53 protein-coding genes (2 of these 53 only partly in view) are annotated in these 57671 nt (G+C 60.5%); 33 read left to right on the top strand and 20 right to left on the bottom strand.

Annotated elements, in window-relative coordinates:
• The 6 genes from CD175_RS01810 to nahK form a co-directional block, all read left to right on the top strand.
• Positions 1 to 293, top strand: partial view of an ArsR/SmtB family transcription factor gene (locus CD175_RS01810; protein WP_104447425.1) — the 3' portion only. The gene continues 49 nt to the left of window position 1, outside the view; 293 of the gene's 342 nt are visible here — the last part of the coding sequence; the start codon falls outside the window, past its left edge; it ends in the stop codon at positions 291 to 293.
• A gap of 167 nt (positions 294 to 460) precedes the next feature.
• Positions 461 to 1705, top strand: a complete 1245-nt coding sequence (locus CD175_RS01805) for an FAD/NAD(P)-binding oxidoreductase (RefSeq protein WP_104447424.1) — start codon at positions 461 to 463, stop codon at positions 1703 to 1705.
• Between the two features lie 9 nt (positions 1706 to 1714).
• Entirely contained in the window at positions 1715 to 2521 is an 807-nt protein-coding gene (locus tag CD175_RS01800) for a sulfite exporter TauE/SafE family protein (protein WP_007976598.1), read from the top strand.
• A 209-nt stretch (positions 2522 to 2730) separates the two neighbouring features.
• A complete protein-coding gene (locus CD175_RS01795; protein ID WP_104447423.1) occupies positions 2731 to 3915 on the top strand; it encodes a porin in 1185 nt (394 codons plus the stop codon).
• Positions 3916 to 4189: 274 nt separating this feature from the next.
• Positions 4190 to 5347, top strand: a complete 1158-nt coding sequence (gene nosP / locus CD175_RS01785) for a nitric oxide-sensing protein NosP (protein WP_104447422.1) — start codon at positions 4190 to 4192, stop codon at positions 5345 to 5347.
• Positions 5277 to 7910 carry a hybrid sensor histidine kinase/response regulator NahK/ErcS' gene (gene nahK, locus CD175_RS01780; RefSeq protein ID WP_104447421.1) on the top strand — a complete coding sequence of 878 codons (2634 nt, stop codon included), beginning with the start codon at positions 5277 to 5279 and terminating at the stop codon, positions 7908 to 7910. The genes nosP and nahK overlap by 71 nt, the downstream gene beginning before the upstream one ends.
• 111 nt (positions 7911 to 8021) lie before the next feature.
• Here nahK and CD175_RS01775 read toward each other — a convergent pair whose 3' ends face one another.
• From CD175_RS01775 to CD175_RS01750, 6 genes are all read right to left on the bottom strand, one after another.
• The gene (locus tag CD175_RS01775) at positions 8022 to 8687 is read right to left on the bottom strand and encodes a response regulator transcription factor (protein WP_007976602.1); all 666 of its coding nucleotides are present in this window, start codon (positions 8685 to 8687) and stop codon (positions 8022 to 8024) included.
• 56 nt (positions 8688 to 8743) lie between these two features.
• The gene (locus CD175_RS01770) at positions 8744 to 9301 is read right to left on the bottom strand and encodes a PQQ-dependent catabolism-associated CXXCW motif protein (protein WP_104447420.1); all 558 of its coding nucleotides are present in this window, start codon (positions 9299 to 9301) and stop codon (positions 8744 to 8746) included.
• Positions 9302 to 9521: 220 nt separating this feature from the next.
• Entirely contained in the window at positions 9522 to 10313 is a 792-nt protein-coding gene (locus tag CD175_RS01765; protein ID WP_104447419.1) for an ABC transporter permease, read from the bottom strand.
• Entirely contained in the window at positions 10310 to 11041 is a 732-nt protein-coding gene (locus tag CD175_RS01760; RefSeq protein WP_104447418.1) for an ABC transporter ATP-binding protein, read from the bottom strand. Before CD175_RS01760 ends, CD175_RS01765 begins: the two co-directional genes overlap by 4 nt.
• A complete protein-coding gene (locus CD175_RS01755) occupies positions 11038 to 11997 on the bottom strand; it encodes a YVTN family beta-propeller repeat protein (protein WP_104447417.1) in 960 nt (319 codons plus the stop codon). The genes CD175_RS01760 and CD175_RS01755 overlap by 4 nt, the downstream gene beginning before the upstream one ends.
• A gap of 30 nt (positions 11998 to 12027) precedes the next feature.
• The gene (locus CD175_RS01750; protein WP_104447416.1) at positions 12028 to 13212 is read right to left on the bottom strand and encodes an ABC transporter substrate-binding protein; all 1185 of its coding nucleotides are present in this window, start codon (positions 13210 to 13212) and stop codon (positions 12028 to 12030) included.
• A 157-nt stretch (positions 13213 to 13369) separates the two neighbouring features.
• Here CD175_RS01750 and CD175_RS31270 point away from each other — a divergent pair, with 157 nt between their 5' ends.
• From CD175_RS31270 to CD175_RS01675, 15 genes are all read left to right on the top strand, one after another.
• Entirely contained in the window at positions 13370 to 13534 is a 165-nt protein-coding gene (locus CD175_RS31270) for a hypothetical protein (protein ID WP_167399490.1), read from the top strand.
• A 56-nt stretch (positions 13535 to 13590) separates the two neighbouring features.
• Positions 13591 to 14052, top strand: coding sequence for a cytochrome c-550 PedF (pedF, locus tag CD175_RS01745; RefSeq protein WP_104447415.1), 462 nt, complete (start codon positions 13591 to 13593; stop codon positions 14050 to 14052).
• A gap of 3 nt (positions 14053 to 14055) precedes the next feature.
• Positions 14056 to 14931 carry a substrate-binding periplasmic protein gene (locus tag CD175_RS01740; protein WP_104447414.1) on the top strand — a complete coding sequence of 292 codons (876 nt, stop codon included), beginning with the start codon at positions 14056 to 14058 and terminating at the stop codon, positions 14929 to 14931.
• Positions 14932 to 14941: 10 nt separating this feature from the next.
• Positions 14942 to 15703, top strand: coding sequence for a quinoprotein dehydrogenase-associated SoxYZ-like carrier (locus tag CD175_RS01735; RefSeq protein WP_104447413.1), 762 nt, complete (start codon positions 14942 to 14944; stop codon positions 15701 to 15703).
• A 15-nt stretch (positions 15704 to 15718) separates the two neighbouring features.
• The gene (locus CD175_RS01730; protein ID WP_104447412.1) at positions 15719 to 16654 is read left to right on the top strand and encodes a quinoprotein relay system zinc metallohydrolase 1; all 936 of its coding nucleotides are present in this window, start codon (positions 15719 to 15721) and stop codon (positions 16652 to 16654) included.
• A gap of 286 nt (positions 16655 to 16940) precedes the next feature.
• A complete protein-coding gene (locus CD175_RS01720) occupies positions 16941 to 18716 on the top strand; it encodes a PQQ-dependent methanol/ethanol family dehydrogenase (protein WP_104447410.1) in 1776 nt (591 codons plus the stop codon).
• 239 nt (positions 18717 to 18955) lie between these two features.
• Positions 18956 to 20476: an acetaldehyde dehydrogenase ExaC gene (gene exaC, locus CD175_RS01715; protein ID WP_104447409.1), complete on the top strand. Its 1521-nt coding sequence runs from the start codon at positions 18956 to 18958 to the stop codon at positions 20474 to 20476.
• A gap of 317 nt (positions 20477 to 20793) precedes the next feature.
• Positions 20794 to 21711: an IS110 family transposase gene (locus CD175_RS01710; protein ID WP_104447282.1), complete on the top strand. Its 918-nt coding sequence runs from the start codon at positions 20794 to 20796 to the stop codon at positions 21709 to 21711.
• A 175-nt stretch (positions 21712 to 21886) separates the two neighbouring features.
• A complete protein-coding gene (gene pqqA, locus CD175_RS01705; RefSeq protein ID WP_003253598.1) occupies positions 21887 to 21958 on the top strand; it encodes a pyrroloquinoline quinone precursor peptide PqqA in 72 nt (23 codons plus the stop codon).
• Between the two features lie 55 nt (positions 21959 to 22013).
• Positions 22014 to 22928 (top strand): pyrroloquinoline quinone biosynthesis protein PqqB, encoded by a 915-nt coding sequence (gene pqqB, locus CD175_RS01700; protein ID WP_104447408.1) that lies wholly within the window; start codon positions 22014 to 22016, stop codon positions 22926 to 22928.
• Between the two features lie 144 nt (positions 22929 to 23072).
• Entirely contained in the window at positions 23073 to 23825 is a 753-nt protein-coding gene (pqqC, locus tag CD175_RS01695) for a pyrroloquinoline-quinone synthase PqqC (RefSeq protein WP_104447407.1), read from the top strand.
• Complete coding sequence (gene pqqD / locus CD175_RS01690; protein WP_007972043.1) at positions 23822 to 24094, top strand: pyrroloquinoline quinone biosynthesis peptide chaperone PqqD; 273 nt, start codon at positions 23822 to 23824, stop codon at positions 24092 to 24094. The genes pqqC and pqqD overlap by 4 nt, the downstream gene beginning before the upstream one ends.
• A complete protein-coding gene (pqqE, locus tag CD175_RS01685; protein ID WP_104447406.1) occupies positions 24072 to 25214 on the top strand; it encodes a pyrroloquinoline quinone biosynthesis protein PqqE in 1143 nt (380 codons plus the stop codon). The genes pqqD and pqqE overlap by 23 nt, the downstream gene beginning before the upstream one ends.
• A 234-nt stretch (positions 25215 to 25448) precedes the next feature.
• The gene (gene ercA, locus CD175_RS01680; protein ID WP_007972176.1) at positions 25449 to 26612 is read left to right on the top strand and encodes an alcohol dehydrogenase-like regulatory protein ErcA; all 1164 of its coding nucleotides are present in this window, start codon (positions 25449 to 25451) and stop codon (positions 26610 to 26612) included.
• Positions 26596 to 28332: a PAS domain-containing hybrid sensor histidine kinase/response regulator gene (locus CD175_RS01675; protein ID WP_104447405.1), complete on the top strand. Its 1737-nt coding sequence runs from the start codon at positions 26596 to 26598 to the stop codon at positions 28330 to 28332. Before ercA ends, CD175_RS01675 begins: the two co-directional genes overlap by 17 nt.
• Here CD175_RS01675 and CD175_RS01670 read toward each other — a convergent pair.
• The 6 genes from CD175_RS01670 to copC all read right to left on the bottom strand — a co-directional run bounded on the left by CD175_RS01670 (position 28308) and on the right by copC (position 34103).
• On the bottom strand, positions 28308 to 29192 hold the full coding sequence (locus tag CD175_RS01670; RefSeq protein ID WP_104447404.1) for an aldose 1-epimerase: 885 nt from the start codon (positions 29190 to 29192) through the stop codon (positions 28308 to 28310). The genes CD175_RS01675 and CD175_RS01670 overlap by 25 nt on opposite strands.
• Before the next feature lie 117 nt (positions 29193 to 29309).
• Positions 29310 to 30197 (bottom strand): SMP-30/gluconolactonase/LRE family protein, encoded by an 888-nt coding sequence (locus CD175_RS01665; RefSeq protein ID WP_104447403.1) that lies wholly within the window; start codon positions 30195 to 30197, stop codon positions 29310 to 29312.
• 52 nt (positions 30198 to 30249) lie between these two features.
• Positions 30250 to 31074 carry an NAD-dependent epimerase/dehydratase family protein gene (locus CD175_RS01660; protein ID WP_007972168.1) on the bottom strand — a complete coding sequence of 275 codons (825 nt, stop codon included), beginning with the start codon at positions 31072 to 31074 and terminating at the stop codon, positions 30250 to 30252.
• A gap of 261 nt (positions 31075 to 31335) precedes the next feature.
• Positions 31336 to 32631 (bottom strand): OprD family porin, encoded by a 1296-nt coding sequence (locus tag CD175_RS01655; RefSeq protein WP_205886310.1) that lies wholly within the window; start codon positions 32629 to 32631, stop codon positions 31336 to 31338.
• A gap of 245 nt (positions 32632 to 32876) precedes the next feature.
• Positions 32877 to 33734: a copper homeostasis membrane protein CopD gene (gene copD / locus CD175_RS01645; RefSeq protein ID WP_104447401.1), complete on the bottom strand. Its 858-nt coding sequence runs from the start codon at positions 33732 to 33734 to the stop codon at positions 32877 to 32879.
• Positions 33735 to 33737: 3 nt separating this feature from the next.
• On the bottom strand, positions 33738 to 34103 hold the full coding sequence (gene copC / locus CD175_RS01640) for a copper homeostasis periplasmic binding protein CopC (RefSeq protein ID WP_104447400.1): 366 nt from the start codon (positions 34101 to 34103) through the stop codon (positions 33738 to 33740).
• A gap of 135 nt (positions 34104 to 34238) precedes the next feature.
• Between copC and CD175_RS01635 the strand changes: the two genes are divergently transcribed.
• The gene (locus tag CD175_RS01635) at positions 34239 to 34859 is read left to right on the top strand and encodes a TetR/AcrR family transcriptional regulator (RefSeq protein ID WP_102702465.1); all 621 of its coding nucleotides are present in this window, start codon (positions 34239 to 34241) and stop codon (positions 34857 to 34859) included.
• Positions 34860 to 34973: 114 nt separating this feature from the next.
• On the opposite strand, the gene preA is transcribed toward CD175_RS01635, so the two are convergent.
• The 3 genes from preA to hydA all read right to left on the bottom strand — a co-directional run bounded on the left by preA (position 34974) and on the right by hydA (position 39205).
• Positions 34974 to 36248 (bottom strand): NAD-dependent dihydropyrimidine dehydrogenase subunit PreA, encoded by a 1275-nt coding sequence (gene preA / locus CD175_RS01630; protein WP_104447399.1) that lies wholly within the window; start codon positions 36246 to 36248, stop codon positions 34974 to 34976.
• Positions 36249 to 37616 (bottom strand): NAD(P)-dependent oxidoreductase, encoded by a 1368-nt coding sequence (locus tag CD175_RS01625; RefSeq protein WP_104447398.1) that lies wholly within the window; start codon positions 37614 to 37616, stop codon positions 36249 to 36251.
• A 149-nt stretch (positions 37617 to 37765) separates the two neighbouring features.
• Positions 37766 to 39205: a dihydropyrimidinase gene (gene hydA, locus CD175_RS01620; protein ID WP_104447397.1), complete on the bottom strand. Its 1440-nt coding sequence runs from the start codon at positions 39203 to 39205 to the stop codon at positions 37766 to 37768.
• Between the two features lie 542 nt (positions 39206 to 39747).
• On the opposite strand from hydA, the gene CD175_RS01615 reads away from it, so the two are divergent.
• The 10 genes from CD175_RS01615 (at position 39748) to CD175_RS01570 (ending at position 52317) form a co-directional block, all read left to right on the top strand.
• Complete coding sequence (locus tag CD175_RS01615; protein WP_104447396.1) at positions 39748 to 41232, top strand: NCS1 family nucleobase:cation symporter-1; 1485 nt, start codon at positions 39748 to 39750, stop codon at positions 41230 to 41232.
• 151 nt (positions 41233 to 41383) lie between these two features.
• The gene (locus CD175_RS01610; protein ID WP_104447395.1) at positions 41384 to 42667 is read left to right on the top strand and encodes a Zn-dependent hydrolase; all 1284 of its coding nucleotides are present in this window, start codon (positions 41384 to 41386) and stop codon (positions 42665 to 42667) included.
• 151 nt (positions 42668 to 42818) lie between these two features.
• Positions 42819 to 43253, top strand: a complete 435-nt coding sequence (locus tag CD175_RS01605) for a carboxymuconolactone decarboxylase family protein (RefSeq protein WP_104447394.1) — start codon at positions 42819 to 42821, stop codon at positions 43251 to 43253.
• A 3-nt stretch (positions 43254 to 43256) separates the two neighbouring features.
• On the top strand, positions 43257 to 44150 hold the full coding sequence (gene sigJ, locus CD175_RS01600) for an RNA polymerase sigma factor SigJ (protein WP_104447393.1): 894 nt from the start codon (positions 43257 to 43259) through the stop codon (positions 44148 to 44150).
• Between the two features lie 127 nt (positions 44151 to 44277).
• Positions 44278 to 45774, top strand: a complete 1497-nt coding sequence (locus tag CD175_RS01595; RefSeq protein ID WP_104447392.1) for a helix-turn-helix transcriptional regulator — start codon at positions 44278 to 44280, stop codon at positions 45772 to 45774.
• Positions 45775 to 45953: 179 nt separating this feature from the next.
• Positions 45954 to 46205, top strand: a complete 252-nt coding sequence (locus CD175_RS01590; RefSeq protein ID WP_104447391.1) for a DUF1652 domain-containing protein — start codon at positions 45954 to 45956, stop codon at positions 46203 to 46205.
• A gap of 410 nt (positions 46206 to 46615) precedes the next feature.
• Positions 46616 to 46792: a TRIC cation channel family protein gene (locus tag CD175_RS31515; RefSeq protein ID WP_338066201.1), complete on the top strand. Its 177-nt coding sequence runs from the start codon at positions 46616 to 46618 to the stop codon at positions 46790 to 46792.
• Positions 46793 to 46920: 128 nt separating this feature from the next.
• The gene (locus CD175_RS01580) at positions 46921 to 47928 is read left to right on the top strand and encodes a hypothetical protein (RefSeq protein ID WP_104447390.1); all 1008 of its coding nucleotides are present in this window, start codon (positions 46921 to 46923) and stop codon (positions 47926 to 47928) included.
• A 249-nt stretch (positions 47929 to 48177) separates the two neighbouring features.
• Complete coding sequence (locus CD175_RS01575; RefSeq protein WP_104447389.1) at positions 48178 to 49185, top strand: hypothetical protein; 1008 nt, start codon at positions 48178 to 48180, stop codon at positions 49183 to 49185.
• A 228-nt stretch (positions 49186 to 49413) separates the two neighbouring features.
• Positions 49414 to 52317 carry a hypothetical protein gene (locus tag CD175_RS01570; protein ID WP_104447388.1) on the top strand — a complete coding sequence of 968 codons (2904 nt, stop codon included), beginning with the start codon at positions 49414 to 49416 and terminating at the stop codon, positions 52315 to 52317.
• A 152-nt stretch (positions 52318 to 52469) separates the two neighbouring features.
• Here CD175_RS01570 and CD175_RS01565 read toward each other — a convergent pair whose 3' ends face one another.
• From CD175_RS01565 to CD175_RS01540, 5 genes are all read right to left on the bottom strand, one after another.
• Positions 52470 to 53237 carry an SDR family oxidoreductase gene (locus CD175_RS01565; protein ID WP_007976320.1) on the bottom strand — a complete coding sequence of 256 codons (768 nt, stop codon included), beginning with the start codon at positions 53235 to 53237 and terminating at the stop codon, positions 52470 to 52472.
• 136 nt (positions 53238 to 53373) lie between these two features.
• Positions 53374 to 54441 (bottom strand): phosphotransferase family protein, encoded by a 1068-nt coding sequence (locus CD175_RS01560; protein ID WP_104447387.1) that lies wholly within the window; start codon positions 54439 to 54441, stop codon positions 53374 to 53376.
• A 144-nt stretch (positions 54442 to 54585) separates the two neighbouring features.
• Positions 54586 to 55551, bottom strand: a complete 966-nt coding sequence (locus CD175_RS01555; RefSeq protein WP_104447386.1) for a 2-hydroxyacid dehydrogenase — start codon at positions 55549 to 55551, stop codon at positions 54586 to 54588.
• Positions 55552 to 56149: 598 nt separating this feature from the next.
• A complete protein-coding gene (locus CD175_RS01545; RefSeq protein WP_104447384.1) occupies positions 56150 to 56752 on the bottom strand; it encodes a TetR/AcrR family transcriptional regulator in 603 nt (200 codons plus the stop codon).
• A gap of 29 nt (positions 56753 to 56781) precedes the next feature.
• Positions 56782 to 57165 carry a tautomerase family protein gene (locus tag CD175_RS01540; protein ID WP_104447383.1) on the bottom strand — a complete coding sequence of 128 codons (384 nt, stop codon included), beginning with the start codon at positions 57163 to 57165 and terminating at the stop codon, positions 56782 to 56784.
• A gap of 362 nt (positions 57166 to 57527) precedes the next feature.
• Here CD175_RS01540 and CD175_RS01535 point away from each other — a divergent pair, with 362 nt between their 5' ends.
• Positions 57528 to 57671, top strand: the beginning of a protein-coding gene (locus CD175_RS01535) for a serine/threonine transporter (protein ID WP_102674538.1). The gene runs 1137 nt beyond the window's last position; 144 of the gene's 1281 nt are visible here — the first part of the coding sequence; it begins with the start codon at positions 57528 to 57530; its stop codon lies off the right edge, out of view.

Here is a 57671-nt window from a genome sequence, read left to right as displayed (position 1 = left end):
CTTCCAAGGCTTGCGCGCTGCTCAAGGCCCTGGCCAATGAGGATCGCCTGTTGATCCTGTGCCAGTTGACCCAGGGCGAGCGCAACGTAGGCGCGCTGGAAAAAATGACCGGCGTGCGCCAACCGACCCTGTCCCAGCAACTGGGGATCCTGCGCGATGAAGGACTGGTCGCGACCCGTCGTGAAGGCAAGTACATTTTTTACGGTCTCGCCAGTCACGAGGTGATCCAGGTGATGAAAACCCTCTCCGGGCTGTATTGCGGGGCGGTGCTTAAAAGCTGGGTTCAACCTTGAATGCCAATCAAAGTGCAAAACCTGTGGGAGCGAGCCTGCTCGCGAAAGCGTAGTGTCAGTCGACGTCTTTATCGACTGACCCGCCACCTTCGCGAGCAGGCTCGCTCCCACATTGGTTTTGTGGTTTGACCCGTAACAATCCTTGCGTGCAGCAAAAGGAACAAGCAATGAACGATCAACACTGGGGCCCATCCATCAGTGCAGATATCGTGGTGATCGGCGGCGGCACGGCGGGCATAGGCCTTGTCGCCAGCCTGCTCAAGCGTAGCCCGCAGCTGAATATCACCGTGATCGAGCCCGACTCCCGGCACTTCTATCAACCGGCCTGGACGCTGGTCGGCGGTGGTGCCTACAACGTGGAAAACACCGTGCGGCCGATGGCGTCGGTGATGCCGCGCGGGGTCAAGTGGGTGCAGGCTGCCGTGACCGGCATCGACCCCGACCATTGCCGGCTCATCCTCAGTGACGCACGCACGGTCAGCTATCAGAACCTGGTGGTCTGCCCCGGCCTGCGCCTGGCCTGGGAGAAAATCGAAGGCCTGGAGGAGACCCTCGGCCAGCACGGCGTGACCTCCAACTACAGCTACCGGCACGCGACCTACACCTGGGACCAGGTGCAGAAACTGCGCGGCGGCAAGGTGCTGTTCACCCAGCCGGCCATGCCGATCAAATGTGCGGGGGCGCCTCAAAAAGCGCTGTACCTGTCCTGTGATCACTGGAACAGGAGCGGTGTGCTGAACAACATCGATGTCGAGTTCAATCTCGCAGGCGCTGCGTTGTTCGGCGTGGCGACCTTTGTCCCGCCACTGATGAAGTACATCGAAAAGTACAACGCCCGGCTGGCATTCAATTCGAATCTGGTCAAGGTCGACGGCCCGGCGAAAACCGCGTGGTTCGAGGTCAAGGACGCCGACGGCAAAGTTTCCCGACAGGCAAAAACCTTTGACCTGCTGCATGTCGTACCGCCTCAGGTGGCCCCGGATTTCGTCGCCCAGAGTCCGCTGGCCGACGCCGCCGGCTGGTGCGAGGTCGATCCCCACAGCCTGCAACATCCGCGTTATCCAGGCGTCTTCGCGCTGGGGGATATCTGCGGCACCAGCAATGCAAAAACCGCCGCGGCAGTACGCAAGCAGATCGTGGTGGTGGCCGAAAACCTGCTGGCCTTGCGCAAGCAACAACCACTGCCGCTGCAGTACGACGGCTATGGTTCCTGTCCGCTGACGGTGGAGAAGGGCAAGGTGATCCTTGCCGAGTTCGGTTATGCGGGCAAATTGCTGCCGACCTTTCCCCTTGACCCGACGACGCCGCGCCGCTCGGCGTGGTGGCTCAAGGCAACACTGCTACCGTGGTTCTATTGGAACGGTATGCTCAAGGGTCGCGAGTGGCTGACGCGTTTGTCCAGAGTCGACTGAGAACTCCCTATGTTGCTGGCAAGTCTATTTGGCGTGGTGATGGGGTTGGTATTGGGGTTGACTGGAGCAGGCGGCGGGATTCTCGCGGTGCCGGCCCTGGTATTGGGATTGGGCTGGAGCATGACCCAGGCCGCACCGGTGGCGTTGTTTGCGGTGGGCAGTGCGGCAGCGGTCGGCGCCATCGATGGATTGCGTCATGGCCTGGTGCGGTATCGCGCGGCGTTGCTGATCGCCGCGCTCGGTGCGGTGTTTTCGCCGGTGGGCATCTATTTCGCCCATCAGTTGCCGGAAAAAATCCTGATGATCCTGTTCAGCCTGCTGATGGTCATGGTGGCCTGGCGGATGTTGCGCCGTGAACGCAAGGACGAAGGCCCGAGCGACCACGGGCACGCGAACTGGGGCCAGAAAAACTGCATGCTCGATCAACAGACCGGGCGCTTTTCCTGGACCGCCAAATGCACCGCGACCCTCGCCGCGCTCGGAGCGGTCACGGGTGTGGTCTCGGGGTTGCTGGGGGTGGGCGGCGGCTTTCTGATCGTCCCGGCGTTCAAGCAACTGACCGATGTGCAGATGCGCGGGATCATTGCCACCTCGCTGATGGTGATCAGCCTGATTTCGGCCATCGGCGTGATCGGCGCGTTCCATGCCGGCGTGCGCATCGACAGTGTGGGTGCCACCTTCATTGGCGCGAGCATTATCGGCATGATCATCGGCCGCAAGCTGTGCGCCCGGGTGCCGGCGCGGGCGTTGCAGGTCGGGTTCGCCAGCATCTGCGTAGTGGTCGCCGCCTACATGTTGCTCAAGGCTAACGCCTAGCCGGTAGCGGTTCCTGTGGATGCCAGTCGGGTCCACAGGCCTACGCCCTAAGTGGCGAGCCTCGCCGACGAGCGGTCTTACGCCATAGCGGTCACGCGCCGCCAACCAATCCAAAGCACCTCAAAACCAGCCCCAAGGCAGCGTATGGCGCCGCCCGTCAGGTTTCGATAATCGCCTCCGACACTCAGTCCCCCGTTTCGGAGCGCGCCATGCACAACAATAAGAACGTCACGCATCGTTTTCTGCCAGCCTTTATCGCCAGCCTGTCTGCCCTGGGCCTGAGCCAGGTGGCTGAGGCGGATATCATGCTGTACGACAAGGACCAGACCACGTTCTCCACCGACGGCTACATCAACGCCTTCTACGTGAACAGCGATGTCGACCGCGCCGGCGATCAGTACGACCGTCGGCAGTCGCGGGTCAAGATGGGCTTTTTGCCCAACTACCTGGGGTTCAACATGGGCAAGCAGGTAGACGATCTCAAGCTCGGCGCCCGTGCCTCGTTCTGGGTCACCATCAACGACAGCCAAGCCAACGGCACCGACACTGCCATCGATGTGCGGCAGTTCTTCGGCACCGTGGCCAACCCGGAGTGGGGCGAGGTGCTGATCGGCAAGGACTTCGGCTTGTTCGCCCGTTCCAATATCCTGCTCGACGAAATGCTCGCCGGTTACGGCCAGGTCAGCGATACGCTGGGGCTGGTGGATGGCGGCGGGGTGTCGTTTGGCAACATCGGCACCGGCTACCCGTATCCGTTCCCCACTTCGCAGATCACCTATCGCACCCCGGTGATGGACGGCCTGCGCGTGGCGGTCGGCATCATGGACCCGGTGGACACCAACGACAGCAGCCCGACGGGCAAGGCCTATCAGGAAAACCCGCGTACCGAGAGCGAAGTCACCTATCAGTTCGACCTGGCGGGGGCCAAGATCTACAGCTGGGTCAACGGCAGCTACCAGACCTCGGACAACACCGACTCGACAGTCGAGACCGTTACCTCCAAGGGCGTCGGTTATGGCGTGCAGGCGAAGATGGGTGGCTTGTCCCTCACCGGGTCCGGCTTCCAGGCCAAGGGCATCAACCCGTTTTTCACCAACAATGCCGGCGAGCCGACCCTGCGCAACGTCGACAGCGACGGCTACCTGATGCAGGGCTCCTACAAACTGGGCAAGAACCGCCTGGCCTTGTCCTACGGCAAGACCAATGACGACGGCAACGGCGTGGTCGGCAGCGGTGCGGACTATGAGACCCGCGGCATCGCGTTGTTCCATGACGTGAACGACAACCTCAAGCTGGTGGCCGAGTACAACCAGTTCGAAATCAACGGCCACGACACCGATGAGCAGAACGAAGACACCGACACCTTTGCCGTGGGCGCGGTGCTGACCTGGTAGCAGGCTGGAATACAAATAATTGTGGGAGCGAGCTTGCTCGCGATGGCTGAGTGTCAGGCGACATGGATGTTGGCTGTGATGGCCCCATCGCGAGCAAGCTCGCTCCCACAGGGTTACCGGGTGTACGCAACACCTGCGGATAACCAACACTAGTGTGGGAGCTTTATCTGTCTCATCCCATCGAAGCGGCTACCCGCTACCCAAGTAGCATTCGTCGCCCCCCACAGACTTCGTACACTCGTGCCTCATATACACGCACCTGCGGGAGGTAAGGATGCAGCAGAGCGAAGGCGTCGTCAGTGCAATGTCCCAGGCCACCGATGCCCGGCAGGTCGCGCAGGAACTGGCACGACAGTTGTTGCATCCGCACCTGGGGTTCGTGCTGTTCTTCTGTTCCGCCGAATACGACTTGCAGGTGCTGGGCCAGGCCTTGCAGCAAAGCTTCGGCGGCATTCGCCTGGCGGGCTGCACCAGCGCCGGGGAAATCACCCCGCTGGGCTATGGACGCAATTGCGTGACGGCGGTGGGTTTCGACCACCGGCACTTTTCCATCTCGATCGAGCTGATCGACCAGATGGAGCACTTCAGCCTGATCGACGCCCAGCAAATGGTCGAGCGCCTGGTCAGTGGCTGTCGCAGCAACACCCTGGCCCCGATCAAGGGCAACAGCTTTGCCCTGACCCTGCTCGATGGTCTGTCCAGCCGCGAAGAAATGGTCCTGGCGGCCTTGAGTGCGGCCTTGGGCGACATTCCGCATTTCGGCGGCTCGGCCGGCGACGATAACTACCTGACCCATACCCATGTGTACTTCGATGGCGAGTTCCACAGCGGGGCAGCCGTGGTGGTGCTGGTCAATACCTGGCTGGATTTCGAAGTGTTCACCACCCACCACGTGCTGCCCCGCGCCGAAAAACTGGTGGTCACCGGGGCCGACAGCACCTTGCGCCGGGTCTTCGAGCTCAATGCCGAGCCGGCTGCCGAGGAGTACGCCCGGCACATCGGCGCGCCGGTGGCGCAGCTCGATCACCGGGTCTTCGCCGCGCACCCGTTGGCGGTGCGGATCAACCAGCAGTACTACGTGCGGGCCATCCAGCAGGTGCATCCGGACCTGAGCCTGAGTTTCTACTGCGCCGTGGAAAACGGCATCGTCCTCACCGCCATGACCCCGGGGCCGATGCTGCCGAACCTGCAGCGCCTGTTCGAGGGGTTGCAGGAGCGCCTGGGCGATTTGCTGCTGACCATCGGTTGCGACTGTTTCCTGCGGCGTCTGGAACTCGAAGACGACGGCAGCCTTGATCAGATCGGCGGTTTTTTGCGCGAGCAACGGGTGATGGGTTTCAACACCTACGGAGAACAGTTCAATGGCATGCACATCAACCAGACCTTCACCGGCGTTGCCATTGCCCGTGGCCGTGCCCCAGGACATCGCTGAGCTGCAGGCCGAACTGGCCGGGCTGCGCCTGGACAACCATAAACTGCAGCGCATCAACGCCGCGCTGATCGAACGGGTCGAGTCCGGGGGAACCCGCGGCAACGATCCGTATGCGGCATTCCAGCATTCGGTGGTGCTGGCCGAGCAAGTCCGCGAACGCACCGATGCCCTGAACCAGGCCATGGCCGAACTCAAGGCCGGCAATCATTTGCTCAGCGAAGCCCGCCTGCGCGCGGAAACGGCGCACCAACACCTGATCGATGCCATCGAAAGCATTTCCGACGCCTTCGTGCTGTTCGACGCCGACCAGCGCATCGTGCTGTTCAACAGTCGCTTCAAGGCGTTCTGGAGCAACAGCCGGGTGCGGATCAACGCCGGCATGCGCCTGACCGAGGTCAAGCGGCTGATGATGAACAACGCCCTGTTCACCGAAGAGCCGCGCGGGCATGCCGACGAAAACCTGCTTTACCGCCTGCAGAACGGGCGCTGGCTGCAAGTCAGCGAGCGGCCGACCCAGGAAGGGGGGCGGGTGATCCTGTTCACCGACATTACCGACGTCAAACTCAGCGAAACCGTACGCCGTGAGCAGGCGGTGGCGCAGAAGTCGCATCTGTTGCAACGGGCCGTCGACAACCTGTCCCAAGGGGTGGCGATGGTCAGCGCCGAGGGCATCCTGGAGTTGTGGAACCGGCGCTTCCTGGAGTTGAGTGGCCTGGCGCCGGTGGCGGCCCATCGCCCGTTTGCCGAAGTGATCGCCGACAGCGAGCTGAACCTGCTGACCCCGGCCAGCCGCGATGGCAACGGACGACCGGTGCGTGAATGCGAGCAGCGCCTGTACGATGGCCGGGTCCTGGAAATCCGCACCCATCCGTTGCCCACCGGCGGTTTCGTCAACACCTTCACCGACATTACCGAGCGCTACCAGCACGCCGAGGCGCTGAGTGAAAGCGAACACTGGATTCGCCTGATCACCGATCACGTACCGGCATTGATTGCCTACCTCAATGCCGACCTGGTCTACGAGTTCACCAACAAGGTCTACGAAGAGTGGTACTGCTGGCCCCGCGGCGTGATGCTCGGCCAGAGCCTGCGCGAAGTGCACAGCGAACAGCATTACCAGCGGCTGGAGCCCTACGTGGCCAGGGCACTGGCCGGTGAGAGCGTAACGTTCGAGTTCGCCGAAACCAACGTCAACAACCAGGAGCGCTACATGCTGCGCTCTTATGTGCCCAACCGTCTGGCCAGTGGCGAGGTGGTGGGAATCTTCGTGCTGATCCGCGACATCACCGAACGCCGCCGCACTGCCGAGGCGCTGCATCAGGCGTATCAGAACCTGGAGCTGCGGGTACGCGAGCGCACGGCGGAATTGACCACCCTCAACGACCAACTGCTGCGTGAGATCGATGAGCGTCGCCTGGTCGAGTCACGCTTGCGCGAGGCCAAGCAGGAGGCCGAGCAGGCCAACCTGTCGAAGACCAAGTTCCTCGCCGCCGTCAGCCATGACCTGCTGCAACCGTTGAATGCCGCGCGCCTGTTTACCAGTGCCTTGCTGGAACGGCGCGAGCCGATGTCCAGCGAGACGCTGGTGCGCAACGTGAGCAATTCCCTGGAAGATGTGGAGAACCTGCTCGGCACCCTGGTGGATATTTCCAAGCTCGATGCGGGGGTGATCAAGGCCGACATTGCGCCGTTCGCCCTCAGTGAACTGCTGGACAACCTGGCCGCCGAATACACCCAGGTGGCGCGCAGTGAAGGCCTGCAATTGCACTTCATCGGCTGTTCGGCGCTGGTGCGCAGTGACATCCAGCTGCTGGCGCGGATCCTGCGCAACCTGCTGAGCAATGCGATTCGCTATACCTACAGTGGCCGCGTGGTGCTCGGTTGCCGGCGGCATCATCAGTGCCTGACGATCGAAGTCTGGGACAGCGGCATGGGCATTGCCGAGCATCGTCTGGAGGAGATTTTCCAGGAATTCAAACGCGGCGATGTGCAGCGACCCGATCAGGATCGCGGTCTGGGTCTGGGCCTGGCGATCGTAGAGAAGATTGCCGGCATCCTTGGGCATCCCATTCATGTGCGTTCATGGCCGGGCCGGGGGTCGATGTTCTCGGTCGAAGTGCCGTTGAGCGCCACTGCGCCGAAGCCGCAGCCTGCGTTGCAGATGAGCGAGCCGATGCTCGAGCGCCTGCGGGGGGCGCGCATATGGGTGCTGGACAACGACGCGACCATTTGTGCCGGCATGCGCACCTTGCTGGAGGGGTGGGGGTGTCGGGTGGTGACGGCGTTGTCGGAGGAGGACCTGGCGCGGCAAGTGGACAATTTCCACGCCGAGGCCGACCTGCTGATTGCCGATTACCACCTGGACAACGATCGCAACGGTGTCGACGCCGTGGCGCGCATCAATGCCCGGCGCGCGTCACCGGTGCCGGCGATGATGATCACGGCCAACTACAGCAATGAACTTAAACAGCAGATCCGCGAACTGGGCCACACCCTGATGCACAAGCCGGTGCGGCCGATGAAGCTGAAGACGGCGATGAGTCATTTGCTTGGCCGACCTTGAATTTTTTACTGCTTGTGAGTCCCCTTCGCGAGCAGGCTCGCTCCCACAGAGACAGCACCGTACCTGTGGGAGCGAGCCTGCTCGCGAAGGGGGCGACACGGTCTTGCTGACTCAACGCCGCAGATAAGACCCGAAATCAATATCCCCGGCACTCAGGATCGCCTGCACCCGGTTGTGCACGTTGAGCTTGCGCAGGATCGCCGAGACATGGGCCTTGACCGTGGTCTCGGCGATTTCCAGGGTGTAGGCGATCTGCTTGTTAGATTCGCCCTTGGTCATGCGTTCCAGCACCTGCAGTTGCTTGCGGGTCAGGGCCTGGAGCAGTTCGGGCGGGAAGCTCGGGGTGTCGTTCATCCGCCGGTGGGTGCTGCTTTTGGCGGTGCGGATGATGTCCGGGGGCAGGTAGACATTGCCATTGAGAATCTGCTGGATGGCATCGGTCATCTGGGCGCGGGGTGAAGATTTGGTGATGAAACCCACCGCGCCATAGGTAATGGCCTGCAGCACGATCTGCTTGTCCTGTTCGGCGGAGACAATCACCACCGGAATGGTCGGCGCTTCGTTACGCAGGTTGATCAGGCCGTTGAGCCCGTGCATGCCGGGCATGTTCAGGTCGAGCAGGATCAGATCCAGGTCATCGTGTTCCTGGGTCAGGGCCAGGGCGCTGTCCAGGTCGGCGGTTTCCATCACTTCGCTGCCGGCAAATCCGTCGCTGATGACGTTGTGGATGGCTTCGCGAAACAGCGGGTGATCGTCGGCAATCAGAATTTTGTACATGGCCTTTCACCTCATTATTTTGATTATGGTGTGGCAACAACACGCACGCGTAAAGCTCAGGGAAAGGGTTCGGGCCGGGCTGGCGAAACCGGCAGATTGGCCGCTTGCCAGGCGTCCAGGCCATCGCGATACCAATACAGGGTCTTATAGCCCATGGTGGCTGCGCGCTTGACCGCATTCCAGCTCAACCAGCAGTCGGAGCGGCAATAGAAGACCAGCGGTTGCGTCGGGTCGCCGGCGGTCAGCTTTTTCAGGTTGGCGGCGAAATAGTCCTGCCATTGCGGCGTCAGCTCACCGTCACCGGTATTGGCCAGCCAATGGCTGCCGGGCAGGTTTTCATGGGGCTGGTCTTCGATGAATTGCCCTTGCAGCCACTGACGGCGGTAGACATCGATCAGCAGCGGGCGCGGGGTTTGGCCGAGCAGGGCTTGCAGGGTGTGGGTATCGACGATGGTTGCGCCTTGCAGCTGGTCGGGCGTCGGGCTGCGGTACAGGCCGATGCGATAGCCGTCGCTGGAGAACAGCGCGGTGTCGGCCTGCGCGGTGCTCAGCAGCAGGCCCAGCGACAGGACGGCGAGAGTAGGGCGCAACAGGCAACGTCGGGCACGCGGCATGGGTTCAGTCCTTATAGTTATGGACCTATTACATGCCAGTCGGGGGACGTTGGGAATGCGACGATAGACAGGGAAACCAGTACTAAAGTAGTAATTTCACCCTGCTTAATGAAGAACCCCTGTGGGAGCGAGCTTGCTCGCGATAGCGTTATGTCAGTCAATTCATTTATTGAATGTGCCGCCGCTATCGCGAGCAAGCTCGCTCCCACAGGGAATGTATTTACCCAGCCTTACGCAAGGCTGCATGCTGCGGGTTGAAGGTCAGTACGGCGAGCAATGCAAACAGCAGCGTCAGCCCCATGCACACTGCCAGCGCCAGCGGATTGAAGTGTTCATACAGGGCAAAACGCACCAGCTCCACCGCATGGGTGAACGGATTCACCGCGCATAGCCAGTACAACCATTCGCTGGCCTCGCGCATCTTCCACAGCGGATACAGCGCCGATGACAGGAAAAACAGCGGGAAGATCACGAAATTCATCACCCCGGCAAAGTTCTCCAGCTGGCGGATCGCGTTCGACAGCAACAGGCCCAGTGCGCTGAGCATCAACGCCACCAGCAGCAGCGCCGGCAACGCCAGTAACAGGCCCATGGCCGGTGGCCGCACGCCGTAGACCCAGGCAATCGCCAGGAACGCATACACCTGCAACAACGAAATCAGTGAGGTGGCCAGCAGCTTGCTGCACAGCAGGAAGGTACGCGGCAGAGGGCTGGTCAGCAGCACGCGCATGCTGCCCATCTCGCGGTCGTAGACCATCGACAGAGACCCCTGCATGCCATTGAACAGCAGGATCATGCAGGCCAGACCGGGGATGATGTAGACCTCGTAGGGGATATAGGTGTCGTAGGGTTCGATGATCGCTATCCCCAGCGCTGCGCGAAAACCGGCGGCGAACACCAGCAACCACAGCAACGGCCGCACCAGGGCGCTGAGAAACCGCGTGCGTTGCAGCACAAAGCGCAGCCACTCGCGCAGCACGATACCGCTGAAACATTGCCAGTAAGCGTTCATTGGGCAGCTCCCGATGTAGTCAGGCGGGTGAAGGCCGAACCGAGGTCACCGCCGTGTTCCAGACTCAGGGCATCGGCCTGCCCGCTGGCCACCAGCCGGCCTTGATGCAGGATCAGCAGGTCATCGCTGGGTTGCACTTCGTCGAGCAGGTGGGTGGTCCAGAGCACGCTGATGTGCTCCTCGCGACACAGGCTGCGGATGTGCTGGTTGAGCGCCAGGCGACTCGCCGGGTCGAGGCCGACACTGGCTTCATCGAGCAGCAGCAGGCGCGGCTCATGCAACAGGGCGCGGGCAATTTCCACCCGGCGACGATGGCCGCCATTGAGTTCACGCACCCGTTCGCGGCGGCGCTCGGTCAGGGCCTGGCGGGCCAGTTCGGCGTTGACCCGAAGGTCGGTCTGGCGCCGGGACAGGCCATGCAATGCCGCGTGATAACGCAGGTTCTGCTCGACGCTGAGGTCCAGGTCCAGGGTGCTCTGCTGGAACACCACGCCCAATTGCCTGAGCGCCGGGCGTGCCGCGCTGCGCAATGAACAGCCACCGACGCGGATCTCGCCGTGCTGCAGATCATAGAGCCGGGTCAGCAGGGCAATCAGGGTCGACTTGCCGGCACCGTTGGGTCCCAGCAGCGCGGCGAAACGCCCGGGTTCCAGGCTGAAACTTACCTTGCGCAAGGCCTCCCGGGCGCCGTAGGCAAAGCTCAGGTCACTGACTTCAAGGGCGTTCATGGTGTCACCACCACGCCCCAGGGATAGCGCCCGACCTTCACCGATTTGCTGACCTTGAGGCTGTCGACATCGATCACCGAGACATCGCCGCTGACGCCGTTGGTGGCCAGCAACTGCTTCTGATCCGGGGTGAACGCCATCTGCCAGACCCGTCGACCCACCAGCAGGTAATCGAGTATCTCGTAAGTCTTGGCATCGATCACTGCCACATGATTGGCCGGGCCGAGGGCGACGAAGCCGTACTTGCCATCGGCGCTGAGCTTGATGCCGACCGGCTGGACCTTGTCCGGGTGCACGCCCTTGATCTGGAAGTTCAGGGTCTTGAGCACGGTGCGGCTGGCCACATCGAGAATGGTCACGGTGCCGCCGATTTCCGCCGAGGCCCAGAGCTTGGCGCCATCGGGGGAGAACTCGACAAAGCGCGGACGCTGGTCCACCAGGGTGCTGTCGGCCAGGGTCTGGGTACTGGTGTCGATCCAGTGCAGCATGTTGGTGGTTTCGCTGGTGTTGACCGCCCACTGTCCGTCAGGGCTGACGGCCATGCCCTCGGGCTCGACGCCGACATCGATCTGGCCGAGTACCTTGGAGGTCTCGGTGTCGATCACCGTCACCAGCGCATCGTCTTCGTTGGAGACGTACAGCCAGCGGTTGTTCGGGTGCAGGGCGAATTGCTCGGGGTCTTTGCCCGAGGGCAGTTCCTTGATGATCTTGCGTGTGGCCACGTCCATCACCTGGACCCGGTCCGAGTCGCTGGCGCAGATGTACAACAGCTTGTTGTCATGGGACAGCAGCAGGCCGCGAGGGCGCTGGCCGACGGGCAGGGTGTCGGTGACTTGCAGGGTCTGCAGGTCGATCAGGCTCAGGCTGTTGTCCTTTTCGTTGGAGACCCAGGCAGTGCTGGCAACGGCATGGCCAGCGGCGAGCAGCAAGGTGCACGAGAGCAGGGTGCGGCGCATGGCGGATTCCTTGTTGTTGTGATGTTCGGATCAGGGAAAGCGGCAGCTGACTTCGGGTTTGTCGTAGCCCAGGCTGTCCATCTCGTTGAACGGGTGCAGAAAGCCCTCCTGGGGTGAAGTGCTGACCAGCGCCCTGGGCTGGACGATGGGAATCGGCTGGCGCAACTGGCCGTTCCACGGGCGGTAGCTGAGCTTGCGACCCTTGAAACCGTCGAGGGGCAACTGGTCGCTGATTTCAAGTGCACGGATCGCCATCGGCTCGGCCTGGCGCAACTTGCTCACGGCGCTGGCGATGCTGCGCACGGCCATCCAGGCGGCGAAATCGCGGTCATTCATCCAGCGCCCGGTCAGGGCTTCAAAGCGTTTTTGCAGCTGCGCGGCGCCGTAGGTTTCCACGGTCTTGTGCCAGCCCACCGGGGTCAGGCCCTGGGTGCCGGCGACCGGGCGCGGGTACCAGGTCTGGTAGGGCACGTATTCACCGAAGTCGCCGCGTTCATCGGCCACCAGTACCACGTCGTACTCGGCGGTCTGGGTGAACAGCGGCATGTCGGCCTGGGCGCTGCGGCGTTGGTCGTTATCGAAGCTCCAGGTTTTTTCCGCCACCAGTTGCAAGCCGAAACGCTTGGCCCCGCGGCGCAGGGCGGCGGCATAGGCTTGATCGTCCGGCGTCGGGCCGACAATCAGCAGCGCCCGCTGCCATTTGCGCAACACCAGAAACTGCGCCAGTGCATCGGCGAGCATCGCCCGGCTCGGCAAGGTGTGCAGCACGTTCGGCAGGCAAGCGGTGGTGCGCAGGCTGTCATCGGCACTGCCGGCGTTGAAAAGCAAACTGTCGGGCAGTGCCGCACTCAATTGGCGCAGGCTGGCCGCGGGGGCATTCACCACAAACAGGCGCAGGCCTTGTTCGTGCTGAGCCTTCGCCGCTTCGAGCAAGGCTTCGGGGCTGTCGACGCTGGCGCTGACCAGGCTGTAGCCGTGGTTGAGAAAACGCCCGGTGCTGTTGCTGTCGGTGATCGCCAGTTCGGCGCCGCGCAGCCCGGCATCGATGGGCTCGGGGATGACGTTGGACAGCAACGGGCCGGGGTCGGGGCGATAGCCCAGGTAGCCGATCCGCACCTGCAAGGGCGCATCGGCGGCCTGGCTTTGGGTGGCCAGGCCGGCGGCGCAGGCAATCGCCAGCAGGTAGATCAGGGCGTAAGGGGCAAGCTGGCGCATAAGGCTCTCCATGACCGTTAGCGCCAGCATAGGAAGCCTTTGGTGCAGTGAAAATATGCAGAAAGTACCGAAGGGCCAGTACCAAGGTAGTAGCCCGCCACACACGGCGCGGTCCTAGCATGGGCAACCACGGCCATTGATCTGGAGGGGATTGACCATGCGTATCGTCAAAGCACTGCTCCTGCCGTTTCTGCTGATCCTGACCCTGATCGGCGTCGACCGGCTCCAGGGCCCGCGTCCGGTGTCCAACGATCGCCTTACGACCAAGGGAGTAGGTGGCGACCACCAAAGCAGCATGGGGTCTGGGCGCAGGGCTTTCTAAGATGGCTGCCATAGCCTCTGCCAAGAGGTTTTGCGTGCAATCCAGAGGGCATGACAATGACAACAAAATGCAACGCCTTGCTCGTGACCGGGCTATTGGCCAGTTTGATCAGCGCAGGTTCCGTCTGGGCCCACGGCAACGTGGTCCCACAAGCCGTGGCCACCCCGGGGCTGACCCCGATCAAGGAAGCCGGTGTGCAACTCGATGCCGATGGCTGGGCCGCGGTGAACCCGTATCGCACCGCCCCGGAACACGACAAGGCAGTGGAAATCGGTGCCTCGGCCTACACCCAGAACTGCGCGGCCTGCCATGGCCTGGAGGCCAAGTCCGGCGGTATCGCCCCTGATTTGCGCATGCTCGATGTCGGCGAGGCGGGCGATGAATGGTTCGCCGAACGGGTGCGCCATGGTGCGGTACGCGACGGTCGCGTGTACATGCCGAAGATGGCCGACTACCTGAGCCAGGAAGCCCTGTGGGCGGTGCGCACTTATCTGGACACTGTGCACGTCGAGGAGTGACCCATGCGCCTGTTCGCGGTGTTGATCAGCGCTCTGTGGCTGTGCTGCCAGGCGGCGCAGGCGCAGGTTCGCAACTACGACGAAATGATCGCCGCCGGGGAGCTGAAGGTGGCGGTCTATAAGGACTTCGCCCCCTACAGTTTTGAACGTGCCGGCAAACCCCAGGGTGTCGATGTCGAGCTGGCCGAAGCCCTGGCCAAGGCGCTCGGCGTGCGCCTTACGCTGATCTGGGCGCCGGCCGGGGAAAAGCTCGACGACGACCTGCGCGATTACATCTGGCGTGCCAGTGCCTTGCACAACCAGCAACTGGCCGACCTGATGATGCGCGTGCCCTACGACCACGACTACGCGCAGAAGCGCAACGAGCTCGGTGAGCTGGTCAACGGCCATGTGGTGATGTTCGGTCCCTACCAGAACGAACAATGGCAGGTGGCCTATGACCGCCGAAGGCTGGACAAGGTCGCCAGCGTCGCGGTGTTCGAGCAGCACCCGATTGGTGTCGAAGTCGACAGCGTGCCGTCGTTCTACCTGACCTCGGTGTTCAACGGCGTGCTCGCCGGCAAGACCCATCACTATCCGGGCGTGCCCCAGGCGTTTGCCGCGATGAAGGCCGGCGAGGTCGACGCGGTGATGGCCATGCGCGGCGAAATCGACTGGCAAGTGCACGAAGCGGCCGACCCGCAGCTGGCGCTGGCAGAAAACGCCTACCCGAACATGGGCAAGCAGCTCTGGGAAATCGGCATGGCGGTGCACGAAAGCAACCGGCAACTGGCCTATGCCGTGGAAGAGGCGCTCGAAGGCCTGATCCGCGAGGGCGCGGTGAAGACCATCTACGGCCATTACGGCCTGCAGTACGACGTGCCCGAGATGTATCAATAAGGAGCAGGCGATGAAATGGCGAGGGAGTTGTCTGTTGGCCTGCTGGTTGAGCCTGGCGGCACAGGCTGGCGCGATCGATCCCGGCAAAGACCCGGTGCCATCGGTGATGTGGGCCTTTTATCAACAGCAGTTTCTGGGCAATGCGCCGTTCGTTTTCGATGAGCGGGTCAAGCTGCTGGCACCGCCGTTTGCCGAAGACGCCCGGCAGGTGCCGCTGGAAATCGACGCCCGGGCGCTCAAGGGCGAGGTGGTGAGAATCCTCGCCTGGGCAGAACTGAATCCGTTGCCGAAAATCGTCGACTTCCAGCCGCTGGATTCGGTTTTGCCCTGGCTGTCGTTGCGCATTCGCATCGAACAGGCCACACCCCTGCGCGCGGCGGTGTTGACCCGCGACGGCGTGTGGCATGTCGGCTCGACCCTGATTGACGCCGCAGGTGGCGGTTGCACCGCGCCGAGTGTGGTGCGCACCCAGCCGGGCTGGGAGGAACACATCGGCGAAGTGCTCGGCGGGCGCTATCCCCGGGACGGATTCAGCCGTGTGCGTATGCAGGTGGCCCATCCCATGGACAACGGCATGGTCAGCGGCATTCCGGAATTCTTCATCAACCATGCCGAGCTGCGCGACCACAACGAGCACGTGCTGGCCCGGCTGGAGCTGTTCCCCGCAGTCAGCGAAAACCCCAACCTGGCCTTTGACATCGAGGGGGCAGGGCAAACACGTCTGTTGCTACGGGACAACAGTGGCAATGAGTTCGATGCGTCGATCCCCTGACCCAAGGAGCGTGGCATGCGCTGGATCCTGTTGATGGTGTTAAGCGTCAGTCTGCCGGCCCTGGCCGATCTCGACTACTCACTCAAGCCCCGGCAGATCGCCCGGGACACCTGGCTGCTGGAAGGCAGCACCGATAATTTCGCCAAGGCCAACGGCGGCAACATCGTCAACACCGCATTTATCGTCACTGAACGCGGTGTGGTGGTGATCGACACCGGGCCGTCCCGGCGTTACGGCGAAGCAATGCGCAAGGCCATTGCCGCCACCACCGACAAGCCGGTGATCGAGGTCTTGTTGACCCATCACCACCCGGACCATGTACTGGGCAATCAAGCCTTCACCGACGTGCCGATCGGCGCCCTGGCCGGCACCACCGAGCTGTTGCACCGGCAAGGCGATGCCATGGCCGAGAATATGTACCGAATGGTCGGCGACTGGATGCGCGGCACCGAAGTAGTGTTGCCGACGCAGACGCTGACACCCGGCGTGAAAAGTTTTGGGAATCACGATTTGCGTCTGCTGAGCCTGGGTGGGCATACGGGCGCGGATCTGGCTATTCTCGACCAGCAAACCGGCGTGCTGTATGCCGGGGACCTGGTGTTTTATCAGCGGGCGTTGACCACGCCCAACAGTCCGGGGCTGTCAGTGTGGCTGGCGGACATCGCGACCCTGCAAGCTTTGCCCTGGACGCAGGTTGTGCCGGGCCATGGGCCGGTGGCCGGCGATCGACAACCCTTCGAGCAGATGCGCGATTACCTGACCTGGCTCGATCAGCTCATGCGCGACGGCGCGGCCAATGGCAGTGATATGGCGGAGATGATCCGCAGCCCCATCCCCGAACGCTTCGCCGGGATCAACCTGAGCCGTTATGAACTGATCCGCAGCGTCAGTCATCTGTACCCGCGCTACGAGCGCGAGCGGATGATGCGGGTGGATTCTGCCAGCAAATAGGCGACCACAAATCCTCTGTAGGAGCGAGCCTGCTCGCGATGGACGTTAACGATAACGCTGGCAGCCTGACACCCAGCGGTGTCCTTGAGTCCATCGCGAGCAGGCTCGCTCCTACAAAGAGGCCGGTGCCGTTCACAAAGTTTCGTGTCCATCTCCACCCACCCTGTACCAAGGAACTAGCAATCTCCTCATTGCGGGCAATTGTTGCCAGGGCGGCGGCGCCCAAGAATCTGCACCAGACCGGGAAAATTTCCGGACATAACAAAAATCCGCAGAGGAAGCCGTCATGACTCAACCCGCACGTCGCCAGCCCTTCGTCTTGAGCCTGCTGCTCAGTGCCATGCTGTTGTCCGGCCAGGCATTGGCCGGGGTTTCCGACCAGGACATTCTCCAGGATCCGAAGAACCCGGAACAGGTCGTGACCAACGGCCTCGGCGTTCAAGGGCAGCGCTACAGCCCGCTGGATATTCTCAACGTCGACAACGTCAAGGAACTGCGCCCGGCCTGGGCGTTTTCCTTCGGCGGTGAAAAACAGCGTGGCCAGCAAGCGCAGCCGATGGTCAAGGACGGCGTGATGTACATGACCGGTTCCTACTCCCGGGTCTTCGCCGTGGATGCGCGCACCGGCAAGAAACTCTGGCAATACGATGCGCGCCTGCCCGATGACATCCGCCCTTGCTGCGACGTGATCAACCGTGGCGTCGCGCTGTATGGCGACCTGGTGATCTTCGGCACCCTCGACGCCAAGCTCGTGGCGCTGAACAAGGACACCGGCAAGGTGGTGTGGAGCAAGAAAGTCGCCGACCACAAGGAAGGCTACTCGATCAGCGCCGCGCCGCTGGTGATCAACGGCAAGCTGATTACCGGCGTGGCCGGTGGCGAGTTCGGCGTGGTGGGCAAGATCGAAGCCTATGACCCGAAAAACGGTGATCTGCTGTGGACCCGGCCGACGGTCGAAGGCCATATGGGCTACGTCTACAAGGACGGCAAAGCGGTGGAGAACGGCATCTCCGGCGGCGAGGCGGGCAAGACCTGGCCGGGCGATCTGTGGAAAACCGGCGGTGCGGCTCCTTGGCTTGGCGGTTATTACGACCCGGAAACCAACCTGCTGCTGTTCGGTACCGGCAACCCGGCGCCGTGGAACTCGCACCTGCGCCCTGGCGACAACCTCTACTCCTCGTCGCGCCTGGCGCTCAACCCGGACGACGGCACCATCAAATGGCACTTCCAGAGCACGCCCCACGACGGTTGGGACTACGACGGCGTGAACGAGCTGGTGTCGTTCAACTACAGCGAAGGCGGCAAGGAAATCAAGGCGGCGGCCACCGCCGACCGTAACGGTTTCTTCTACGTGCTGGATCGTACCAACGGCAAATTCATCCGTGGCTTCCCGTTCGTGGACAAGATCACCTGGGCCACCGGCCTGGATAAGGACGGCCGGCCGATCTACAACGAAGCCAGCCGTCCCGGCGCCCCGGGTTCGGAAGTCAAGGGCAGCTCGGTGTTCGTGGCACCGGCGTTCCTCGGCGCGAAAAACTGGATGCCGATGGCCTACAACCGGGACACCGGGTTGTTCTATGTGCCGTCCAACGAATGGGGCATGGACATCTGGAACGAAGGCATCGCCTACAAGAAAGGCGCGGCGTTCCTCGGCGCCGGCTTCACCATCAAACCGTTGAACGAAGACTACATCGGCGTGCTGCGGGCCATCGATCCGAAAACCGGCAAGGAAGTCTGGCGTCACAAGAACTACGCGCCGCTGTGGGGCGGAGTGCTGACCACCAAGGGCAACCTGGTGTTCACCGGCACGCCTGAAGGTTTCCTGCAGGCGTTCAACGCCAAGACTGGCGAAAAGGTCTGGGAGTTCCAGACCGGCTCCGGCGTGCTCGGCTCGCCCATCACCTGGGAAATGGACGGCGAACAGTACGTCTCGGTGCTCTCCGGCTGGGGCGGCGCGGTACCGCTGTGGGGCGGCGAAGTGGCCAAGCGGGTGAAGGACTTCAACCAGGGCGGCATGCTCTGGACCTTCAAGCTGCCCAAGGATCTTGTAGCCAAGCATTAAACCTGTAGGAGCGAGCCTGCTCGCGATGGTCGTCAACGATCACGCTGGAAACCTGATACCCCGCGGCGTTCTCGGGTTCATCGCGAGCAGGCTCGCTCCTACAGTGATCGGTGTGAAACCTACGACCAAATAACGAGAGCCCCTCCTGCCAACGACGCATTCGTCTGGCACGCGGGGCTCTCTAGTATCGGCTCATCGCCTGTCAATACGACAGGCATCGACCCAGACAGAGGCCCACCATGATCTACGCACAACCCGGAACCCCAGGCGCCGTCATTACTTTCAAACCGCGCTACGGCAACTTTATCGGTGGCGAGTTCGTTGCCCCGATCAATGGCGAGTACTTCACCAACACCTCGCCGGTCAATGGTGAAGTGATCGCCGAGTTCCCGCGCTCCAGCGCCGCCGACATCGACAAGGCCCTCGACGCCGCCCATGCCGCTGCCGACGCCTGGGGCAAGACCTCGGCCCAGGACCGCTCCCTGGTGCTGCTGAAAATCGCCGACCGCATCGAGCAGAACCTTGAGGTCCTGGCCGTCACCGAAACCTGGGACAACGGCAAGGCCGTGCGCGAAACCCTGAACGCCGACGTACCGCTGGCAGCCGACCACTTCCGTTACTTCGCCGGCTGCATCCGTGCCCAGGAAGGCGGGGCTGCCGAGATCAACGAGCTGACCACGGCCTATCACTTCCATGAGCCCCTGGGCGTGGTCGGACAGATCATTCCGTGGAACTTCCCGCTGCTGATGGCCGCCTGGAAACTCGCCCCGGCGCTCGCCGCCGGCAACTGCATCGTGCTCAAGCCTGCCGAGCAAACGCCGTTGTCGATCATGGTGTTCGCCGAGCTGATCGCTGACCTGCTGCCAGCGGGCGTGCTGAACATCGTCCAGGGCTTCGGTCGCGAAGCCGGCGAGGCCCTGGCCACCAGCAAGCGCATCACCAAGATCGCCTTCACCGGTTCGACCCCGGTGGGCGCGCACATCATGCATTGCGCCGCCGAGAACATCATCCCGAGCACCGTCGAACTGGGCGGCAAGTCGCCGAACATCTTCTTCGAGGACATCATGAACGCGGAACCGGCGTTCATCGAAAAAGCCGCCGAAGGCCTGGTGCTGGCGTTCTTCAACCAGGGCGAAGTCTGCACCTGCCCGTCCCGGGCGCTGGTGCAGGAGTCGATCTACGAGCCGTTCATGGCCGAGGTGATGAAGAAGATCGCCAGGATCAAGCGCGGCAACCCGCTGGACACCGAGACCATGGTCGGCGCCCAGGCGTCCGAGCAGCAGTACGACAAAATCCTCTCGTACCTGACCATTGCCCAGGAGGAGGGCGCCGAACTGCTCACCGGCGGCGCGGCCGAGCGTCTGGAGGGCGACCTGTCCAGCGGTTACTACATCCAGCCGACCCTGCTCAAGGGCCACAACAAGATGCGCGTGTTCCAGGAAGAAATCTTCGGCCCGGTGGTGGGTGTCACCACCTTCAAGGACGAAGCCGAAGCCCTGGCGATTGCCAATGACAGCGAGTTCGGCCTCGGCGCCGGCCTGTGGACCCGCGACATCAACCGCGCCTATCGCATGGGCCGGGCGATCAAGGCCGGGCGGGTGTGGACCAACTGCTACCACCTGTACCCGGCGCATGCGGCGTTCGGCGGCTACAAGAAGTCCGGCGTCGGCCGGGAAAACCACAAGATGATGCTCGATCATTATCAGCAGACCAAGAACCTGCTGGTGAGCTACGACATCAATCCGCTGGGGTTCTTCTAACCCGCAAAAACACCACAAACCAAAATGTGGGAGCGGGCTTGCTCGCGAATACGGAGTCCCATTCAGCAGAAATGTTGACTGGCACACCGCTTTCGCGAGCAAGCCCGCTTGTGTCTAGATCTAGGGATAAACTCTGGGGTGAGAGAGGTGAATGGCAAGCTGTGAGTCCGCGGTGCTAAAAGCACGTGTGGGAGCCAAGCTGCCATCCACCTTTCCACTCTGGCCCATAAGCCCGAACAGTTGGACGAGCGCCACTCGAATCACAAGCGTGGGCAAAGCCAGAGCACTCTCACTCCTGAGTGTAAGAGGGTTTTGCCATGATTTCCTGGGTCGGCATCGATATCTCCAAATCAAACCTGGTTGTATGGGTTCAACCTCAAGGTGAAGGTTTTGACCTTCCCAATACGTCAGAAGGCTTTGTTGAGCTGATTGAGCGCCTGAGCCAGTACGAGGTTGACCGGGTTCTGCTGGAGGCCACCGGTGGGTACGAATGCAAGGTCATGGCGGCGCTGCAAGGCGCCAACTTCAAAGTGCTTAGAATCAATCCCCGCCGGGCCAGAGCCTTCGCCGTGGCCATGGGCAAGAATGCCAAGACCGACCCCATCGACGCGGCCGTGCTGGCGGACTTCGCTGAAGTGCTGCATGCATCCCGCGACAAGATCATTTCGCCGGAACGTGAAGCGCTGCGCGAGCTGATCCAGTTGCGCGAGCAGTTTGTTCAGCAACGAGACGACAACAAGCGCCGGCTTCAGCAAGTTCAACTACCCGCTGTTACCGTGGCGATCAAAGGTCTTGTTCACTACCTGCAAGTGCAGATCAAGCAGCTCGATAAAACCATCCATCAGAGCATGCATGAGCTGGATGCCGAAAAAGCCGAGCGACTCATTTCCGTTAAAGGCATCGGTACGGTGGCCACAGCCAGCTTGCTGGTTTATCTGCCCGAATTGGGAGCGCTTGATCGTCGTGAAGTGGCGGCCTTGGCGGGAATTGCGCCGTACAACGACGACAGTGGCAATCACAGCGGAAAACGTCAAATCTACGGAGGCAGAGCCCGCGTCAGACGTGCGCTTTACCTGTCTTGCTGGGTCGTGATCCGTCATCAGCCAGACTTCAAGGCACGTTATGACGCTCTTCGGGAGCGAGGCAAGAGCGCGAAAGTCGCGCTCATCGCCTGCATGCGGATCCTACTGATCAGGCTGAATGCCATGTTGCGGGACGGCACCGAGTGGCGGTGACGAGTGGCAGGGGGAAGACAGTTGCTCCCACATTGGTTATGTGTGTTTTGTAAGTCCTGCAACACCCCCTACCAAATCACCCCGCCAACTCCTTCGAAAGTAGCATTCGGGCACTCAACGCCCCGTGCATTAATGGCTCTACCGGAATCACCCGGCACAAGAAGAGGAATGACCCATGTGGACTAAACCCGCGTTTACCGATCTGCGCATTGGCTTCGAAGTGACGATGTATTTCGCCAACCGTTGAATGATCACCCGGCCAGCCGATGGGTTGGCCGGACCTGCCTCCTGGAGCATCCGCCATGCACATCCGCGTTCTCGGTTCCGCCGCTGGCGGTGGTTTCCCGCAGTGGAACTGCAACTGCCGCCAGTGCGCCGGTGTGCGCAATGGCAGCCTGCGGGCCCAGCGTCGTACGCAGTCGTCGATTGCCTTGAGTGACAACGGTGTGGAGTGGGTGCTGTGCAACGCGTCACCGGACATTCGCGCGCAACTCGAGAGTTTTGCACCACTGCAACCGGCGCGGCGCCTGCGTGACAGCGCCATCGCCGGCATCGTGCTGCTGGACAGCCAGATCGACCACTGCACCGGTTTGCTCAGCCTGCGCGAAGGCTGCCCCCATGACGTCTGGTGCACCGAGCGTGTGCATCAGGACCTGAGCAGCGGTTTCCCGCTGTTCACCATGCTCGGACACTGGAACGGCGGGCTGCACTGGCAACCGGTCGGCCTCGATCGTCAGCCGTTCGGCATAGCGGCCTGCGAGCATTTGCAGTTTCGCGCGATTCCCCTGGTGAGCAACGCGCCGCCGTATTCGCCCAATCGCGGCAACCCGCAACCGGGCGACACCATTGGCCTGTTCGTTGAAGACCTGCGCAGCGGCGCGTCGCTGTTCTATGCGCCGGGCCTTGGCCGAATCGACGATGAAGTGCTGGGCTGGATGCAGCGTGCCGATTGCCTGCTGCTGGACGGCACCCTGTGGCGCGACGACGAGATGCGTATTTGCGAAGTCGGCCAGAGCCTGGGCAGCGAAATGGGGCACCTCCCACAAAGCGGCCCCGGCGGGATGCTGGACGTGCTGGAGGGTTTCAACCGCCAGCGTAAGGTGCTGATCCACATCAACAACACCAATCCCATTCTCGATGAAGACTCGGCCGAGCGGGCCTTGCTGGAGCGGCGGGGGATCGAAGTGGCTTATGACGGCATGAGTATTGAGCTGTAGCGGCTGGCCCCTTCGCGAGCAGGCTCGCTCCCACAATGGATTTCTGCTGTACATGAAATTTGTGTTCACACCGAACACCTGTGGGAGCGAGCCTGCTCGCGAAGAGGCCTGACCAGACGCCGCCGAGCTTCCCGGAGAACCGCAATGACTGACAACGCAATGACCCCCAGCGAATTCGAAGCCGCCCTGCGCGCCAAGGGCGCCTACTACCACATCCACCATCCTTTCCATCAAGCCATGTACGCCGGCCGCGCCAGCCGCGAGCAGATCCAGGGCTGGGTCGCCAATCGCTTCTACTATCAGATCAACATTCCCCTGAAGGACGCCGCGATTCTCGCCAACTGCCCGGACCGCGACGTGCGCCGCGAGTGGCTGCAACGGATTCTCGACCACGACGGCGTCCCCGGCAGCGAGGGCGGAATCGAAGCCTGGCTGCGCCTGGGCGAAGCCGTGGGCCTGGATCGCGAGCAGATCCTCTCCCAGGAGCTGGTGCTGCCCGGCGTGCGTTTCGCGGTGGACGCCTACGTCAATTTCGCCCGTCGCGCCTGCTGGCAGGAAGCGGCCAGCAGTTCGCTGACCGAACTCTTTGCCCCACAGATCCATCAGTCTCGACTCGACGCCTGGCCGACCCATTACCCGTGGATAGACGTCGCCGGCTATGACTATTTCCGCACGCGCCTGAGCCAGGCGCGGCGCGATGTCGAGCATGGATTGCGCATCACCCTGGCGCACTACGTGACGGCCGAGGGGCAACAACGCATGCTGGAGATCCTGCAATTCAAGCTCGACGTGCTGTGGAGCATGCTCGATGCCATGAGCATGGCCTACGAACTTGCACGTGCGCCGTATCACACGGTCACCGGCGACAACGTCTGGCATCGGGGGATCGCCCTGTGAGTCTGATCGATCGTCAGCAGTCACCGGCCTTGCGTCGCGGTTTTCGTCTGCAATGGGAACCCCGTCAGGACTGCCACGTGCTGCTGTACCCCGAAGGCATGATCAAGCTCAACGCCAGTGCCGGGCAGATTCTCGACCTGGTGGATGGTCAGCGCAGTGTGGCAGCGATCATTGAGCGATTGAGCGCGAATTTTCCCGGCGTACCCGGGATCGACGAAGATGTGCTGGCGTTTCTGGAGGTGGCCCATGCGCAATTCTGGATCGAGTGAGACACTGCCCGGACCGCCGTTGTGGCTGCTCGCCGAGCTGACTTACCGCTGCCCGTTGCAGTGCCCCTATTGCTCCAATCCGTTGGACTTTGCCCGGCACGGCGAGGAACTGAGCACGCAAGAATGGATTCGCGTATTCCGCGAGGCGCGGGACATGGGCGCCGTGCAATTGGGCTTTTCCGGTGGTGAGCCGCTGGTGCGCCAGGACCTCGCCGAACTGATCAAGGCTGCCCGGGACATGGGCTACTACACCAATCTGATCACCTCCGGCATCGGCCTGACCGAGCAGAAGGTGCGCGACTTCAAGGTGGCCGGTCTGGACCATATCCAGATCAGCTTCCAGGCCGCCGACGAAGCGGTGAACAACATGCTCGCTGGCTCGCGCAAGGCCTTTGCCCAGAAACTCGCCATGGCCCGTGCGGTGAAAGCCCAGGGTTATCCGATGGTGCTGAACTTCGTCACCCATCGACACAACATCGACCGCATCGCGCAGATCATCGAGCTGTGCCTGGAGCTGGAGGCGGACTTTGTCGAATTGGCCACCTGCCAGTTCTATGGCTGGGCTGAACTCAACCGCGTCGGCCTGCTGCCCACCCGTGAACAATTGCAGCGCGCCGAGCGCATCACTAACCAATACCGCGAATGCCTTGAAGCCCAGGGTCACCCGTGCAAGTTGATCTTCGTCACCCCGGACTACTACGAGGAACGCCCCAAGACCTGCATGAACGGTTGGGCCAACCTGTTTCTCGATATCACCCCCGACGGCACGGCCTTGCCTTGTCACAGCGCCCGGCAGTTGCCGGTAGCGTTTCCCAACGTGCGTGAGCACAGTCTCTCGCACATCTGGAACGACTCGTTCGGCTTCAATCGTTTTCGCGGCGACGACTGGATGAAGGAGCCGTGCCGCTCCTGCGACGAAAAGCACAAGGACCTGGGCGGGTGCCGCTGCCAGGCCTTCATGCTGACCGGCGATGCCGCCAATGCCGACCCGGTGTGCAGCAAGTCGCCGCACCACGGAGTGATCCTCAAGGCCCGCGAGGAAGCCGAGGCGCCGGGGTTGGGGATCGAACACCTGACGCTGCGCAACGCGAAGGCTTCGCAGCTGATCTATCGCGGTTAGTCTGGCGACACAGATCCCTGTGGGAGCGAGCTTGCTCGCGATGAGGGCGGCACATTCAACATTGATGTCGACTGTGAGGCAGCTATCGCGGGCAAGCCCGCTCCCACAGGGGGGCTGCGGTGAATTCGAATGTGAGTACACTCCGGGCCGTGCTACCCATTGGTCTGATTGCATTCACAGCAGGATGGTTTAGTGTGGTTTCTACCTTCCAAAACAATAAAAACAGGCTTTCCAATGAGCCAGAGTCTCAACCAGCTGCGCAAGTTCGTTTCCCCTGAAATCATTTTCGGTGCCGGCAGCCGCCACAGTGTCGGCAATTACGCCAAGACCTTTGGCGCACGCAAGGTCCTGGTGGTCAGTGATCCCGGCGTGATCGCCGCCGGTTGGGTCGCCGATGTCGAGGCCAGCCTGCAGGCGCTGGGCATCGAGTACTGCCTGTACAGCGATGTCTCGCCGAACCCTCGGGTTGAAGAGGTGATGCTCGGTGCCGAGATGTACCGGGAAAACCACTGCGACGTGATCGTCGCCGTGGGTGGCGGCAGCCCGATGGACTGCGGCAAGGGCATCGGCATTGTCGTCGCCCATGGCCGCAGCATTCTCGATTTCGAGGGCGTGGACACCATCCGCGTGCCCAGCCCGCCACTGATCCTGATTCCGACCACCGCCGGCACCTCGGCCGATGTCTCGCAATTCGTGATCATTTCCAATCAGCAGGAGCGCATGAAGTTCTCCATCGTCAGCAAGGCCGTGGTGCCGGACGTTTCGCTGATCGATCCGGAAACCACCCTGAGCATGGATCCGTTCCTGTCAGCCTGCACCGGCATCGACGCCTTGGTGCATGCCATCGAAGCCTTCGTGTCCACCGGCCACGGGCCGCTGACCGATCCTCATGCGCTGGAGGCGATGCGCCTGATCAATGGCAACCTGGTGCAGATGATCGCCAACCCGAGCGACATTGCCCTGCGCGAGAAGATCATGCTCGGCAGCATGCAGGCCGGGCTGGCGTTTTCCAACGCCATCCTGGGCGCCGTGCATGCCATGTCCCACAGCCTCGGCGGCTTTCTCGACCTGCCCCACGGTCTGTGCAACGCGGTGCTCGTCGAGCATGTGGTGGCCTTCAATTACAACTCGGCACCAGAGCGTTTCAAGGTAATTGCCGAGACGTTCGGCATCGACTGCCGGGGCCTGAATCACCGGCAGATCTGCGGGCGCCTGGTCGAACACCTGATCGCCCTCAAGCACGCCATCGGCTTTCACGAAACCCTCGGTTTGCATGGCGTCAGGACCTCGGACATTCCGTTCCTGTCGCAGCATGCGATGCACGATCCGTGCATCCTGACCAACCCGCGCGAATCCAGCCAGCGTGATGTCGAGGTCGTCTATGGCGAAGCCCTCTGACGAGCAACAACGGGCCTTGACCGGGCTGCTGGGGCTGGGCAGCCATTCGGCGCGCAAGAGTCATTACCCGGAACTGGCCGCGCGCCTGGATGATCTGGAAGCCGAGCGCAACCGCTACAAGTGGCTGTTCGAAAACGCGGTGCACGGGATCTTCCAGGCCAGCCTGCACGATGGCATGCGCGCCGCCAACCCGGCGCTGGCACACATGCTCGGCTACCAGGACCCGCAGGAGGTGCTGTTCTCCCTGACCGACCTGGGCAGCACCCTGTTCGTGGACGGCGCGCAGGAACTGGAAGCCATCGGCGAAATCCTCAGGCACCAGCGTAGCCTGCACGGCTATGAAACCCGCTTGCGGCGCAAGGACGGCAGTCACCTGGATGTGTTGATGAACCTGCTGCTCAAGCCCGGCCAGGAAGGCCTGGTGGAAGGGTTCGTCTCCGATATCACCGAGCGCAAGCTGGCCCAGCGACGCCTGCAGCAACTCAATGACGAACTGGAGCAGCGCGTCGTCGCGCGCACCGATGAATTGCTCGAAGCCAACCGTAACCTTCAGCAGCAGATCACCCAGCGTAAACAGATTGCCAAGGCCTTGCGCGATGCCCGCGATGCCGCCGAGGCCGCCAACCACAGCAAGGACAAATACCTCGCCGCCGCCAGCCACGACCTGCTGCAACCGCTGAACGCCGCGCGGTTGCTGATTTCGACCTTGCGCGAACGCAAGTTGCCGGAAGCCGAACAGGTGCTGGTGGAACGCACTCACCAGGCCCTGGAAGGGGCCGAAGACCTGCTGACGGATCTGCTGGACATTTCCCGGCTCGATCAGGCCGCGGTCAAGCCGGACATTGCGTCATACCGCCTCGACGAACTGCTGGGGCCTCTGGTGTCGGAGTTCCAGTCCGTCGCCCAGGCAGCCGGCTTGAATCTGCGGGTGCACATGGCCGATTACGCCATCAGCACCGACTTGCGCCTGATGACGCGGATCCTGCGCAACTTCCTCAGCAATGCCTGCCGCTACACCGATGACGGCAGCATCCTGCTGGCGGCAAGGCGTCGGGGCGAGATGTTGCGCCTGGAGGTCTGGGACACCGGGCGTGGCATCGCCGCCGACCGGCTCGATTCGATCTTCCTCGAGTTCAACCAACTGGACGTCGGCCGCGCCGCCGACCGCAAGGGCGTGGGCCTGGGGTTGGCGATTGTCGAGCGCATCGCCAAGATCCTTGGCTACAGGATTGGCGTTCACTCGTTGCCGGGGCGGGGTTCGATGTTCAGCATCGAGGTGCCGTTATCTGATGAGGTTCCATTGCCCGTGAGCCAGGCGGTGCCACAGCCGGGCACCGGCAACCCGTTGCCGGGACGCCGTTTACTGGTGATCGACAACGAAGTGAGCATTCTCCAGAGCATGGGCGCGTTGCTCGGGCAGTGGGGCTGCGAGGTTCTGGTCGCCACAGATGAAGCGGCTGCGCTGGCGGTTTTAGGCGGGCAGGCGCCGGAACTGATTCTCGCGGACTACCACCTCGATCACGGGGTGGTCGGCTGTGATGTGGTGCGACATTTGCGTGAGCATTTCCACCAGGACATTCCCGCGGTGATCATTACTGCCGACCGCACTGACCATTGTCGGCGTGCGTTGCAGCGGCTCAACGCGCCCTTGCTGAACAAACCGGTGAAGCCCGGCAAGTTGCGAGCGGTGTTGAGTCAACTGTTGGGGGCATCTGCCTGAAACGGCCGATACTGCAGGGTCAAGCCCAGTTCGATGGCTTGACCTTGCTCCAGCAAACGCAACCCCGGCCGACCGGGCAGGTGGTGCGCGTTGACCGGGTGACTCACCGGTTCGATGCAGAAAAATTCCAGGCCCACGGGGCAGTAGAGCAGGTAGTAGTCGCTGCCGGAGGCCTGACAGTCCAGCTCGTATCCGAGGTCGGGCTGGCGGATCAGGCAATGGCCGTTCCATTCGCAGAAGCCGTTGTCCACGAGCGATTCGGGCAATGGCTGGAGCTGCTGAAAATCCCACTCGAGCGGCAACGCGCTGAGTTGCGTCGGTAGTTTTTTCTCATTGCACAACCATACCTCGCGGGCCGCGGCCTGCAGTCGGGTGTTGGCGGTGCGCGGCAGATACGGATGCAGGCCCAGTCCATGCCAGGCCGCGTGTTCGGCCAGATGCGTAACGCTCAATTCGATGCTCATCTTGCCCGCGTTCAAATGGAAACGTTGCCGGGCGCGATAAGCGAAGGGGGTTGTGCTGTCGAGTTGCAGGACCACTTCATTTTCCGACCGGGAAACCACTTCCCACGATTGCTGCCAGGCGCTGCCGTGAATCGGCAGGGGATCGGTGAGGCTGTTGGGCGCCAATGCCAGCCAGCCATCGGGGCAATCGAAACCGCCTTCGGCGATGCGGTTGGACCAGGGGATCAAGGGAAAGCAGCCGAGCTTGCCGGGCAGGCCGGTGTTCAGGGCGTGCTCATCGGCGTGGCGCAACAAGGGCTGGCCGCTGCTGCGCACGGTCCAGTTGACGATGCTGGCGCCAATGTCGGGGGCGAGGGTGAGGCGGGTGAGGTCGTCTTCGAGTTCGAGCAGATTCATTGTTTTTCGTTCTGCGTTGGAATGGCGGGAAAGATCGCAGCCTCGTTGCACTCGACAGCTCCTACCTTGACGGCATCCCCCTGTAGGAGCTGTCGAGTGCAACGAGGCTGCGATCCGTCAGGACTTGAACAAAGGCTCAGGCAATCCCTTCACCCCGGGATCAAGGGCAAACACGCCACCGGCCAGCGACTGAAGGTCCTGGTCGTCGCCGGGGCGGATCGAGGTCACGAACAGCGTGTCCAGTCGAGGGCCACCGAAGGCGCACATGGTGGGTTTTTTCACCGGTACCGCGAGGGAGCGGTCAAGTCGGCCGTCGGGGGTAAAACGGTGGATCAAGCCGGCGTCGTTGGCGCAAATCCAGTAGCAGCCATCGGCGTCGACCGCCGCACCGTCGGGTCGACCTTCGTGCCGGTTCATGTCAACGAACACGCGGCGGTTGGAAGGGGTGCCGGTTTCGATGTCGTAGTCGAAGGCCCAGATCTGCTGGACCTGCGGATGGGAGTCGGACAGGTACATCGTGCGCCCGTCCGGGCTGAAGCCCAGCCCGTTGGGCACGATGAACCCGCTCAGCCGGGAATCGAGTGGCCCGCGTTGCCCGGCGCTGTAGCGGTACAACGTGCCGTTGGCGGCGTTGGCGCCCATGTTCAGCACCATGCTGCCGGCCCATAAGCGTCCTTGGCGATCGCAGCGGCCGTCGTTCAGGCGCATGTCGGCGCGGGCATGGTCGACGTGGGCCAAGGGTTCACTGTCGAGACTGCCGTCGTTGCGCGGATGCAGGCGGAAGAACCCGCTTTCCATGCCGGCGACCCAGCCGCCGTCGGCATGACGCGCGATGCAAGCGAGCATCTCTGGGGTTTTCCAGGTTTCCACCTGCCCGGTGTCGGCACTCCAGCGCTGTAAACCACCGACGGGAATATCGACCCAGTACAGAGCGCTTTCCTCGGGCACCCAGACCGGGCTTTCACCGACTGCGTTACGGGCGTCGACAATCAATTCGGCTTGCATGGCAACTCATTCCCTTGGCTTTTGTTGTGGGGATCAAGTGGGGCGCGAAGGTTCAGTCACCGAACGGGCCGGCTACGCAAAAGGCGCCGCCCTGGTACAGCCGCGCCGGGTCATCGGCGGCAGGCATCGGCTGGGCTTCGATTTTTTCGCGGAACTGTTCGGAGCTGTCCTGCGCGACAAAACCCAGGGCCGTAGCGTAGCGGTTGTCCCACCAGACGTCCTTGTTGTCGGACACGCCGTAGACCACGGTGTGGCCGACGTTCGGGGTGTACAAGGCGCGTTCGAGCAGTTGCGTCAGGTCGCCGAAACTCAGCCAGGTGCTCATCATCCGCCGGTTGTGCGGCTCGGGGAACGAGGAGCCGATGCGCACGCTGACGGTCTCGATGCCATAGCGGTCGAAGTAGAACGTGGCCATGTCTTCGCCGTAGGACTTGGACAGGCCGTAGTAGCTGTCGGGGCGGCGAGGGGAGTGGGCGTCGATGACTTCGTCCTGCCGGTAGAAGCCGATCACATGGTTGGAACTGGCGAAGATCACCCGCTTCACCCCGTGGCGGCGCGCGGCTTCGTAGATGTGGAACACGCCGCAGATGTTGGCGCCGAGGATCTCTTCGAACGAGTGCTCGGTCGACACGCCGCCGAAGTGCAGGATCGCGTCCACGCCTTCGACCAGTTGATGTACCGCTTGCTTGTCGGCGAGGTCGCACGGCATCACTTCTTCGCGATCATCGATGGCGGGCGCGATGTCGGCGATGTCCGACAGGCGAATGACATTGGCGTAAGGGCGCAGGCTTTCGCGCAGGACTTTGCCGAGGCCACCGGCGGCGCCGGTCAGCAGCAGGCGGTTGAAAGGGGGGCGGGCGGTTGCTGTGGTCGTCATGGGAATCCTGGGTGCGCGGTTGTTGTTATTGATTTGTTGTAGGTTGTCGTATGACTTGGGTGAAGTATCGTTAGGCTTTCCGGCTGTTGTCAACGCGGCATGGGTGGAAATTGACGGAGGGTCGTCCTGTTCTGTCCTGTAGGAGCGAGCTTGCTCGCGATGGTCGTCAACGATAACGCTGGAAACCTGATACCCCGTGGCGTTCTCGGGTTCATCGCGAGCAAGCTCGCTCCTACAGGGGCTGGTGTTGATGCGTACGATTTACAACAACGAAATCGGGTAGCTGATGAAAATGCGGTTTTCATCGAATTCGTTGGTGCTGAAACTCTTGCGGATACTCGCGTTACGCCATTTCACGTTGAGGTTTTTCAGGGCACCGCTCTGCACCGTGTAGGCCAGTTCGGATTCGCGGCCCCATTCCTTGCCGTCGGTGATCGCGCCGGTGTGCACGTTGTCACCACTGATGTAGCGGTTCATCAGGGTCAGGCCGGGAATGCCGAGGGCGACGAAGTTGTAGTCGTGGCGCACCTGCCAGGATTTCTCCCGGGCGTTGTCATAGCTGGAGTTGTAGCTGTCGTTGGCCAGGGTGCCGCCGCTGGTGCCGTTGACCCGCATCCACACGTCGTCGCCGGTGAGTTTTTGCAGGCCGACATAGAAGGTGCTGCCGCCATATTTGGCCGAGAGCAGGGCAAACGCGGTCTTGTTGTCGAGGTCACCGGCCTTGGCGCTGCCGTCTTCCTTGCCGATGAAGTAGCCCAGGTTGGCGCCCAGGGTCCAGTCGCCGACGGGCTGGCTGTGGGTCAGGTTGAAGTATTGCTGCTGGTAAATGTCGCTGAGTTCCGAGTACCAGACGCCGACCTGCGTGCGTTTTTCATTGAACGCGTATTCACCGCCGCCGAAGTTGAAACGGTCGGAGGTGAACGCCGTTTTTCCGTTCATGAACATGTCTTCCATGCTCGCGTCATTGCGCGGGCTGTTTTTCTGGAATTGACCGCCGTACAGCGTCAGGCCGCTGATTTCGGTGGACGTCACCTGGGCGCCCTGGAACGTCTGCGGCAGTGAGCGGCCATCGTCGGAACGCAGGATCGGCAGCACCGGCATCCATTCGCCGACCTTCAATTCGGTTTTCGAAATCTTGCCTTTGAGCGCCACGCCCAGGCGGCCGAAATTGTCGGCGGGGCGGCCGTCGTCGTGGATCGGCAACAGTTGCGTGCCGCCAGTGCCCTTGCCGCCATCGAGCTTCTGCGAGTACAGGCCCAGTACATCGACACCGAAACCCACGGTGCCCTGGGTGAACCCGGACCTGGCATCAAGGATGAAGTTTTGCGTCCACTCCTCAGCCTTGCCCTGGGGGTAGGCCGGGTTGATGTAATTGCGGTTGAAGTAGGCGTTGCGCAGGTTCAGCGTGGCCTTGGCGTCGTCGGTGAAGCCTTCGGCCTGGCAGGTGATGGGCAAGGCGAGGGCCAGCCCGCTGCAGCCGATCAGGCTCAGGGTATGACGACGAGAAAGGTTTAAACGCGAAGAACGGGCGGACGAAATGCGGACGAGCTTGCTCACGGTGACGCTCCCTTGTTTCTTGTTTTTATTGTTGTCATACGTCGTCGTACAACATTGGGGGCGATATTTGCGGGATTTCTCTGGGTTGTCAATCGGAAGTTATACGATGACTTGGTGCAGACTATGGGATATCCGAGAAACCTGTGGGAGCGAGCTTGCTCGCGATAGCGGCCTAACATTCAACAGAAATGTTGACTGACAGTCCGTCATCGCGAGCAAGCTCGCTCCCACAGGGGAATGGATTGTCAGCTGGAAATCATGGGGGGCAGGGTGCCGAGTAAAGAAACCGCCGCCACTGCACCAAGCCCCAGCATCCACTCCAGCATCACGCTGGTGCGCAATGCTTGCAGGCGCTGCTCGCAATCATTGATCCGCAAGCGATTGAACAATGCCAGGCCCAGCATCGTCGCCACCAACGTAGCCTTGATCAACAGGATCAAGGCAAACCCGCTGAACAGCGGCGTCGGCCAGAATGCCCCGGTGAGCACCCTTACATTGATCAGCCCGGTGATCAGCAGCCCCGCGACCAGGCCGTAACCAACGCCGCTGAAACGCTGCAACATCACGCGGATCGAATGCCCCGCAGGCTGTCGCAGAATCATCATCAGCAACAACAGGCCGCCGAGCCAGGCACCCACGCAGAACAAGTGGATCAGTTGATTGAGGATCAGCAACTGGCCTGCGCTGCCATCGAGCATGGCGCCGTGGCCGACCGGGGCCAGGGTGGCCAGCAGCAGGCCGCTGAGGCTCAGGCGCAGTGCAAGGCTTGCGCGCAAGGGTGTCAGCAGCAACGCCACCAGCGCGAGGTTAATCAGCAAATGCCAGCGCCAGACCTGGCCGAAAAAGGTATTGCCCAGCACCAGGTACAGGGTCGACGGATCAAAGGCCGCGTCCCAGGCCCCGGCCATGCTCGCGGTAATCAGCAACAACCAGCAGACCCCGCTGGCCAGCGCCACCACGGCCAGCCAACGGCAGGTGCGTGCCAGGCGCTGATCCAGTGCGCTTTCGTCACTGGATAGCAAGGGCCTGAACAGCCAGGCCCCGAACAGCATCAGCACCACGATGAAATGCAGGAAGCGACACAGCACCAGCGCACTCGCCATGAGTTACTGGCCAACCTTGAAGGCGTAGGCACCTTCGCTTTTGTGGGTGTCGACCGATACCGCGTGCCATTCGACCTTGTAGGTACCGGCGGTCAGTGGCGCGGCGGGGGTGACGACCAGGGTCTTCTTGTCGTTGCCTTCGGTGGTCAACGCTTTCACCGCCACCGGTGCGCCATCCCGGGTCAGGGTGACTTTGGTGAAACTGGCCTCGACACCCTCGGAGAACTCCAGGCGCAATTGCGTGGGCGCGGTCACGGTGCTGTCGGCGGCCGGTGTCTGGCTTTTCAGGTGGGCGTGGGCCAACACCGAAGAAGCGGCGAGCAGCGAGCCGAGCAGGGCAGCGACGGTCAGGGTTTTCTTGAGCAGCATCGTGAGTACCTCAGGCAGTTTCCAAGTGCGCAGAGTTTAGCTTTCCGACAGCGGCTGTACGAAGATTCGTTTTCCCCTGTCGCCGCAGTCCAGAGCGGATGCTAGTCTTGCTCAACGCTGTTGTCGGGGACCCGCATGGGCAATCACAAGATCGAGATTCGTCGCAGTAACGTCGAAAAAATCCTGCTCGGCGCGGAAAAGGTCTTCGCTGAAAAGGGCTTCGGCAGCACGGCCATGGCCGACATCGCCGCTGAAGTGCAACTGCCGCGTTCCAACCTGCATTACTACTTCAGCACCAAGACCGAACTGTACAGCGCGGTGCTGTTCGATTTGCTGGAAGTCTGGAAGCAGGACGCGCTGTGCTTCGAGATGTTCGACGACCCGCGCGTGGTGCTCAGCAGTTACATCCGCGCCAAGATGAACCATTCCCGCAGCCGGCCTCATGGTTCGAAAGTCTGGGCCAACGAAATCATCCACGGCGCGCCGACCCTCGGGGCAGCGCTGGATGCGAGCCTGTACGACTGGGCCAAGATGAAGGAAGCGAAAATCCGCCAGTGGGTGGACGACAAACGCATCCTGCCGGTGGAGCCGTCGAGCCTGCTGTACATGATCTGGGCCTCGACCCAGCACTATGCCGACTTCGATCACCAGGTGAATATTCTCAACGATCACCAACCGCTGTCGGACATGCAATTTGAAAAGGCAGTGCAGACGGTGACCAGTGTGATTTTGCGGGGGATCGGGTTGGAGCCTTGAGGTTTTTGGTGGTTGTTCGGGACCCATCGTTGGCAAGCCAGCTCCTACAGGTTTATCGCTATCCCTGTAGGAGCTGGCTTGCCAGCGATGGCATCAGTTCAGACACCCCTGAATTCAGACACTGACGTGATACGGATTCCTCGGATCATGATTCCAGTCCAGGAACGGCTTGCCAGTCTCCACCGGCACCATCTCGATACAGTCCTGCACCGGGCAGGTGATCTGGCACAGGTTGCAGCCCACGCACTCCTCATCGATCACCTGGTACTTGTGCGTCCCATCCGCTTGCTTGAGGCTGGCCACGGCCTGGTGCGAGGTGTCCTCACAGGCAATGTGGCAACGACCACAGCCGATGCACGCTTCCTGATCGATTTTCGCGATCACCTGGTAGTTGATGTCCAGGTACTTCCAGTCCGTGGTGTTGCCCACTGCGCGCCCGGAAAATTCCGCGACGCTGGCGTAGCCCTGACTGTCCATCCAGCGTGACAAGCCGTCCTTCATCTCTTCGACAATCCGGAAGCCATGCAGCATCGCCGCCGTGCACACCTGCACCGCGCCGCTGCCCAACGCGATGAATTCCGCGGCGTCGCGCCAGTTGCCGATGCCGCCGATGCCGCTGATCGGCAGGCCTTGGGTCTGCGGGTCACGGGCGATTTCGGCGACCATGTTCAAGGCAATCGGCTTGACGGCCGAGCCACAGTAACCGCCGTGGGTGCTCTGGCTGCCGACCATGGGGTTGGCGACCATGCGCTCGAGGTTGACGCTGGTGATCGAGTTGATGGTGTTGATCAGCGACACCGCATCGGCACCGCCACGGTGGGCCGCGCGGGCGGCAACACGGATGTCGGTGATGTTCGGCGTGAGCTTGACGATCACCGGCAGCGAGCAATAGGTCTTGCACCAGCGGGTGACCTGTTCCACGTATTCCGGCACCTGGCCGACCGCGGCGCCCATGCCGCGTTCCGGCATGCCGTGGGGGCAACCGAAGTTCAGTTCGATGCCGTCGGCACCAGTGGCTTCCACCAGCGGCAGGATGTGTTTCCAGGATTCCTCGACGCAGGGCACCATCAAGGACACGATCAGTGCGCGGTCCGGCCAGTCCTTTTTGACCTGGGTGATTTCCCGCAGGTTGATCTCCAGCGAGCGGTCGGTGATCAGCTCGATGTTGTTAAAACCAAGCACCTCCCTGTTCGCCCCGAAGTGCGCCGAGTAGCGCGAGGATACGTTCACCGCCGCCGGATCTTCCCCCAGGGTTTTCCAGACCACGCCGCCCCAGCCGGCCTCGAAGGCGCGGACCACGTTATAGGCTTTGTCGGTGGGTGGCGCGGAGGCCAGCCAGAACGGATTGGGTGCCTTGATGCCGGCGAAGACAATCGACAGATCGGCCATTTACGCAGCCTCCACGTTGAGCATCAGTTGAGTGTTGATCGCCTCGGCGGCGCGCTTGCCGTGTTGCACCGCTTGCACGGTGAGGTCTTGATCGAGGCTGGTGCAGTCGCCGCCGGCATACACGCCGGGGATGCTGGTGCGCAGCTGTTCATCGACGGCGATGCGCTCGCCCTGGCGCTTGAGTTCGCGCGCCAGCGGATCGGCGAGGGCGTCGCTGTCGAAGGCCTGGCCGATGGCCTTGAAGATCGCGTCGGCGGCCAGTTCGAAGGTTTCACCAGTGGTTTGCAGGCGACCTTCGACCAGATGGGTGCGGGCGAAACGCATGCCGCGCACCCGGCCGTGGTCATCGAGCAGCACTTCTTCAGGTTGCGCCCAGGTCATCAGTCGCACCTGATTGGCTTTGGCAATCTCCTGTTCGTGATGAGTGGCGCCCATGTCTTCGGCGCCGCGCCGGTACACCAGGTTCACGTCACGGGCGCCGAGACGGGCCATTTGCACCGCCATGTCGATGGCAGTGTTGCCCGCGCCGAGGACGATGCAATGGTCGGCCAGGGGCAACTGGCTCAGGTCATCGGCCTGGCGCAGTTCACGGATGTAGTCGGTGGCGGCGAGCAGGCCGGGCGCGTCTTCGTGGGCCAGGCCCAGTTGTTTGCTGGCGTTGAGCCCGAGGCCGAGGAACACCGCATCGAACTGTTGATGCAGGTCGCTGAGGGTCAGGTTGTCCCCGAGTTTTTGCCCGTGGCGGATTTCGATTCCGCCGATTTCCAGCAGGAACTCAAGCTCCCGTTGCGCGTAGTCGTCCACCAGCTTGTATTTGGCGATCCCGTATTCATTGAGGCCGCCAGCCTTTTCCCGCGCCTCGAAAATCACCACGTCATGCCCGTGCATGGCGCTGCGGTGGGCGCAGGACAAACCGGCCGGACCGGCGCCCACCACGGCGATACGTTTGCCGGTGGCGGCAGCACGCGGGAACGGGTGTGTGCTGAAGTGGGCGTTGTCCACGGCGTAGCGCTGCAACAGGCCGATCATGACCGGTGCACATTCGTGGACGTTGTTGCGCACGCAGGCTTGCTGGCAAAGGATTTCCGTCGGGCACACCCGGGCGCAACTGCCGCCGAGGATGTTGGCCGAGAGGATCTTCTGCGCGGCGCCTTGCACGTTGTCCTGCTGGATGTTGCGGATGAACGAGGGAATGTCGATTTCGCTCGGACAGGCATTCACGCAGGGTGCGTCGTAGCAATACAGGCAGCGAGAAGCTTCGAGCTGAGCCTGGCGCTCGTTGAGTGGCGGCGCCAGATCGGTGAAATGGCCGGCGAGGGCGGCCGCATTCTCGATGGGATGCGGGAGGTGGTCCAGGGTCTTGATCACGGTGTTGGCCTCACGGTTATTTGAGGTGCTGCCTCTGAATGGGCATTGTTTTTTGTTGTCTGGCCCCTTCGCGAGCAGGCTCGCTCCCACAGGGAAATGCATTTCAAATGTGGGAGCGAGCCTGCTCGCGAAGGCCGAAGGCCTCGATTTCAGCGTTTCACTGCCGTCGGCTTGTGCAGCTCGGCCCGCTTGCTCAGCAAATCAAACACCGCCGGGTACGCCGGTCGTTCGATGTAGCGCCCGGCGCCACGCTCGGCCCGCAGGTCGCCGTCGGCCCAGACCACGCGGCCCTGGCTGATGGTATGGCTGGGCACGCCGCGCACGGTCTTGCCTTCGAAGATGTTGAAGTCCACCTGCTGATGGTGGGTCTTGGCGGAAATGGTCCGCGTGCCTTGCGGGTCCCACAGCACCAGGTCGGCATCGGCCCCCACACGAATCGCGCCTTTGCGTGGGTAGAGGTTGAAGATCTTCGCGGTGTTGGTGGACGTCAGGGCGACGAATTGCTGCATGGAGAAGCGTCCGCTGTTCACCCCTTCTTCCCACAACACCGCCATGCGGTCTTCGATGCCGGCGGTACCGTTGGGGATCTTGCTGAAGTCGTCGCGGCCCGCGGCTTTTTGCTCGGCGCAGAAGCAGCAGTGGTCGGTGGCGGTGGTGTGCAGGTTGCCCGATTGCAGGCCATGCCAGAGCGCCTCTTGATGGCCGCGAGGGCGGAACGGCGGGCTCATCACGTAACCGGCGGCGGTTTGCCAGTCCGGGTGGCGGTAGACACTGTCGTCCAGCAGCAGGTGCCCGGCCAGCACTTCGCCGTACACCGGCTGGCCCTTGCCGCGGGCATAGGTGATTTCGTCGAGGGCCTCCTTGGTCGAGACGTGCACCAGGTACAACGGCGTACCCAGGGTTTCGGCGATGCGGATCGCCCGGCTCGCGGCCTCGCCTTCAACCTGTGACGGCCGAGACAGCGGATGCGCTTCCGGCCCGGTGATGCCCTGGGCCATCAGCTTGCGTTGCAGGTGATAGACCAGTTCGCCGTTTTCCGCATGCACGGTCGGCACCGCACCCAGTTCCAGGCAGCGTTCGAAACTCGCCACCAGGGTGTCATCGGCGGCCATGATCGCGTTCTTGTAGGCCATGAAATGCTTGAAGCTGTTGACGCCATGCTGGCTGACCAGTTCGGCCATTTCCTCGCGGACCTGGTCGCTCCACCAGGTGATGGCGACGTGAAAGCCGTAGTCCGACGCCGACTTCTCGGCCCAGCCGCGCCACTGATGGAAGGCTTCAAGCAAGGATTGCTGCGGATTGGGAATCACGAAGTCGATGATCGAGGTGGTGCCGCCGACCAGTCCCGCCGCCGTGCCACTGTAGAAGTCTTCGCTGGCCACGGTGCCCATGAAGGGCAGCTGCATGTGGGTGTGCGGGTCGATGCCGCCGGGTATCAGGTATTGGCCGCTGCCGTCGAGCACTTCGGCGCCTGCGGGGATTTCGAGGTTTTCGCCGATGGCCTTGATCACGCCGTCTGCGCAATACACATCGGCGCGATAACTTTCATCATGGGTAATAACGGTGGCGCCACGGATCAACAGAGACATTCCGAGTTCCTCGCAGGCAATGACCGGCTTGTGCCGGTTCTAGATGTTTTATATGACGCCAGCGTCAACAGGTGTATTCCTGTCAGTGCTGTCAGGATTAAACGCTAGCTGCAGTTATTCGAATCGGCAAGAATATTTTTTATAAGCTTATTCAGTCATTAACTGATTGATATTTAACGATTAAATACAAGAATCACCAAAATGGTGAGCGACCTCACCATTTTGACGCACTTGACAGGATCGAAAAATAGTCAAGATTTCTTATGTGAAATCAGCTGTTTGAGTATGGTCTATGGTTGATGCGCAGCCATTGAAAAAAAGATCAACGCACCAGTTTGAGTCCTGACTGTCCGGACAACTTGCCTGGCATTCGGCCTGAGTGGCCTGACAACTAGTCGAGTCAGCGAATAAAACTGATAAACATCAGTTGGTTGCAATGTGTTTATGGAACTGCCCGATGCGTAATCGGGGTACCCGGCACGTTTATTGAAGCCGCCAGCCCCCGATGAGCAAACAATAATTCAAAGAACAGTGGAGCGGCCATGCAACAGATCAGATCGCAAGTGACCGAGCGCGACGGCTTGTTCGAGCTGGAAGCCGGCAGCGATGTACTCGACAGTCCCCGTTACAACCATGACATTGCACCGACCAAGGTGCGCGAACGCACCTGGAACAAATGGCACATCACCGCGCTGTGGGTGGGCATGGCGATCTGCGTGCCGACCTACACCCTCGGTGGCGTGCTGACCGCGTACTTCGGCCTGACCGTCGGTGAAGCGCTGCTGGCGATTCTGTTTGCCAACATCATCTTGCTGATTCCCCTGACCCTGAACGCCTTTCCCGGCACCAAGTACGGCATTCCCTTTCCTGTGTTGCTGCGCTCGTCTTTCGGCGTGCTCGGTTCCAATATTCCGTGCCTGATCCGTGCGCTGGTGGCGTGCGGCTGGTTCGGCATCCAGACCATGTTCGGCGGGTTGGCGATTCACCTGTTCCTCGGCTCGGTGTTCGAGGGTTGGAAATCCCTGGGTGGCATCGGCGAGGTCATCGGCTTCATGGTGTTCTGGGCGCTGAACCTTTGGGTGGTGATACGCGGCGCCGAGTCGATCAAATGGCTGGAAACCCTGTCTGCACCGCTGTTGGTACTGGTGGGCGTAGGGCTGCTGGTCTGGGCCATGCCGAACGTGTCGATGACCGAGTTGCTGGCGATTCCGGCCAAGCGTCCCGAAGGCGCCGGGGTGGCCAGTTATTTCGCCGCCGGGCTGACCGCGATGGTCGGCTTCTGGGCCACGCTGTCACTGAACATTCCGGACTTCAGCCGCTACGCGAAAAGCCAGAAGGACCAGATTGTCGGGCAGATCATTGGCCTGCCGCTGACCATGTTCCTGTTTGCTTCCCTGGGGGTGGTGATGACCGCGGCCTCGGTGAAGCTGGTGGGCGTGACGGTTTCCGATCCGGTGACCCTGATCGGCCATATCCAGAGCCCGGTGTGGGTGGCGCTGGCCATGGCGCTGATCATCATCGCCACGCTGTCGACCAATACCGCGGCCAATATCGTGTCACCGACCAATGACTTCCAGAACATCGCCCCCAAGGTGATCAACCGCACCAACGCCGTGCTGCTGACCGGCTTCGTCGGCTTGGCGTTGATGGCTCATGAGCTGCTGAAAAAGCTCGGCCTGATTGTCTCGGATCTCAGCCTGGAAACCGTTTATTCCAACTGGTTGCTCGGCTATTCCAGCCTGCTCGGGCCGATCGCCGGGATCATGGTGGTGGACTATTTCCTGATCAAGAAACAGCAACTGGACCTTGCCGGCCTGTACCGCGATGACGTGTATCCGGCGTGGAACTGGAGCGGTTTCATGGCCTTCGGCGTGCCGGTGGTGTTGACGCTGGCGTCCCTGGGCAGCGATGCGTTCAGCTGGTTCTACAGCTACGGCTGGTTCACCGGCTCGATCCTGGGCGGGGTGATTTATTACGGGTTGAGTGTGATGCGGCCCAGCCCGTCTGTCGCGAAATCTGCGGTGTGAGCACTGGCCCCATCGCGAGCAAGCTCGCTCCCACAGGGGATCTGTAAACACTGGAGATCCAATGTGGGAGCGAGCTTGCTCGCGATGAGGGCTTTGAGTCCACCGAAGAAACACCTGAAGGAATCCATAAGAACAGCCAGAGGAGATCATCATGAACGCGGCCGTCGACGTTCTGCAGTCCAGCCATCAACACATCAACCGCGACCGCCTGTGGCAGTCGCTCATGGAACTGGCCAAACTTGGCGCCACGGTCAAGGGTGGGGTGTGTCGCCTGGCCCTGACCGATCTCGATCGCCAGGCTCGGGACATCTTCGTCAAATGGTGTATCGATGCCGGCTGCACCGTCAGCATCGACGCTGTGGGCAACATCTTCGCCCGACGCCCCGGGCGCAATCCCGACCTGCCACCGGTGATGACCGGCAGCCACATCGACACCCAGCCCACCGGCGGCAAGTTCGATGGCTGCTTCGGTGTATTGGCGGGCGTCGAGGTGCTGCGCACCCTCAATGACCTGAACATCGAAACCGAAGCACCGCTGGAGGTGGTGGTCTGGACCAACGAAGAAGGCTCGCGCTTTGCCCCGTGCATGATGGGTTCCGGTGTGTTCGCGGAAAAATTCACCCTCGAAGAAACCCTGGCCAAGGTCGATGCCGATGGCGTGACCGTGGGTGAGGCGCTGAATGCCATTGGCTACGCCGGCCCGCGTAAAGTCAGCGGCCATAAAGTCGGGGCCTATTTCGAAGCCCATATCGAGCAAGGCCCGATCCTGGAAGACGAACGCAAGACCATAGGCGTGGTCATGGGCGCTCTCGGGCAGAAATGGTTCGACCTGAAACTGCGTGGCGTCGAAGCCCACGCCGGCCCGACCCCGATGCACCTGCGCAAGGACGCCCTGGTCGGCGCCGCGGTGATCGTCGGTGCGCTCAACCGCGCCGCCCTCAGCCATCAACCCCATGCCTGTGGCACCGTCGGTTGTCTGCAAGCCTATCCCGGCTCGCGCAACGTCATTCCCGGCGAAGTGCGCATGACCCTGGACTTCCGCCACCTGGAACCGGAACGCCTGGACTCGATGATCGCCGAAGTGCGCGAAGTCATCGAAACCACCTGCGATGAACATGGCCTGACCTACGAACTCACCCCAACCGCGGACTTCCCGCCGCTGTACTTCGACAAGGGCTGTGTCGAGGCTGTGCGCGGTGCTGCCCAGGGCCTGGGCCTGTCGCACATGGACATCGTCAGCGGAGCAGGGCACGACGCGATCTTTCTCGCTGAGCTTGGTCCGGCCGGGATGATCTTTGTGCCGTGCGAGGGCGGTATCAGCCACAACGAAATCGAAAACGCTGCGCCGGAAGATCTGGCGGCCGGGTGTGCGGTGTTGTTGCGGGCGATGCTGGCGGCTTCTGAGGCTATCGCGAAGGGGAAACTGGCGGCTTGAAGATCAAAAGATCGCAGCCTGCGGCAGCTCCTACAGGGGAACTCGTTCTCATGTAGGAGCTGCCGCAGGCTGCGATCTTTGCTTTTACCTGTCACAAAGCAAAATGCTCAATCGTCATCCTGTTGAATCCCTCAATCAGTGGAGCAATACGATGCCGTCCAACACCCAACCGGTCAATCTGCTGCAATCGATCCCGCAGGTTTTCGAAAGCCTGACCGAGGTTCATGTCGCCCTCGACAATCATGATCTCAATCCCACCCTCAAGCATTTGGTCCACCTGCGCGCCTCGCAGATCAACCAATGCGGTTTTTGCGTGAAGATGCACACCCGCGAGGCCCGGGAGGCCAACGAGACCAACGAGCGTCTGGATCGCCTGATCGTCTGGCGTCATGTCAGCGATTTCAGCCCTTCGGAGCGCGCCGCGCTGGCGTGGACCGAAGCCTTGACGGTACTGGATGAAAAAACCGATTACGCCAGTTTGCGCGGTGCGCTCAGAGCGCATTTCAGCGACGAACAGATCGGCGCCTTGACGGCCGAGATCGGCATGATCAACCTGTGGAACCGCTTGCAGGTGTCGAGGCACTGATTGATGAGCTCCGCTGAAAACGCCGCCACTGTGTTCGAGCAGCGTCGGCCCTTTTTGCTCGGTCTGGCCTACCGCATCCTCGGCTCGCGCGCCGAAGCCGAGGATGCGGTGCAAGAACTGTTCATCAAATGGCTGGAGGCCGATCGGGCCTCCATCGCCACGCCGGCCGCCTGGCTGACCACGGCCTGCACCCGGCACTGCATCGATGTGCTGCGCTCGGCCCACGCCTCCCGGGTCGACTACATCGGCACCTGGTTGCCGGAGCCGATTCACACCACCCATCAGGACTCACCCGAGCACCGGCTTGAACTGGCTTCGTCATTGTCCACCGCCTTCATGTTGTTGCTTGAGCGCCTGTCACCCAAAGAGCGTGCCGCGTACCTGCTTCACGAAATCTTCGACATGGATTACCCGCAGGTCGCCGATGCAGTCGGCGTACAGGAGCCCGCTTGCCGCAAACTGGTGTCCCGGGCCAAGGCGAGTCTTGGCAGCGGACACGCCCGTTACCAGCCGCTACCCATGCGTCAAAGCCAATTGCTGAGCGCGTTTCACAGCGCTATCGCCAGCGGCTCGACTGTTTCCCTGAGCGCCATGCTGACCGAGGACGTTGAACTCTGCGCCGACAGCGGCGGCAAGGTCCCGGCCATCCGCGAAACCCTGTCGGGTATCGCTCGCGTACTGGATTTCATTGGTCAGTCGCTGCACACCTATTGGCAGGCGTGCCAATGGCTGCCCATTGAGATCAACGGTGCCCAAGGTGTGCTCATCAAGGCCGACGGCGTCATCACCGCGTCGATGACCTTTGGCTTTGATGAAGCGGGGCGGGTGAGCCGGATCTTCATCATGCGAAACCCGGAGAAGTTGGCAGGACTGGAGGCATCGCTGAATCTGTACTAGTCAAACGGCCTCCTGAAAATGATGAAAGATCCCTGTGGGAGCGAGCCTGCTCCCACAGGGTTTCTTTGCACTATTGCACGCCTGGGCGGTCGTATTCTCACGGGGTCGCCATTCTTGTGGAGATGCAATGAGCCAGGACGTCCTGAGCACTGAAACCAATCGCCGCCAGTTGCAGCAGATCATCGCCGGTCTGTCCGACGGGGTGATTCTGCTCGACCCCGACCAGAGCATCCTGTGGGCCAACGAGGCGGCGCTGGCCATGCACGGTGTTGCGCAAGTCAGCGACCTGGGTGCCAACGCCAAGGCGTATGCCAAACGCTTCGCCTTGCGCTATCGCAACAAGCATGGGGTGGCCGTCGACAGCTACCCGATCAGCCGGGTCGCGCGCGGCGAGACGTTCAGCGATGTGCTGGTGGAAGTGACGCCGGCGGATGACGAAGCGCGTACCTGGGTCCATCGCGTGCGTAGCCTGGTATTGGCCGACAGCCGTGGCGACCCGGAATCACTGGTGTTGATCATGGACGATGTCACCGAGTGGGCCAGCGCCGAGCAGCGTTTTGAAAAAACCTTCACGGCCAATCCGGCACCGGCGGTGATTTGTCGGCTCAGTGATTTGCGCTACATCAAGGTCAACCCGGGGTTCCTCGAAATGACCGGTTACTCCCGTGACCAGGTGATCAGCACTTCGACCTATGAGCTGGACGTACTGGAACAGGCCGAGCACAAAGAACTGGCCAGGCAGCGTCTGTGCGAAGGGGCGACCATTCCCCAAATGCAGGCCGAGTTGCGCCTGGCCGACGGTGGCAGCAAGCAAGTGATCGTGGCCGGCCAGCCGCTGGAGCTCAACGACGAAGCCTGCATGCTGTTTTCCTTTGTCGACATGGAGCCCCGGCACAAGGCTGAAATCGCCCTGCGCCAAAGCGAAGAACGTTTCGCCAAGGCCTTTCGCCTGTCGCCGGTGCCGATACTGGTGTGCGGTGCGGCGGATCAGTTGGTGCTGGATGTCAACGAAGCGTTCCTGGATACCCTGGGTTATTCCGGTGAAGAGGTGCGTGGGATCAGCATTGCGCAGATCGACTTCTTCGAGGACCGGCACGCACGCATCCAGCTGTTCGCCGCCCTGGAGAAAACCGGCAGCCTGGACCGCATCGATGTGCGTGTGCGTAGAAAAGACGCCGGGCTGATCGATTGCACAGTGTCGGCGGACACCGTGAACATTCAGGACACACCCTGTTATCTGCTGGTGTTGATGGACATCACCGAGCGCAAGCGCACCGAGCTGGAGCTGGTGGCGGCCATCGAGGAAGTGATGAAGGACGCCTCCTGGTTCAGCCGCACGCTGATCGAAAAACTGGCCAACGTAAAAAGCGTGAATTCGCCGAAGTTGCCCAGCGTGTCCCTCACCGAGCTGACCGCCCGTGAGCGCGATGTGCTGGGCCTGATTTGCGAAGGCCTGGCCGACAAGGAAATCGCCGCGCGCCTGAAACTGGCGCCGAACACGGTGCGCAACCATGTGGCTGCGGTGTATTCCAAGCTCGCTATACACAGTCGCAGCGAGGCGATTGTCTGGGCACGGGAGCGGGGACTGTTCTCCAGCGCGTGGCGGCCCAAAGGGCAGCGCTAAGGTGCAATTGCACTAAGGCGCAGGGTGCAAATTCATGTGTCGAGCCGCTGTGGTGGCTCTTAGGCTGGTGATGCAGCAGGCGACTTGAAGTCACCTGCGCCCTCCCTGCGTAAACCGTCTACAGGAATAGCCCCCATGAGCCCGTTACACCCTGCATCAAGCCGCCAGGGCCCGTCACAATGATTACGCTGGCGCAGTTGAGGCTGCTGATCGAAGGCAGTTTTTCACCCTTGGCCTGTGAATGCAGTATCACTGGCGAACACTGGCTGACCGTGAAGCTGTATCACCCGGTGTCGGGCCAGGTGGACCTGGTGGTCAGTGGCCTGAACATGAGTACGCTGCAAACAGCAGAGTCGGTCGCCTCGCTGATCGAAGAATTGCGCTATGAACTGCAGTGCAATTCCCTGCAACGCCCTGACCCGGTGATGTAAGAACTGCCAGCTTTTACTGGCGTTGGCCACTGGCTGGGCTATAAGTGATTCGCTGATATTTATTTTTGTGACAGGTGTATGGACTTTACGCGCCGGTTTTGTTGTCACAAAAATGTGTCGATCACTTATCGCGGGTCAACCTATGAAAACTCTTGGGAAACGCGTTATCTCACCTTTGTCGCTGGCATTGTGCGTAGCGATTCTCGGCGGCTGTTCCAGCCCGCCACCCCCTCCAGCGGTCACACCACCCCCTCCTGTACGCACCTGCCAGGCCATGGATAAAACCGATGTACTGGGCGATGTGCGTGCTGAAAACGGCGAGGTGACCCGAGTCACCACCACGACTCGCTGCGTTACTCAGTAAACCCGGGCGCTGCTTTCGTTGAAGCCCCCGTGCCGAGTGCACCGTACTGATCGCCGACCTTGCCGGTACGGCAGAATTCGCCATTGAAGGCGCGATCAGGGCGATGCGCAGCAACCTCGACCTGCTCGGGGGGATGGTGATTGCCTTCATCGTCGCCTTGGGCGACGGGGTGGTCCGGGACTTACTGATCGGTGTCATCTCAAAAAACTTGAATGATTTGTAAGTCATCAGCGGTTTTTTATCGCAATTTGTTCTACTTGATCTGTCATTTATGACAGTTCCCAGTGTGTCGATTTTTCCTGATAGTTAAAGGACCGTTTTTAGGTCCTTCGCTGAAAAGGAAACGTCGTCATGACCGCCAAACTGAAAGCTGCAACCGTTGCACGAAGCTCGTGGGATCAAGCCACATTGTTGATCAACGGCACCAAAGTGGACAGGGGAGCGAAAGTCGTTTTGCGACGTGGGCAGGATAACGTTGTGACGGTGGAGGCCCCACTCGCGATCGCCAGAAAGCTCAACCTGGGGTTGGTGAATGGTGGCGATTTGACCATCGTTACATCGCCGAAAGTTGGCGATTGGGTGCTTCCCGACTCAGGCACGTTCAAATGGACGATTACGCCGGCCGCGCTCAAGAGCGGTCGTATAACCCTGGTGTTTTTCAGTCGGGAAGTGGCGGTGCCGTGGGCACATCAAAGTGCGGTGATTTCGAGCAATCTCGCCGATGAGGCCACAGTTTATCTCGGCGGTATTCAAATACCGGCAGACGGTGTGAATCTTATCGGCGGCGAAACAAAAAAAATCACTTTGGTTGACAAGAAAGGGAATCTTTTGGACGGTATTCCCCTGGCTCTCGATTGGGCTCCTGGCCGAGGGCTTGAACATAAGGATCTTGTTAGTGAACCACCTCTTCAAGAGTTTTCCAGGGTGCACGAGTGGGCTATCACCGGTGCTGAGAAGGAGGGAACATTCAGGCTGAAAATTTTCAATGAAGGAGAACAGACGTCACTGCTGACGCCGACTAATCGATTGGTGTCTACTTACAAGCTAAGGTACCTGGCGTGGATGGGGGAAGATTATGCAGAGCTACCTCAACCTCCGGCTGAGGTGGGCGTAGTCATAGGCATCTACATCATGGTTGTTCGGGTAAGAGGGCTTGATAATTCTCCGGTAGAGGGTGCCCCTGTGACATTCAATACCCAGGGCTTCGACCCTATAACGAAAACTACCGATTCTAAAGGGCTCGCGCTTCATGCATTTTCTTTCTGGACAGCGGGCAAACGAGAATGTTCTGCGGTAATGACAAGCGATGGCCGGGAGTATGTGACGAAGTTGCTTTTGGATGTTCAACCACTGAGTTAAAAACGGATCAAAGAATAATCGTCTCACCCGATAAGTTAAATGGAGTGAATTTTTATCACCGGAATGAAGAAAGGCAGTCAATCGACTGCCTTTCTTCATTCTGTACATGGCGTTGAAACGCAAATCTAGAGCTTTTATCGCGTTTTACTCTAGATAATCTATCATTTATGACGGTTTTCAACTTGTCGATTTGTCCTGATAGTTAACGGACTGTTTTTTATGTCTATTACTGAGAAGGAACGCCTCGTCATGATCACCGAACTAAAAGCTGCAGCCGCTGCAACAAGCCCTTGGAAACAAGCCACGTTGTTGATCAACGGCAAGAAAGTGGAATGGGGAGCGAAACTCGTTTTGCTCCTCGGGCAGGAGAACGTCGTGACAGTGGAAGCCCCACCCGCGATCGCCAGGGCTCTGAACCTGGGGTTGGTGAATGGTGGCGATTTGAACCTCGTTACATCGCCGAAAGTTGGCGATTGGGTGCCTCCCGTCCTTGGCAAGTTCGAATGGACGATTACGCCGGACGCAGGCAAGAGCGGCCGTATCACCCTGGTGTTTTACAGTCGGGAAGTGGTGGTGCCGTGGGTACATCAAAGTGCGGTGATTTCGAGCAATCTGGCGGATGAGGTAACGGTTTTGCTCAATGGCGAGGCGATGCCGTCGCGCGGGGCAAACTTCATTGCCGGGCAGCCCAACCTACTGACGCTGGAGTACAAGAATGGAGATTTGCTGGCGGGTGCACCGTTGGCGATTGATGTGGGGCCTCTATCAGGGGTTGTACCCAGTGACTTCACTTGTGTGCCAGAGCTTCGGGAACTATCCACGAAGCATGAATGGACGTTAACCGGCAAACAGCTGCAATCCGGAATCTTCAAGTTGAAGTTGTATAGCGAAGGTGAAGGGGCGTCACTTTCAACGCCGGCGAATCGGTTGAGTCGAGAGATTTTCCGATTCCTTAATCTGCTCAATTTCGACTTGCCGTTGCCTCCTGGACAAGTCGTGTTGCCGCGTAACCTTTGGCTTGTTTTCAGGGTGAGGCTCATGAATTCAGATGGCTCTCCTGCAGTGGGTGTGGATGTGACGTTTACAGCCCCTGAACACGAGCCATACCAGACTAAAACTGACGCCAGCGGGATAGCCCTTTCGGCCGCCATGCGCTTCAGTAATCCTGGCGATCGTGTAATCAAAGCGGTAGCAGCGCTTCCTGTGGGGGCAACACCGCTCGACCTGCTGGTGAGGATTACTGGAGGCGAGAGCTAAGCAACAGAAAGGCAGCCCTATCGGCTCCACGGGCTGCCTTTTCATTCCACATTCAACGAAACCCGAGTCATTGATGTTGTTTTAATCAAAGTTGATATCAAAGGCTTGCTGTTTATCGCCGAACGATCTTTCGCTCTGTCATTTCTGACAGTAGGCGCCAGCCGACATTTTTCAGATAGTGAAAACACATGGTTTTTCACGCTGTGCCAATGATCGGGAGATGTCGCTATGGCGGGTAATCGTAATTCTGGGGTGATGGCTATTGAACCGCTGCTTATCTGCCATGGTGCTGAACATGACTTAAAGCTCGCGGCAGTCGAGGGCAGTCCCTGGATCAACCAGGGCGCCAGCCTCAACCCGACTCTCGGAGGAACATCGCCCATCAGTAGCGAACCTGAAATCGGTCAATATCAGCCACTTCTGGCGGACGGGGCCGAGTGGAAGCTCATATGCCCGGCTGAAGGATCGGACATCGATTTCAATCTTCAGGTGCAGAGTGAATTTACCGCAGTGCCTTACCAACTTCCTTTCAAGTTGGGGGATTACCGGCGAAAAATTCTGAAAGAGCGGAATCCTATCAGTGCGCCGGTGGTGGGCGATGAAGTATCAGCGGAGATTCAGGTCGTTTCGTTTTATACCGAGAAGGAACTGGAAGGTGTGGATGTCGACTGGTACTTCGACGGGACACTCGTGCGTACCGTACAAACAAAAGATCTGGGGTGGAGCAAGTTCGACCATGCAGTTACCGAAGTGGGGGAGCATACGATTACGGCCAAGGTCTACAGCCCGTATGACGACACCACGTCGGAGCATAACTTTACGCTCAACGCCTATCTGGAAAGCCCTTGGGAGCAGGCCACACTGCTGATCAACGGTGTACCTGTTGCCTGGAACTCACCGGGCGCCTTTTTGTTTCGTGGGCAGCCAATTGATGTGAAAGTCGAAGCGCCATTCCTGAGGGGGAAGGAAGTCGCTCTTGATTTGATCAATCCGGACGATTTGGATATTGAAGCCTCTCCGGATTTTGAAGCGTGGGTGCCGACACCCGATGCAAAGGCAAGCTGGGCACTTGCGGCGAACGGTACAAAAAGTGGTCGTATCAAGCTGAAGTTGCTCAGTAAAGATGTTGTCCAGGCTTGGGAAGTCCCTTGTGCTGTGTTGTCAGCCAATTTGGCGGAAGAGGCTGACGTCGAGATTGAAAGTGCTCCTGTTCCCAACGAGGGCAATTGGTTTATCCGGGATAAGCCGCAAACCGTTACGCTCAAACTAAAACCAGGCAGTCCGCTGGCTGGTCTACCTGTAACCTTGAGTCTGAAAGTCATATCCGGCCTTGATCTTGAAAACGTGGAGAGTGAGCCGAAGTTTGACCGTGAGGACACAAGTTATAGCTGGGCAGTGACGGGAAATACCAAAAGCGGCAAGTTCCAGCTATCGCTGAAAGGTACGGGTATGACTACGGCGATTACTGTGGCGATCAGCAAGTTGATATCGAACAAGCTGGACGATGAAGTAACGGTCAAGATCGGAGGGCAAGACGTTCCTTCCGGTGGTAACGTGTTCTTCAGGGGGCAGTCCAAGGACGTTGTGGTGACCCCCAAGCCCGGCAGCCCAATCGCGGGTAACCCGATAGCACTGGCATGCACGGTCAACGAGCCTCTTCAACTGACGGATTTGAGCAGTAGACCGCCATTCAATGATTCTAATCCAACCTATGAATGGGATGTCACTGGGGCGAACAACAGCGGCTTCTTTCAATTGCAGATAGTTGCCAAGGATATGACCCCGATTAACGTAACAGCCAGCAAGTTGCTGTCGACCGACCTGAACGATGAAGGAGAGGTCGAGATCGAAGGGTACAACATTTCTTATGGTAATATCGTGTTCTTCAGGGGGAGGCCTTTGGACGTCGTGTTAAGACCCAAATCCGGCAGCCCAATCGAGGGTCACCCGATATCGCTGACACGTAAGGTCAACAGTCCTCTTGAACATAATGACTTGAGCAGTTCACCGCGATTCGATCCATTTGAACCAACCCTTAAATGGACTGTTACCGGAGCGAACAGAAGCGGCTTCTTTCAATTGCAGCTGACTGCTGAGGGCATGACTACGCCGATTACCGTAACTGATATCAAGTTGTTGTCGACCAACCTGAACGATGAAGTAGAGGTCAAGATCGGAGGGAAAGACATACCTCCCGGCGGTAGCGTGTTCGTCAGGGGGCAGGCTAAGGACGTTGAGTTGATCCGCAAACCCGGCAGCCCAATCGCGGGTCACGGGATAGCGCTGACACGCGAGGTCACCCGTCCGCTTGAATATGATGACTTGAGCAGTGTACCGCGATTCAATCCATTTGATCCAAACCTTAAATGGCGTGTTACAGGAGCGAACAGAAGCGGCGTCTTTCAATTGCAGATGACGGCTCGGGGCATGACTACGCAGATTACCGTACATGGTAACAGGTTGATGTCAACTAACCTGGCCAATGAAGCTACACCTTTGTTCGATGGGAGAGCTATTCCTGACGGCGAAGTATTTGGTGGGGGAGTGACTAAAGTCTTGACTCTTGACCATAAAGGCAGTGCCTTGCCTGGTGTTCCTTTGCGCTTGAATTGGGTACCGAAAGGCGGCCTTGTAATGAATGATGTGTCTTCCACGCCTCCACGAAATTCTGATACGACAACTCACAGTTGGGACATCGTTTGTGCTGAGAACAAGACGGGTATATTTGATCTGGAGCTGAGTGCCGGTGATAACAATGAGGCCAAACTTCTAATTCCGGGTAACAGACTATTTCCTAAGGCTGTCAGTTTCAGGTTCCTAAATATCGACGGTGGGTATCATCCCTTCCCTCCAGATAGAGTTGTCGCGAATAGAGGTTGGACATACATTGTGGCTGTGCGACTTCTTACGATGGACGGTGTGCCGTTGCCGAATAAAAGGGTAACGTTTCGAATTCCTGGGTTTCCAAACACTGAAGGTAGAACTGGTGACACTGGAGAAGTTATGTCGCCGCAGTTGATGATGTTTAGGGATCTAGGAATCTTTGAGGTTTATGCAGAATTCAACATTGAAGGGAGGGTAGAGTCTGTGAGTATGCTGGTGGAAGTTAAAAATATATCGCTCTCGGAGTGAAATATCACAGTCCTGTAAGTCCCCATCCGCCACAGGTACTGCGGTTATTGCCAACGTTTCGCGATGCGCATAGGGGGGAAGCAATGTCTTCCCCCCTATGCGTTTTCAGGGATTGATCAGTCTGTTGCCTTGTTCCATTCAAATCACCCCCATCAAGACAAAAAACCACCATCCACATTCAACGAGACGCCAGTGGTATAGCTGGAAGCATCGCTGGCGAGGTAAAGCACCGCCCCCGCCATCTCACTCGGATCCGCCACGCGCTTCAACGGAATCTGCTGCAACGCCGTGTTCAAGATCGCCTCATTCTTCACCAGTGCCGAAGCAAACTTGGTGTCGGTCAGGCCCGGCAGCAGGGCATTGCAACGAATCCCGAATTGCGCGCATTCCTTGGCGAAGACTTTGGTCATGTTGATCACCGCCGCCTTGGTCACCGAGTAGATGCCCTGGAAGATCCCCGGCGAAACGCCGTTGATCGAGGCGACGTTGATGATGCTGCCACCACCGTTTTCGCGCATCAGTTTGCCGGCTTCGACCGACATGAAGAAGTAGCCGCGGATGTTGACGTCGACGGTTTTCTGGAAGGCGCTGAGGTCGGTGTCCAGGACGTTGCAGAACTGCGGATTGGTCGCGGCGTTGTTGACCAGGATGTCGAGGCGGCCGAACTGTTCCTTGATGCCGGCGAAGACCTGGCTGATCTGTTCCATTTCGCCGATGTGGCAGGCGATGGCGGTGGCCTTGCCGCCGGCGGCGATGATCGCGTCGGCGACGTGTTGGCAGCCCTCAAGCTTGCGGCTGGAGACGATTACGTGGGCGCCTTGCTGGGCCAACAGTTTGGCGATGGCTTCACCGATGCCACGGCTGGCGCCGGAGACGAAAGCGATCTTGCCGTCGAGGTCGAACAACTGAGTCTTGGACATGGGGTTCCCTTATAGAAAGTCTTGTTATCGAGTCAAATGCCGTGTGCGGCCAATGCTGTTCAGTTGAGGCCAGTCAGTGCGCGTTATCGTTCACGATCATCGCGAGCAGGCTCGCTCCTACAGGGATCGCGTACGGTCACAGGCTGGATTTCTGGATGACCTGAAGGCTCATCTGCTCCAGCAGCTTGTTCATGTGAATGAACTGCGCGAAGCGTTTGTCCTGGGTCTGGCCGTGGTAGAAGCGGTAGTAGATCTGCTGCACGATGCCGGCCAGGCGGAACAGGCCATAGGTGTAGTAGAAATCGAAATTGTCGATCTGGATGCCCGAGCGTTCGGCGTAGTAATCGACGAACTCGCGGCGGGTCAACATGCCCGGCGCGTGGCTTGGCTGGCGGCGCATCATCTGCACCGGTGCCGGATCATCGGCTTCGATCCAGTAGGCGAGGGTGTTGCCCAGGTCCATCAGCGGATCGCCGAGGGTGGTCAGCTCCCAGTCGAGCACGCCGATGATCTGCATCGGGTTGGCGGGGTCGAGGATGACGTTGTCGAAGCGGTAGTCGTTGTGCACGATGCTGGAGGTCGGATGGTCGGCCGGCATCTTGTCGTTGAGCCAGGCTTTCACCGTTTGCCATTGTGGCGCGTCCGGGGTCAGGGCCTTCTCGTAGCGATCGCTCCAGCCTTTGATCTGGCGCGCCACGTAGCCTTCGGGCTTGCCGAGGTCACCCAGGCCGTAGGCGTTGTAGTCGACCTGGTGCAGTTCGACGAACTTGTCGATGAAGCTCTTGCACAGGGCTTCTGTTTTCGCCGAGTCCAGCCCGAGTTCCGGCGGCAGGTCGGAACGCAGGATGATGCCGTTGACCCGTTCCATCACGTAGAACTCGGCACCGATCACCGATTCGTCGGTACAGTGCACGTAGGCTTTCGGGCAGTACGGAAATCCGTCGCGCAGTTGATTGAGGATGCGGAATTCACGGCCCATGTCGTGAGCCGACTTGGCCTTATGGCCAAAGGGCGGGCGACGCAGGACGAACTCCTGTTCGGGGTATTCCAGCAAGTAGGTGAGGTTTGAAGCGCCGCCCGGGAACTGGCTGATCTTCGGCAAACCGCTGAGCCCCGGAATATGGGCCTTGAGGTATGGATCGATCAGGCTGGCATCGAGCTCTTCGCCGGTGCGGATACGGGTGGACTGGTCAGTAAGCGCCATGCTTATCCCTTCTGCTTATTCTGGAGGCCTGAAACTATTGGCTAATCTAATGCGCACACCCCGCACCCACAACTGCGATCGGCTCTTATAGGTGAGCGTGTTGCCGGCCAATCATTGTTTTTGATACAGCTGTTTGAATTGCCCTCAATGAACGACCCGGCTCATGGCCGGCGGCAAGTCGATCGGCGTCAGCACCGGTTGGCTGGAGAAAAACGCCACGAGGTTCTTGCCCACCAGTTCGACGGTGCCTTGGGTAGCTTCCGGGGACAGTCCGGCGACATGGGGCGTGAGGATCACGTTGCTCAGGGTCTTGAGCGCATCCGGCACCTTCGGTTCGGCGTCGAACACATCCAGCGCTGCGCCGGCGATCCGGCGTTGCTCCAGGGCGGTGATCAGGTCGGCGGTGGCAATCACGCTGGCCCGGGCGATGTTGACGATAAATCCCTGGGGCCCCAAGGCGTCGAGGACCTGGCGATTGATCAGGTGCTTGGTGCCCAGGCCGCCGGGCGTGGCGACGATCAGGAAGTCCGAGGCGCGCGCCAGTTCGGTCGGGGTCGAGCAGAACGTGTAGGGCACATCGCTGCGACGTTGACGGTTGTGATAGCCGATGCTCATGTCGAAGCCGGCGCCGGCACGTTTGGCGATGGCCATGCCGACCGCGCCGAGGCCGAGGATGCCCAGGCGCTTGCCGGCGAGGGAAGGGCGCATGATCTTCGGCCACTCGCCGCGCCGAACGGCGGCATCACAGCGTGGCACGTCGCGTACCAGCGACAGCAGCAGCGCCATGGCATGGTCGGCGACGGACGAGGCGTTGACCCCGGCACCATTGGTGACGGTGATGCCCCGGTCGACGGCGGCCTGCAGGTCGACGTGTTCATAGCCTGCGCCGATCACGCAGATGATCTTGAGTTTGGGCAGCGCGGCGATTTCATCGGCATACAGCCCCAATGGACCACGGGTCAGGACGGCGTCGATCTGCCCGGCGTGGCGGGCGATGGCTTCGGCGCGCTCGGCGGGCGTCGGGGCCAGTATCAGGTGGAAGCCCTGATGTTCGAGGATAGGCAGGTAATCATTGATGGTTTCAACCAGTACCAGAACGGTTACAGGCATGTTTGGCTCCCTGTGGGCATCGAAAAATCGGCTCGAACGTCGCTTGAGATTGCTGATTTCAGGATAGCTTGGCAACCGCCGGCGATCGCGGCCTGCGCCATTTCATGCGGAGCTGCGTGTGTGGGAGCTGGCTTGCCAGCGATGGTCGTTAACGATAACGCGTGTGAACTGGATAAACGCGGCGCATTTGAGTCCATCGCCAGCAGGCTGGCTCCTACAGTTTCAGCGTGGGCATGGTCCTTTGTAGGAGCTGGCTTGCCAGCGATGGTCGTGAACGATAACGCGTGTGAACTGGAAAACGCGGCGCATTTGAGTCCATCGCCAGCAAGCTGGCTCCTACAGTTTCAGCGTGGGCATGGTCCTTTGTAGGAGCTGGCTTGCCAGCGATGGTCGTTAACGATAACGCGTGTGAACTGGATAAACGCGGCGCACTTGAGTCCATCGCCAGCAGGCTGGCTCCTACAGTTTCAGCGTGGGCACGGTCCTTTGTGGGAGCTGGCTTGCCAGCGATGGTCGTTAACGATAATGCGTGTGAACTGGATAAACGCGTCGCACTGGAGTCCATCGCCAGTAAGAGGGCTCCTGCAGTTTCCCGGGATTACGTGAAGAACCTTAATTTCGAAGCCGAGAGTGCTGCCCGGGCAGCCTCGAGAATTTCATCCGACAGTGGATCGCCGCGGGTCGCCCGGGACAACATCAGCGCGCCGAACATCAGCGAATACTGCACCAGCGCCTGCTGCCGTTTGTCGGCTTCGTCTTCGGTGTCGAGCAGTGAGCCCAGGGAATCGAGCAGGTTGTTCAGGCCCTGCAGATAGGTTTGACGCAAACCGCTCTCGGCGGCCTCGTGGCACATGTCCCCGGCAAAGGCCACCACCGGGCAGCTGTCACCCGGGTTGTCCCGGCTTTCGCTGGACAGGTACGTTCCGACCACGGCGCGGCGGGCGGTGTCCTTGCTCTCCTGATCGGCCACCCGTGCTTGCCAGCGTTGCGCGGCCTGCTCGAAGGCCCGTCCACTGGCCTCTTGCGCCAGGGCTTCGCGGGATTCGAAGTGCCCGTAGAAGCCGCCGTGGGTCAGGCCCGCGGCGGCCATCACATCGACCACACTGATCCCGTGCAAACCGCGTTCGCGGAACAGCCGTGTGGCGGCATCGACAATGGTCTCGCGGTTGAGGTCGGCTTGTTTGCGGGATACGCGGGGCATGGGTCACTCTCGGGTCTGCAGGCTGAACATCAGAGGGCGTATTGGGCAATTCCGTTGCCGAACGACCAGTTCTCTTTTTTGACTTCCACCAGATTGATGAAAACATCCTCCATGCGCACGGCCAGCTCTGTGTGAAGGCTTTCGGCGATGGTTTTGTAGAGGTTTTTTTTCTGCTCGACTGTTCGCCCCTCGCTCATGGTGATCTGGATCACCACCAACTGGTCCGTGCGGTCGATCCCCAGGTAACCGGGATCAAAGATGAAATGCTGCTCATCGTGTTCGGCGAGTATCTGGAAATTATCATTCTCCGGCACGCCGATGGTGCTGTGCATGGCGGCGTAGATCAGTTGGCCGATGCGTTTGGCGTGGGTGGGGTCCTGATGTTTTTTGATGTCGACGCGAACCAGTGGCATGGGAAGACTCCAGGAGGAATGCAGGTTGTTTAAAAATACATGATGGTAGACCTTTATCAAGTGCGGATTGCTATTTGGCGATGAAGCACATGTACACGACAGATCCTTGTGGGAGCGAGCCTGCTCGCGATGGCTGCGGCACATCCGGCATATTCTCCGGCTGACCCACCGCTATCGCGAGCAGGCTCGCTCCCACAGGGGATTTTTCGTCAACCTGGTACCACCGTTCCTCACCTAAGTCTTTGCTTCTGTTCACTAATCCTCCAGAATCGCGCCCCTGTTCCAGTCAGGGCGCTGCCTGTCGGGTATTCCGACGCGTTCTGACTGGGTGGCAAGTGACCGGAATGTGGAGATCCCACCGGATGAATGATCAGGCCAATAGCGTCAACAAACGCTATGTAGCAGCAACACCCGCAACGCTCTCGAGCTGGAATCGCCAGGACACCACGTGGATGCTGGGCCTGTTTGGCACGGCGATTGGTGCGGGCACCCTGTTTTTGCCGATC

This window comes from Pseudomonas laurylsulfatiphila, assembly GCF_002934665.1.
In the GTDB taxonomy this organism is placed as follows: Bacteria; Pseudomonadota; Gammaproteobacteria; order Pseudomonadales; family Pseudomonadaceae; genus Aquipseudomonas; species Aquipseudomonas laurylsulfatiphila.
This window is presented reverse-complemented; position numbering and strand designations above follow the sequence as displayed.

Bases quoted from the DNA above. Each gene is read 5' to 3' on its own strand.
- copD (WP_104447401.1), bottom strand. From the start codon at position 33,734: ATGGCGAGTGCGCTGGTGCTGTGTCGCTTCCTGCATTTCATCGTGGTG.
- CD175_RS01595 (WP_104447392.1), top strand. From the start codon at position 44,278: ATGAGCCAGGACGTCCTGAGCACTGAAACCAATCGCCGCCAGTTGCAG.
- CD175_RS01635 (WP_102702465.1), top strand. From the start codon at position 34,239: ATGGGCAATCACAAGATCGAGATTCGTCGCAGTAACGTCGAAAAAATC.
- ercA (WP_007972176.1), top strand. From the start codon at position 25,449: ATGAGCCAGAGTCTCAACCAGCTGCGCAAGTTCGTTTCCCCTGAAATC.
- pqqB (WP_104447408.1), top strand. From the start codon at position 22,014: ATGCACATCCGCGTTCTCGGTTCCGCCGCTGGCGGTGGTTTCCCGCAG.
- CD175_RS01570 (WP_104447388.1), top strand. From the start codon at position 49,414: ATGGCGGGTAATCGTAATTCTGGGGTGATGGCTATTGAACCGCTGCTT.
- pqqC (WP_104447407.1), top strand. From the start codon at position 23,073: ATGACTGACAACGCAATGACCCCCAGCGAATTCGAAGCCGCCCTGCGC.
- CD175_RS01555 (WP_104447386.1), bottom strand. From the start codon at position 55,551: ATGCCTGTAACCGTTCTGGTACTGGTTGAAACCATCAATGATTACCTG.
- CD175_RS01670 (WP_104447404.1), bottom strand. From the start codon at position 29,192: ATGAATCTGCTCGAACTCGAAGACGACCTCACCCGCCTCACCCTCGCC.
- copC (WP_104447400.1), bottom strand. From the start codon at position 34,103: ATGCTGCTCAAGAAAACCCTGACCGTCGCTGCCCTGCTCGGCTCGCTG.
- CD175_RS01740 (WP_104447414.1), top strand. From the start codon at position 14,056: ATGCGCCTGTTCGCGGTGTTGATCAGCGCTCTGTGGCTGTGCTGCCAG.
- hydA (WP_104447397.1), bottom strand. From the start codon at position 39,205: ATGTCTCTGTTGATCCGTGGCGCCACCGTTATTACCCATGATGAAAGT.
- CD175_RS01800 (WP_007976598.1), top strand. From the start codon at position 1,715: ATGTTGCTGGCAAGTCTATTTGGCGTGGTGATGGGGTTGGTATTGGGG.
- nahK (WP_104447421.1), top strand. From the start codon at position 5,277: ATGGCATGCACATCAACCAGACCTTCACCGGCGTTGCCATTGCCCGTG.
- exaC (WP_104447409.1), top strand. From the start codon at position 18,956: ATGATCTACGCACAACCCGGAACCCCAGGCGCCGTCATTACTTTCAAA.
- CD175_RS01710 (WP_104447282.1), top strand. From the start codon at position 20,794: ATGATTTCCTGGGTCGGCATCGATATCTCCAAATCAAACCTGGTTGTA.
- preA (WP_104447399.1), bottom strand. From the start codon at position 36,248: ATGGCCGATCTGTCGATTGTCTTCGCCGGCATCAAGGCACCCAATCCG.
- pedF (WP_104447415.1), top strand. From the start codon at position 13,591: ATGACAACAAAATGCAACGCCTTGCTCGTGACCGGGCTATTGGCCAGT.
- CD175_RS01575 (WP_104447389.1), top strand. From the start codon at position 48,178: ATGATCACCGAACTAAAAGCTGCAGCCGCTGCAACAAGCCCTTGGAAA.
- CD175_RS01720 (WP_104447410.1), top strand. From the start codon at position 16,941: ATGACTCAACCCGCACGTCGCCAGCCCTTCGTCTTGAGCCTGCTGCTC.
- CD175_RS01590 (WP_104447391.1), top strand. From the start codon at position 45,954: ATGATTACGCTGGCGCAGTTGAGGCTGCTGATCGAAGGCAGTTTTTCA.
- nosP (WP_104447422.1), top strand. From the start codon at position 4,190: ATGCAGCAGAGCGAAGGCGTCGTCAGTGCAATGTCCCAGGCCACCGAT.
- CD175_RS01540 (WP_104447383.1), bottom strand. From the start codon at position 57,165: ATGCCACTGGTTCGCGTCGACATCAAAAAACATCAGGACCCCACCCAC.
- CD175_RS31270 (WP_167399490.1), top strand. From the start codon at position 13,370: ATGCGTATCGTCAAAGCACTGCTCCTGCCGTTTCTGCTGATCCTGACC.
- pqqE (WP_104447406.1), top strand. From the start codon at position 24,072: ATGCGCAATTCTGGATCGAGTGAGACACTGCCCGGACCGCCGTTGTGG.
- CD175_RS01615 (WP_104447396.1), top strand. From the start codon at position 39,748: ATGCAACAGATCAGATCGCAAGTGACCGAGCGCGACGGCTTGTTCGAG.
- CD175_RS01760 (WP_104447418.1), bottom strand. From the start codon at position 11,041: ATGAACGCCCTTGAAGTCAGTGACCTGAGCTTTGCCTACGGCGCCCGG.
- CD175_RS01805 (WP_104447424.1), top strand. From the start codon at position 461: ATGAACGATCAACACTGGGGCCCATCCATCAGTGCAGATATCGTGGTG.
- CD175_RS01560 (WP_104447387.1), bottom strand. From the start codon at position 54,441: ATGGCGCTTACTGACCAGTCCACCCGTATCCGCACCGGCGAAGAGCTC.
- CD175_RS01755 (WP_104447417.1), bottom strand. From the start codon at position 11,997: ATGCGCCGCACCCTGCTCTCGTGCACCTTGCTGCTCGCCGCTGGCCAT.
- CD175_RS01605 (WP_104447394.1), top strand. From the start codon at position 42,819: ATGCCGTCCAACACCCAACCGGTCAATCTGCTGCAATCGATCCCGCAG.
- CD175_RS01775 (WP_007976602.1), bottom strand. From the start codon at position 8,687: ATGTACAAAATTCTGATTGCCGACGATCACCCGCTGTTTCGCGAAGCC.
- CD175_RS01660 (WP_007972168.1), bottom strand. From the start codon at position 31,074: ATGACGACCACAGCAACCGCCCGCCCCCCTTTCAACCGCCTGCTGCTG.
- CD175_RS01665 (WP_104447403.1), bottom strand. From the start codon at position 30,197: ATGCAAGCCGAATTGATTGTCGACGCCCGTAACGCAGTCGGTGAAAGC.
- CD175_RS01795 (WP_104447423.1), top strand. From the start codon at position 2,731: ATGCACAACAATAAGAACGTCACGCATCGTTTTCTGCCAGCCTTTATC.
- sigJ (WP_104447393.1), top strand. From the start codon at position 43,257: ATGAGCTCCGCTGAAAACGCCGCCACTGTGTTCGAGCAGCGTCGGCCC.
- CD175_RS01580 (WP_104447390.1), top strand. From the start codon at position 46,921: ATGACCGCCAAACTGAAAGCTGCAACCGTTGCACGAAGCTCGTGGGAT.
- CD175_RS01770 (WP_104447420.1), bottom strand. From the start codon at position 9,301: ATGCCGCGTGCCCGACGTTGCCTGTTGCGCCCTACTCTCGCCGTCCTG.
- CD175_RS01610 (WP_104447395.1), top strand. From the start codon at position 41,384: ATGAACGCGGCCGTCGACGTTCTGCAGTCCAGCCATCAACACATCAAC.
- CD175_RS01735 (WP_104447413.1), top strand. From the start codon at position 14,942: ATGAAATGGCGAGGGAGTTGTCTGTTGGCCTGCTGGTTGAGCCTGGCG.
- CD175_RS01730 (WP_104447412.1), top strand. From the start codon at position 15,719: ATGCGCTGGATCCTGTTGATGGTGTTAAGCGTCAGTCTGCCGGCCCTG.
- CD175_RS01765 (WP_104447419.1), bottom strand. From the start codon at position 10,313: ATGAACGCTTACTGGCAATGTTTCAGCGGTATCGTGCTGCGCGAGTGG.
- CD175_RS01750 (WP_104447416.1), bottom strand. From the start codon at position 13,212: ATGCGCCAGCTTGCCCCTTACGCCCTGATCTACCTGCTGGCGATTGCC.
- CD175_RS01565 (WP_007976320.1), bottom strand. From the start codon at position 53,237: ATGTCCAAGACTCAGTTGTTCGACCTCGACGGCAAGATCGCTTTCGTC.
- CD175_RS01675 (WP_104447405.1), top strand. From the start codon at position 26,596: ATGGCGAAGCCCTCTGACGAGCAACAACGGGCCTTGACCGGGCTGCTG.
- CD175_RS01545 (WP_104447384.1), bottom strand. From the start codon at position 56,752: ATGCCCCGCGTATCCCGCAAACAAGCCGACCTCAACCGCGAGACCATT.